Genomic DNA, 46,220 nt, shown 5'->3' with positions numbered 1-46,220 from the left:
GTAAGACGAGGACCCCCACGCACTCAACCCCCCCCCCCCCCCCACCCCCCCCCCCCCCCCCCCCCCCCCCCCCCCCCCCCCCCCCCCCCCCCCCCCCCCCCCCCCCCGCCGCCCGGTGCTAGTGCGCCGCCGACTCCCAGTCCGGGCCCGAGCCCACGGAGACGTCCAGCGGGACCTGGAGCTGGACGGCGGACGCCATCTCGTGGCGCAGCAGCTCCTCCGTCCTGGCCTGCTCCCCCGGGGCGATCTCCAGGACGATTTCGTCATGGACCTGGAGCAGCATGCGGGAGGTGAGGTTCGCCTCCCGCAGCGCCCGGTCAACGTTGAGCATCGCGATCTTCACGATGTCGGCGGCCGTGCCCTGGATGGGAGCGTTCAGGGCCATACGCTCAGCCGCCTCACGCCGCTGCCGGTTGTCGCTGTTCAGATCCGGCAGATAGCGGCGGCGCCCGAAGAGCGTCGCGGTGTAACCCGTGGCCCTGGCCTCGTCGACCGCCCGGCGCAGATAGTCCCGTACGCCGCCGAAGCGCTCGAAATACGTGTCCATCAGCCCACGGGCCTCGCCCGCCTCGATGTTCAGCTGCTGGGACAGGCCGAAGGCCGACAGCCCGTAGGCGAGGCCGTACGACATCGCCTTGATCTTGCGGCGCATCTCGGCGTCGACCGCGGACCGCTCCACGGAGAACACCTGGGACGCGACGGTGGTGTGCAGGTCCTCACCGGAGGAGAACGCCTCCAACAGTCCCTCGTCCTCGGACAGATGGGCCATCACCCGCAGCTCGATCTGGCTGTAGTCCGCGGTCATGAGGGACTCGAATCCCTCACCGACCACGAAGCCGCGGCGGATCGCGCGGCCCTCGTCCGTGCGGACCGGGATGTTCTGCAGGTTCGGATCGGTCGACGACAGCCGGCCGGTCGCCGCGACCGTCTGGTTGTAGGTGGTGTGGATGCGGCCGTCCGCGGCGATCGACTTGATCAGCCCCTCGACGGTGACGCGCAGCTTGGCCTGCTCACGGTGGCGGAGCATGATCACGGGCAGTTCGTTCTCGGTCTGCGCCGCCAGCCAGGCCAAAGCGTCCGCGTCCGTCGTGTAGCCCGTCTTGGTCTTCTTCGTCTTCGGCAGGGCCAGTTCACCGAAGAGGACTTCCTGGAGCTGCTTGGGCGAGCCGAGGTTGAACTCGTGCCCGGCGGCCGCGTGCGCCTCCTTCACGGCCTGCTGCACCGCCCCGGCGAACATCTGCTCCATGGCCTCCAGATGCGCCCGGTCCGCCGCGATGCCGTGCCTCTCCAGCCGGGCCAGCAGACTGGACGTGGGCAGCTCCATGTCACGCAGCAGATCCGCCGCGCCGACCTCCTGGAGCTTCTCCCCGAACGCCTCGCCCAGATCGAGGATCGTGCGGGCCTGCACCATCAGCGCGTCGGCCTCGGCCTGCTCGTCCGTACCGAAGGCGAGCTGCCCGTCGGCCGCGGCGGCGGGCCCGAGCTCCCGGCCGAGATACTCCAGCGAGAGCGCGTCCAGCGCGAAGGAACGGCGGCCCGGCTTGACCAGGTAGGCGGCGAGCGCGGTGTCCATGCTCACGCCCTCGATCGTCCAGCCGTGCTCGGCGAAGACCCGCATCGCGCCCTTGGCGTTGTGCATCACCTTGTGCTTCCCGCGGTCCGCGAGCCACGCGGCGAACGCGTTCTCGTCGGACTCGTCCAGCTGGGACGGGTCGAACCAGACGGCCGCACCCCCACCGGCCGCGAGCGCCACCTCGGCGACGGACCCCGTGCCCAGCGCCCACGAGTCGACCGTGGACAGGCCCAGAACCGCCGTGCCGTGCTCGGCGAGCCACGGCTTCAGCTCGCCCGCGCCCAGCACCGTGCCGTCGATCTCGACACCCTCGGCGACCGGCCCCGCCTCCTCGGCCTCCCCGGCACCCGGGTCCACGGCGAGCAGCCGCTCGCGCAGCGACGGATTACGGATCTCCAGGGTGTCCAGGACCATCGCCAGGGCCGTACGGTCGTACGCGGCCCGCTCCAGGTCCACCACCGTCCGGGGCAGCTCGACGTCCTTGACCATCTCCGTGAGACGGCGGTTCAGCTTCACCGCCTCCAGGTGGTCGCGCAGGTTCTGCCCCACCTTGCCCTTGACCTCGTCGACCCGCTCGACCAGCTCCGCGAACGAACCGAACTGGTTGATCCACTTCGCGGCCGTCTTCTCGCCGACACCCGGGATGCCCGGCAGATTGTCCGACGGGTCGCCGCGCAGCGCCGCGAAGTCGGGATACTGCGCCGGCGTCAGCCCGTACTTCTCGAAGACCTTCTCCGGAGTGAACCGGGTCAGCTCCGAGACACCCTTCGTCGGATACAGCACCGTCGTGTGCTCGGACACCAGCTGGAAGGAGTCACGGTCGCCCGTGACGATCAGCACGTCGAAACCCTCGGCCTCGGCCTGCGTGGCGAGCGTCGCAATGATGTCGTCGGCCTCGAACCCGTCCACCGCGAACCGCTGCGCGTGCATCGCGTCCAGCACCTCGCCGATCAGCTCGACCTGCCCCTTGAACTCGTCCGGGGTCTTCGACCTGTTCGCCTTGTACTCGGTGAACTCCTCGGAACGCCACGTCTTGCGCGAGACGTCGAACGCCACCGCGAAATGTGTGGGCGACTCGTCACGCAGCGTGTTCGCCAGCATCGACGCGAAACCATAGATGGCGTTCGTCGGCTGACCCGTCGCGGTGGTGAAGTTCTCCGCGGGCAGCGCGAAGAACGCGCGGTAGGCCAGCGAGTGCCCGTCCATGAGCATCAGGCGCGGGCGGCCCGTACCTGCGGTGTTCTCGGTCTTCTTCGATGCTGTGTCTGCCACGCCCCCGATCCTGCCACGGCCCACTGACATCGAGAGCCGTCCCGGCCCGGCAGGCACCTCCCCCGCCCGGATTCCCACAACCCAGGACCGTCGCTGTCGGCCACGCGTGCGAGTATCCAAGCGGTACGAAGACACGCACACCGACGTGCGCACGTGAAGGGGTTCAGCGATGGCCAGCAAGCCGCCCAAAAGCGATCCGGTCCAGGACACGCCACAGGTAGCCGAACCCAAGCGCGCGGCGGCCGGGCTCCCCGCCATCGGGCACACCCTGCGCATCGCCCAGCGCCAGATGGGCATGCGCCGCACCGCGCTCACCCTCCTGCGCGTCAACCAGAAGGACGGCTTCGACTGTCCGGGCTGCGCCTGGCCAGAGCCGGAGCACCGGCACACCGCGGAGTTCTGCGAGAACGGCGCGAAGGCGGTCGCCGAGGAAGCCACCCTGCGCCGAGTGACCCCGGACTTCTTCGCCGCGCACCCCGTCTCCGACCTCGCCGGCCGCAGCGGCTACTGGCTCGGCCAGCAGGGCCGCCTCACCCACCCCATGTACCTCCCCGAGGGCGCCGACCACTACGAGCCCATCACCTGGGAGCGCGCCTTCGACATCGTCGCCGAGGAGCTCGCCGCGCTCGGCTCCCCCGACGAGGCCCTCTTCTACACCTCGGGCCGCACCAGCAACGAGGCCGCGTTCCTCTACCAGCTCTTCGCCCGCGAGCTCGGCACGAACAACCTGCCCGACTGCTCGAACATGTGCCACGAGTCCTCGGGCTCCGCCCTCTCCGAGACCATCGGCATCGGCAAGGGCAGCGTCCTGCTCGACGACCTCTACCAGGCGGACCTGATCATCGTCGCCGGGCAGAACCCCGGCACGAACCACCCCCGCATGCTCTCCGCCCTGGAGAAGGCCAAGGCCAACGGTGCGAAGATCATCACCGTCAACCCGCTGCCCGAAGCGGGCATGGAACGCTTCAAGAACCCGCAGACCCCCCAGGGCATGGTCAAGGGCGCCGCGCTCACCGACCTCTTCCTGCAGATCCGCCTCGGCGGCGACCAGGCCCTCTTCCGCCTGCTGAACAAGCTGATCCTCGCCACCGAAGGCGCCGTCGACGAAGCCTTCGTCGCCGAACACACCCACGGCTTCGAGGAGTTCGCCCAGGCCGCCCGCGCCGCCGACTGGGACGAGACCCTCACCGCGACCGGCCTCACCCGCGACAGGATCGACGAGGCCCTGACCATGGTCCTCGCCTCCCAGCGCACCATCGTGTGCTGGGCGATGGGCCTCACCCAGCACAAGCACTCCGTCCCCACGATCCGCGAAGTCGTCAACTTCCTGCTGCTGCGCGGCAACATCGGCCGCACCGGCGCCGGCGTCTGCCCGGTCCGCGGCCACTCGAACGTCCAGGGCGACCGCACCATGGGCATCTTCGAACGCCCCGCCCCCGCCTTCCTCGACGCCCTGGAGAAGGAGTTCGGCTTCAAGCCGCCCCGCGCACACGGCTACGACGTCGTACGGGCCATCCGCGCACTGCGCGACGGCGAAGCGAAGGTCTTCTTCGCCATGGGCGGCAACTTCGTCTCCGCCTCCCCCGACACCGAGGTCACCGAGGCGGCCATGCGGCGCGCCCGGCTCACCGTGCACGTCTCCACCAAACTGAACCGCTCGCACGTCGTCACCGGCGCCCGGGCCCTCATCCTGCCCACCCTCGGACGCACCGAGCGCGACCTCCAGGGCAGCGGCGAACAGTTCGTGACCGTCGAGGACTCCATGGGCATGGTGCACGCCTCACGCGGCCGCCTGGATCCCGCGAGCCCCCACCTGCTGTCCGAGCCCGCCATCGTGGCCCGCCTCGCCCGCAAGGCCCTCGGAGAGCGCAGCACCACCCCCTGGGAGGAGTTCGAGAACGACTACGCGAGCATCCGCGACCGCATCGCCCGCGTGATCCCCGGCTTCCAGGACTTCAACGCGCGCGTGGCCGACCCGGCCGGCTTCACCCTCCCGCACGCCCCCCGCGACGAACGCCGCTTCCCCACGGCCACCGGCAAGGCCAACTTCACCGCCGCGCCCGTCGAGTACCCCGAACTCCCCGCCGGCCGCCTGCTGCTCCAGACCCTGCGCTCCCACGACCAGTACAACACCACCATCTACGGACTCGACGACCGATACCGGGGCATCAAGAACGGCCGCCGGGTCGTCCTCGTCAACCCCGAGGACGCCCGCGACCTGAACGTCGCGGACGGCTCGTACGTCGACCTGGTCGGCGAATGGAAGGACGGCGTGGAACGGCGCGCGCCCGGCTTCCGCGTCGTGCACTACCCCACCGCCCGGGGCTGCGCGGCCGCCTACTACCCGGAGACCAACGTCCTGGTCCCGCTCGACGCGACCGCCGACACCAGCAACACCCCTGCCAGCAAGTCCGTGGTCGTCCGTCTGGAACAATCGACAGCCGACTGAGCGTTCGCTCAGCAAGGAACATCCACGACAAAGTGGTCCAACGACGGACGGAGCCGGGCCCGATGGGCGAACAGCACATCCCGAAGTTCCCGCAAGGGGTCATCGACGAGTACGCCGCACTCGGCGTCGACCTGCCCGCCCTCTTCTCCGCGGGCCACCTCGGCAACCGCATGGGCGTCCAGATCGTCGAAGCCTCCTCGGACCGCGTCGTCGGCACCATGCCGGTGGAGGGCAACACCCAGCCCTACGGCCTGCTCCACGGAGGAGCCTCCGCCGTCCTCGCCGAGACCATCGGCTCCGTCGGCGCCATGCTCCACGGCGGCATCACCAAGATCGCCGTCGGCGTCGACCTGAACTGCACCCACCACCGCGGCGTCCGCTCCGGCGTCGTCACCGGCGTGGCCACACCCGTCCACCGCGGGCGCACCTCGGCGACGTACGAGATCGCCATCACGGACGAGGACGGCAAGCGCGTGTGCAGCGCCCGGCTCACCTGCATCCTCAAGGACGCACCCCAGAGCTGACCTCCCCGGACCCCGGCCCGCACCCCTCCGGGGCGCTCCGGGGCCCTCAGGGAGCTCCCGGGGCGCCCTCAAGGGCCCTCCCCGGGGGGAGGGAACCGCCCGGCCCGGCGGGAACACCTGGGGCGCGCCCGGGAGCGTCCGCCTCCCGGCGGCCCGGAGGCCCGACCCCCGAAGGCCCGGCCCGGCGGCCGACCCCGGTGCCCGGCGCCGGGCCGGGGAACCCTGTCCCGGGACGCCCGCTCCGGGAAGCCCAACCGCCTGCCGAGGTCCAACCCCCCACACCTCGGCGCCCGTTGGGCCACGCTCCCCGCTCTCGCGCCGACGGCTCGTCCAGGCGGCCCCGGTCGTCATCGCGACCACAACCCGCGGCCTCGTCACCCCGCGCCCCGCGCCCCGCACCCCCACCCGGGCCGCCCCGAACCCCTGCCCGTGACCAGCGAGCGGCACCGCCCTCGACCACAAGGGCCTTGACAGCGCGCCCACTTCCTTCCGGTTCGAGGCCGACGTCGTCGGCGGCACCCCCGTCGACGTCCCCCAAACAGGCGCCGGACCACCCGAGTTGAGCGCCACCACCACCCCCGGCTGCCACGGACAGTGAAGGCCGGAAATCCCCGCCCGACCACCGTGCGCGTCTCCGTATACGACCCCGCCTTCCCGTCGCCCCCCATCGTCCCGCCCCACCTCGACCTGCCCATCAGCAACGAGACAGCACAGCAACAGCAAAGCTTTCCCTTCGGCGGCGCCTACCCGCACAACCTGTGGACCGGCCCTCGCGCCCGGCGCTTCCCCAACCGGCCCTCCCCCACACCCACTTCACCCGGCCAGGACACCCGCGACCACCTCACGCGGCGGTAACAGTCGGTTACCTCTGCCGTAACGAAGCAATCCCCGCGCCGCGAAGCGCACCGCACCACGCCCCCCGCGGCACCCCGTCCCGACACCGGACGTACGACTTCCGCTCTCCGCCATGAACCCGGAACAGCGCGTTCTCACCATGCGAACACACAACCGCCTCCCACCAGCACACCGAAATGCTCCGATCGTCCGCCCCAGGCCCGCGAGGCACCCCCCGCATAACAAGAGCGTCACAGCCTTCCCCACGCTCCTCCACACTCCCCCTACCTGCGCTTATAGTCACGGCCAGTCACCGCGCCGCCGGGCGCGTCACTGCACGGCCCTGCTTCAACCAGTACGGCCCGGCGAGACACACGGCCCCCACCCTGGGGTGCCGCGCCAGGGAGAGGATTCAACGTGCGACAGCGTTCTATGGTCATACTCACCGCCGTGCTCACTACGGGAGCACTCACGCTGACCGCCTGCGGCTCGCGCGACAACAGCGGCGACAGCAAGAGCGGCAAGAAGACCGAGATCATCATCGGCGTGGACGCGCCGCTGACCGGTCAGAACTCCGCCACCGGCCTCGGCATCCAGGGCGGCGTCCAGATCGCCGTCAACGACGCCAACAAGAACAACACCGTGCCCGGCGTGACGTTCAAGGTCCAGGCGCTCGACGACAAGGCCATCCCGGCCTCCGGTCAGCAGAACGCCACCCAGCTCGTCCAGGACGACAGCGTCCTCGGCGTGGTCGGCCCGCTGAACTCCGGCGTCGCCACCCAGATGCAGCAGGTCTTCGACACCGCCAACCTGGTCGAGATCTCGCCGTCCAACACCGCCCCCGAGCTCACCCAGGGCAAGAACTGGCAGACCGCCAAGTCCCGCCCGTTCAAGACGTACTTCCGCACCGCCACCACCGACGCCCTCCAGGGCGGCTTCGCGGCCGACTACGCCTACAACACCCTGAAGAAGCGCAAGGTGTTCGTCGTCGACGACAAGCAGACCTACGGCGCCGGCCTCGCCAAGCTCTTCAAGGCCGGCTTCACCAAGTCCGGCGGCAAGGTCGCGGGCGAGGACCACGTCAACACCGGCGACACGGACTTCTCGGCCCTCGTCACCAAGATCAAGAACTCCAAGGCCGACCTGGTCTACTACGGCGGCCAGTACGACGAGTCGGAGAAGCTGACCAAGCAGCTCAAGGACGGCGGAGTCAAGATCCCGCTGTTCGGTGGCGACGGCATGTTCAGCGACACCTACATCCAGACCGCCGGCAAGACCTCCGAGGGCGACCTGGCCACCTCCGTCGGCCAGCCCGTCGACTCCCTGCCCTCCGCCGCCGACTTCATCAAGAAGTACAAGGCCTCCGGCCTCAAGGGCGACTACGGCACGTACGGTGGCTACTCCTACGACGCCGCCACCGCCATCATCAAGGCCATCGGCGCTGTCGTGAAGGACGGCAAGATCCCGGACGGCGCCCGCGCCAAGATCGTCGCCGAGGTCCAGAAGACCAAGTTCGACGGCATCGCCGGCCCCGTCTCCTTCGACGAGTACGGCGACACCACCAACAAGCAGCTCACCGTCTACCAGGTCGTCAGCGGCAAGTGGAAGGCTGTCAAGAGCGGTACGTTCACCGGCTGATCCGCACCACCGGGCCACTCCGGCGGATCGGTCCGACACCAGGCCACGGCGCCCCAACCGGCACCATGAGCACGGTCCGATCCACCGGACAGGCCCTCAGCACAACCCCAGGGCCGCGCGGCCACGACCACACGTCACCGCGCGGCCCGCTCCATACGCCCTGCTCAACTCTCCCCACCCACATGGAGGCCATGCGGTGAACACCCTGCCGCAGCAGCTGGCCAACGGGCTGTTCCTCGGCTCGATGTACGGGCTGATCGCCATCGGCTACACGATGGTGTACGGCATCGTCCAGCTCATCAACTTCGCCCACGGCGAGATCTTCATGACCGGCGGCTTCGGCGCACTCTCGGTCTACCTCTACGTTCTGCCAAACGGCACATCCATGTGGATAGCCCTCCCAGCGATGCTGATAGGCGGCGGAATCGTCTCCGTCCTCATCGCCGTCGGGGCCGAACGCTTCGCCTACCGACCACTGCGCGGAGCACCACGCCTCGCCCCCCTCATCACCGCCATCGGTCTGTCCCTGGCCCTCCAGCAGATCGTCTTCAACACGTACCCGAACGCCAAGACCGACCTGACGTTCCCCCAACTCCCGTTCGGCCCCTGGCACATCGGCTCCGTCAGCATCCAGAGCGGCTCCGTCTTCGTCATCGTCGCCGCCCCCCTGTGCATGGCCGCCCTCGCGCTGTTCGTCAGCCTCTCCCGCACCGGCCGCGCCATGCAGGCCACCGCGCAGGACCCTGACACCGCACAGCTCATGGGCATCGACACCAACCGCATCATCGTCATCGCCTTCGCCATCGGCGGCTTCTTCGCCGCCGTCGCAGCCGTCTCCTACGGCCTGCGCTACGGCACGGTGAAGTACGACATGGGCTTCCAGATGGGCCTCAAGGCCTTCACCGCCGCCGTCCTCGGCGGCATCGGCAACATCTACGGCGCCATGGTCGGCGGCCTCGTCCTCGGCCTCGCCGAGACCATGGCCACCAGCTACATCGACGGCATCCCGGGCATGGAACAGCTCGGCGGCGGCGGCTGGTCCTCCGTCTGGGCCTTCGTACTCCTCATCCTCGTACTGCTGTTCAGGCCACAAGGCCTCGTCGGCGAACGCGTCGCGGACAGGGCGTGAGCACCATGGCAACCACCGAGACCACCACCCCCGAGCGCGGCCTGACCGGCCTCCCCGAGAGCGCCGCCCGCGCCCTCATCGCCATCGGCGCCGTCGCCACCATCGCCAGCGCCTTCATGTCCTGGACCTACACGTCCGACTTCCCCGGGGACCTCACCTACTACGGCTCCCCGGCCGGACTCCAGGTCCTCGACATCGTCGCCGGCGTCCTCACCCTCCTCTTCGCCCTGACCCTCTTCAACGTCCGCGGCCTCGGCTGGCTCAACCCGGCGGGCGCCACCCAGCCCGTCGTCCTCGCCGCCGCCTCCGCGTTCGCCGTCAGCTGGTTCAGCGCCATCGCCATCGCCGTCGACCTCAAGGGCCTCGTCGCACTCGACCCCGGCGCCTACGTCGCCGCCGTCGGCTCCCTGATCGCCCTCCTCGGCACCCTGGCACTCCCCAAGCCCGGCGACACGTTCAAGGACTACGTCAGCAAGCCCGAACTCATCCCGCCGGCCGCCAAGCTGCCCGGCTGGGGCGAGCGCCTCGTCATCACCGCAGCCACCGCCGTCGCACTCATCGTCTTCAACTACGGCATCGGCGTCGACCCCGACGCGAGCGAAACGTTCCTGGGCTACCTGCTCCTCGTCGTCTTCGGCACCTGGGCCCTGCACAGCGCCGGACTCTTCGACCGCTTCGCCCAACTGAACGCCCGCCACAAGGGATTCGCCACCACCATGGCCTTCCTGGCCGCGGCGATCTTCCCCTTCGTCGCGAACAACGAGCACAACTCCAACCTCGGCGTGAACATCCTCGTCGTCGGCACCGTCGCGCTCGGCCTCAACATCGTCGTCGGCCTCACCGGACTCCTCGACCTCGGATACGTCGCCTTCCTCGGCGTCGGCGCCTACGCCGCCGCCCTCGTCTCCGGCTCCGAGTTCTCCCGCTTCTCCGGCGTCCAGTTCCCCTTCTGGGCCGCCATGCTCACCGGTATGGCCGCATCGCTCGTCTTCGGCGTCCTCATCGGCGCCCCCACCCTGCGACTGCGCGGCGACTACCTCGCCATCGTGACCCTGGGCTTCGGAGAGATCTTCCGCATCGCCGTCAACAACCTGGACGGCACCTCCGGCCCCAACCTCACCAACGGCCCCAACGGCATCTCCATGATCCCGGACCTCAACATCTTCGGGTTCAACTTCGGCGCCGAGCACAGCGTCCTCGGCCTCGTCACCCTCGGCCGGTTCGCGAACTACTTCCTGCTGATGCTGCTCATCACCGGACTCGTCGTCGTCGTGTTCAACCGCGCCGCCGACTCCCGGATCGGCCGCTCCTGGATCGCCATCCGCGAGGACGAGACCGCCGCCACCGCCATGGGCATCAACGGCTTCCGCGTCAAGCTCATCGCCTTCGCCCTCGGCGCCTCGCTCGCCGGCCTCGCCGGCACCGTCAGCGCCCACGTCGGCTACAGCGTCAACCCGGCCCCGTACCAGTTCGCCGGCTCCGTCCCCCCGAACTCCGCCTTCCTCCTCGCGGCGGTCGTTCTCGGCGGCATGGGCACCGTCAACGGACCCATCCTCGGCGCCACCCTGCTCTACCTGCTCCCCGAGAAGCTCAGCTTCCTCAAGGAGTACCAGCTCCTCGCCTTCGGCATCGCGCTCGTCATCCTCATGCGCTTCCGCCCCGAAGGCATCATCGCCAACCGCCGCCGCCAGCTCGAATTCCACGAGAGCGACGAAGCGGCCGTCCACATCCCCGAACAAGGCCTGCCCGACTCCACCGTCGGCGTCACCAAGGCAGGGGCGTAACCAACATGACCACCACCACAGCCCCCAGCCCCGTCCTCGAAGCCACCGGCGTCACCATGCGCTTCGGCGGCCTCACCGCCGTACGCAACGTCGACCTCACCGTCAACGCCGGAGAGATCGTCGGCCTCATCGGCCCCAACGGCGCGGGCAAGACCACCTTCTTCAACTGCCTCACCGGTCTGTACGTCCCCACCGAGGGCAAGGTCGCCTACAAGGGAACGGTGCTGCCCCCGAAGCCGCACCTCGTCACCAGCGCAGGCATCGCCCGCACCTTCCAGAACATCCGGCTCTTCGCCAACATGACCGTCCTGGAAAACGTGCTCGTCGGACGCCACACCCGCACCAAGGAAGGCCTCTGGTCCGCCCTCCTGCGCGGCCCCGGCTTCCGCAAGGCCGAAGCGACCTCACGCGAACGCGCCATGGAACTGCTGGAGTTCATCGGCCTCGACCACAAGGCCGACCACCTCTCCCGCAACCTCCCCTACGGCGAACAGCGCAAGCTGGAGATCGCGCGAGCGATGGCGAGCGAGCCGGGCCTGCTCCTCCTGGACGAGCCCACCGCCGGCATGAACCCCCAGGAGACCCGCGCGACCGAAGACCTCGTCTTCGCCATCCGCGACCGCGGCATCGCCGTCCTCGTCATCGAGCACGACATGCGCTTCATCTTCAACCTGTCCGACCGCGTGGCCTGCCTCGTCCAGGGCGAAAAGCTCGTCGAGGGAACCTCCGAAGTCGTCCAGGGCGACGAACGCGTCATCGCCGCCTACCTCGGTACGCCCTTCGAGGGCGCCCCCGGCGAGGAGGAACTCGCCGAGGTCGAGGCCGCGGAAGCGGCAGGAGCCACCGGAGCGGCGGCAGCCGCCGAGCCCGAGGACGCGACACCCACCGAGGCCGACGAAGCCGTCGAGGCCCCGGCAGCGACCGACGCCGAGGACGCGGCGGAAGCCACCGCGACCGAGGAAGCCGAAGCCGCCGAGACCGCGGAGGCCGACCCGTCCGACGAGACCGAGGAAGCCTCAGCGGACGCGGAAACCCCGGCGGCCCCCGCAGCCGAGGAAGCCGAGGAAATCGCCGCGACCGAAGGATCGTCCGACGCCCCCGAGGCATCCGACGACTCCGAGGCACCCGCTACCTCCGCCCCGTCCGACGACACGGACGCCCCCGCGTCCGACGACTCCGACGCGACGAGCAGCACCAGCAAGGAAGGAACCGCCCAGTGACCGCACTGCTCGAGGTCGAAGACCTCAAGGTCGCCTACGGCAAGATCGAAGCCGTCAAGGGCATCTCCTTCACCGTCGAAGCCGGCCAGATCGTCACCCTCATCGGCACCAACGGCGCCGGCAAGACGACGACCCTGCGCACCCTCTCCGGGCTCCTCAAGCCCAGCGGAGGCCGCATCCTCTTCGACGGCCAGCCCCTCGCCAACGTCCCCGCCCACAAGATCGTCGCCCTCGGACTCGCCCACTCCCCCGAGGGACGCCACATCTTCCCCCGCCTCACCATCACGGAGAACCTCCAGCTCGGAGCGTTCCTCCGCAGCGACAAGGCGGGAATCGAGAAGGACATCCAGCGCGCCTACGACCTCTTCCCCATCCTGGGAGAACGCCGTAAGCAGGCCGCGGGCACCCTCTCGGGCGGCGAACAGCAGATGCTCGCCATGGGACGCGCCCTGATGTCCCAGCCCAAGCTGCTGATGCTCGACGAGCCCTCCATGGGTCTCTCGCCGATCATGATGCAGAAGATCCTCGCGACCATCGCCGAACTCAAGGCGTCCGGCACGACGATCCTCCTCGTCGAGCAGAACGCCCAGGCGGCGCTCTCCCTCGCCGACCAGGCCCACGTCATGGAGGTCGGCAACATCGTCCTCTCCGGCACCGGCCAGGACCTGCTCCACGACGAGTCCGTCCGCAAGGCGTACCTCGGCGAGGACTGATCCTCCGCGACACCTCTAGTCGCACGAAGAGGCCCGCACCTCCGTCAGGGGTGCGGGCCTCTCCCGTCCACTCTCATCCACGGATACGACGCGGACCCAAGCTCTTCAACAACTCTTCACCAGGGCGCGGAACTAGCCCTTCGACGCCTTCTTCTCCTCGGCGTCCTCGATGACCGCCTCGGCGACCTGCTGCATCGACATACGACGGTCCATCGACGTCTTCTGGATCCACCGGAACGCCGCCGGCTCCGTCAGCCCGTACTCCGTCTGCAGAATCGACTTCGCACGGTCCACCAGCTTCCGCGTCTCCAGACGCAGCGTGAGATCCGCGATCTCCTGCTCCAGCGCCTTCAGCTCCGCGAAGCGGGACACGGCCATCTCGATCGCCGGCACCACGTCACTCTTGCTGAACGGCTTCACCAGGTACGCCATCGCGCCCGCGTCACGGGCCCGCTCGACGAGGTCGCGCTGCGAGAACGCGGTGAGCATCAGGACCGGGGCGATGGACTCCTCGGCGATCTTCTCGGCCGCGGAGATGCCGTCGAGCTTCGGCATCTTCACGTCGAGGATCACGAGGTCCGGCTTGTGCTCCCGGGCCAGCTCGATGGCCTGCTCACCGTCACCCGCCTCACCTACGACGGTGTAGCCCTCCTCCTCGAGCATCTCTTTGAGGTCGAGACGGATGAGCGCCTCGTCCTCGGCGATGACGACACGGGTCGTCAGCGGAGGCACGTGCGACTTGTCGTCGTCGGGCGCGTCTACGGGCTGGGGCGACTCGGGGGCGGTCACGGGGGCTCCTCGTTGCGGGCCGGGCAGGTTGTGCTGCTTAAGAAGACTACCTAGCGGCGGCGGGCTGCGATGACCCGGTATGCTTCCGCAGAGCCACTCACGCCGGGTTGGCGCAACTGGCTGACGCGGAGGTCTCAAACACCTCTGTCCGCAAGGACATGTGGGTTCGAATCCCATACCCGGCACATGCAAAGCGGAGGTCCACGTTCGCGTGGACCTCCGCTTTTTGCTGCACACGGTAGCGATCAGTGACACACAGTGCTCACATGAACGCTCATGGCACAGAAGTACGACAGAAGGCACTCAGCCTGCTGCGCGGCGGCGCCAGGAACACTGAAGTGGCGCGAAGGTTCAGCGTTCCGCTGGGCACGATCAGCTACTGGAAGCACGTAGACCGAGTGAAACGCGGCGAGCCGGTCACCGTTCGCCCGTCACTTCTGTGCCCGAGGTGCGACGGGCGCGACCTCGACCATGCCTCGTACAGCTATCTCCTCGGCCTGTACCTGGGCGACGGGCACATCAGCCACTACGCGAAGCACAAAGTGCCCAGCCTCATGATCACTCTCGATGACGCATGGCCCGGTATCCAGGACAGCGCGGAACGCGCTCTGCGGACCCTGTTCCCCAACAACGCCACGTGCCGCGTGCGAACCAAGGGCGCGCATAACATCAAGGTGTACTTCAAGCACCTTGACTGCCTCTTCCCCCAGCACGGCCCCGGCAAGAAGCACGAACGCCCGATCGTCCTCGAACTCTGGCAGCAGGAGATCGTCGACGCCCACCCCTGGGAATTCGTCCGGGGGCTCATCCACTCCGACGGGTGTCGCATCACCAACTGGACGACCCGACTCGTCGGCGGTGAGCGCAAGCGCTACGAGTACCCCCGGTACTTCTTCACGAATGTCTCCGACGACATCAGGCAGTTCTTCACCGACACCCTGGACAAGCTCGGCATCGACTGGACGCACTGCACCCGCCACGGGAACCCGTACAACATCTCGGTCGCCAAGAAGGCCTCAGTTGCCCTCATGGACACCCACGTCGGCCCCAAGTACTGACCGGCGACGGAGAAGGCCCCTCTGCCGGTTACTTGGGGCTGTCGTCCTCGCCGACGTGGTGGACGCGGACCAGGTTGGTGGACCCGGAGACTCCGGGCGGGGAGCCCGCGGTGATCACCACGATGTCGCCCTTGGCGCAGCGGCCGTACTTGAGGAGGAGTTCGTCGACCTGGTCGACCATGGCGTCGGTGGAGTCGACATGGGGGCCGAGGAAGGTCTCGACGCCCCAGGTGAGGTTGAGCTGGGAGCGGGTGGCGGGGGTGGGGGTGAAGGCGAGGAGGGGGATCGGGGAGCGGTAGCGGGAGAGCCGGCGGACGGTGTCGCCGGACTGGGTGAAGGCGACGAGGAACTTGGCGCCGAGGAAGTCGCCCATTTCGGCTGCGGCGCGGGCGACGGCGCCGCCCTGGGTGCGGGGTTTGTTGCGTTCGGTGAGGGGCGGGAGTCCCTTGGCGAGGATGTCCTCTTCGGCCGCTTCGACGATGCGGGACATCGTCTTGACGGTCTCGATGGGGTATTTGCCGACGCTGGTCTCGCCGGAGAGCATGACGGCGTCGGTGCCGTCGATGACGGCGTTGGCGACGTCGGAGGCCTCGGCGCGGGTGGGGCGGGAGTTCTCGATCATCGAGTCGAGCATCTGGGTGGCGACGATGACCGGCTTGGCGTTGCGCTTGGCGAGTTTGATGGCGCGCTTCTGGACGATCGGGACCTGCTCCAGGGGCATTTCGACGCCGAGGTCGCCGCGGGCGACCATGATGCCGTCGAAGGCGGCGACGATGTCGTCGATGTTGTCGACGGCCTGGGGTTTTTCGACCTTGGCGATGACGGGGAGGCGGCGGCCTTCTTCGTCCATGATGCGGTGGACGTCGTCGATGTCCTTGCCGCTTCGGACGAAGGAGAGGGCGATGACGTCGAAGCCGGTGCGCAGGGCCCAGCGGAGGTCGTCCTCGTCCTTGTCGGAGAGGGCGGGGACGGAGACGGCGACGCCGGGGAGGTTGAGGCCTTTGTGGTCGGAGACCATGCCGCCTTCGATGACGGTGGTGTGGACGCGGGGGCCGTCGACGGTGGTGACTTCGAGGCAGACTTTGCCGTCGTCGACGAGGATGCGTTCACCGGGAGTGACGTCGGCTGCCAGTCCGTCGTAGGTGGTTCCGCAGTGTTCGCGGTCTCCTTCGGCGCCTTCTTCGACGGTGATGGTGAAGGTGTCTCCGCGTTCAAGGAGTACGGGGCCTTCGGTGAAGCGGCCGAGTCGGATCTTCGGGCCTTGAAGGTCGCCGAGGATTCCGACGCTGCGGCCGGTCTCGTCGGAGGCCTTTCGCACGTGTCGGTAGCGCTCCTCGTGGTCGGCGTGGGTGCCGTGGCTGAGGTTGAAGCGGGCTACGTCCATTCCGGCTTCGACCAGGGCTTTGATCTGGTCGTACGAGTCGGTGGCGGGGCCCAGGGTACAGACGATCTTTGCTCGGCGCATGATTCGAGCCTAGGCCTTACCGGTCGGTAGAGAATTGGTCGCGCATGACTACTCAACAACCTTTGCGTGAAGGGTTATTGACAACTGTTGAATTGTGCGCCGGGGTGCTCCGATGAGCAGAATGGGGTCCGGTGCGACTGGTGCATTTATCTGCCCGCGTCCGTCCAGTATCCGTCCGGCTGTGCGGTGGGTGCGGTGGGTGCGTGGAAGAGTCGGCTGGTGACTTTCCGTGACGGTTTCATGAGTGGCTAGAGCCGTGGTGGCGCCATGGTGAAGCGGGCGTTCACCTGGGCGTGGACGTGTTGGCGTTGGGGTTCGAGGTCGAGGGGGGCGGGTTCGTCCTCGAAGGGTGCCGCTCCGGGGGCGGCTGCGCGCCGGGAGCGGGTGGCTTGGGCGGTGGGGGTGTGGCGGTGGGTTTCTTCGGCGCCGATGTCGGCGAGTTCGACGAGGGCGGTGAGGGTGGTGTCGAGGGCTTCGGCGTATTCGCGGGCGCGTTGGACGGCTTCGCGGACGGCTTGCTGGCGTGCGGTGCGGTGGGCGGGTGAGGTGGGGCGGAGCGACCACCAGGGGCCGTCGACGCGGGTGAGGTCGAGGTCGGCGAGGGCGGTGGTGAGTTCGCCGAGTGCGGTGAAGTCGTTGAGTTCGGCGGTGATGTGGACGTGGCCGTGGTGGGTGCGGACGCGTTCTCCGCGGCCGTGGCGGCCGAGTTCGGGGCTGATGGTGAAGGCGCCGGTTTCGAGGTGTTCGACGGCGTCGCCGTAGGTTTTGACGAGGTCGAGGGCGAGGGTGTTGCGGCGGGTGAGGTCGGCGAGGGCTTCGCGGCGGTCTTTGCCGCGGGCGGTGACGGAGATGCCGATGCGGGCGATTTCGGGGTCGACTTCGAGGTGGGCTTCGCCTCGGACGGCGATGCGGGGTGTGTCGGGGGTGCCGTAGGGGACGGCGGGTTGGGTTTGTCGGGTGGTGGGGTCGGTGTTGGGGGTCATACGTCCCACTCTGTCACTGGGCGGGGAGTGTGCGGCGCTGTCGGGTCATCGGATGGAAACCTTCAGGGCCTGTTGTGGGGGCGGGTGTTGGGCCAGAATCTACGCGCGTCGTTGACCTTTTCCCGAGGAGTTCGAGACATGTCTTTGAACCGCCGGAAGTTCCTGAAGAAGTCCGCTGTTACAGGTGCGGGGGTGGCGCTCGCGGGTGCGGGCGCGGCTCCGGCGGCGCAGGCCGCGGAGGCGAGGAGGGGTGGCAGGCCCGTGAAGCGGTACGAGCTGACGGTGATGGGGACGACCGATCTGCACGGTCACGTGTTCAACTGGGATTACTTCAAGGACGCGGAGTACGCGGACAAGGCGGGTAACGCGCAGGGTCTGGCGCGGATCTCGACACTGGTGGACAACATCCGTGCGGAGAAGGGCCGTTGCAACACGCTGCTCGTCGACGCGGGTGACACGATCCAGGGGACTCCGCTGACGTACTACTACGCGAAGGTGGATCCGATCACCGCCGAGGGTGGTCCGGTGCATCCGATGGCGCGGGCGATGAACGCGATCGGCTATGACGCGGTGGCGCTGGGGAATCACGAGTTCAACTACGGCATCGAGACGCTGCGGAAGTTCGAGTCGCAGTGTCACTTCCCGCTTCTCGGTGCCAACGCGCTGGACGCGAGGACGCTGAGGCCGGCGTTCCCTCCGTATTTCATGAAGGAGTTCCGCGTTCACGGTGCTCCGCCGGTGAGGGTGGCGGTGCTGGGTCTGACGAACCCGGGTATCGCGATCTGGGACAAGGCTTATGTGCGGGGGAAGTTGACGTTCCCGGGTCTTGAGGAGCAGGCGGCGAAGTGGGTGCCGAGGCTGCGGTCGATGGGTGCGGACGTGGTGGTCGTGTCGGCGCATTCGGGTGCGTCGGGGGCGTCTTCGTACGGTGGCCAGTTGCCGTATCCGGAGAATTCGGCGGCGCTGGTGGCGGAGCGGGTGCCGGGGATCGACGCGATCCTGGTGGGTCACGCGCATCTGGAGATACCGGAGTTGAAGGTGACGAACGCGGCGTCGGGGAAGACGGTGGTGTTGTCGGAGCCGTTGGCGTACGCGGAGCGGTTGTCGGTGTTCGACTTCGGGCTGGTCTTCGAGAAGGGGCGCTGGACGGTCGAGTCGGTGGCGGCGTCGGTGCGCAACTCGAACGCGGTGGCGGATGATCCGAGGATCACGCGGTTGCTGAAGGACGAGCACGACGTGGTGGTGGCGTACGTCAATCAGGTGGTCGGTACGGCGACGGACACGCTGACGACGGTGGAGGCGCGGTTCAAGGACGCGCCGATCATCGATCTGATCACCCGGGTTCAGGAGGATGTGGTCCGGGCGGCGTTGGTGGGGACGCGGTACGCGTCGCTGCCGGTGATCGCACAGGCGTCGCCGTTCTCGCGGACGTCGGAGATTCCGGTGGGTGATGTGACGATCCGGGATCTGTCGGGCCTGTATGTGTACGACAACACGTTGGTGGCGAAGGTGTTGTCGGGTGCGCAGGTGCGGGCGTACCTGGAGTATTCGGCGAGCTATTTCGTGCGGACGGCCGCGGGTGCGGTGGTCGACACGGAGAGGCTGACGAACGCGAACAACCGGCCGGACTACAACTACGACTATGTGTCGGGGCTGCGGTACGACATCGACATCGCGCAGGCGGAGGGTTCGCGGATCAGGAACCTGACGTACCAGGGTGCGGCGCTGGATGACGCTCAGCAGTTCGTGTTCGCGGTGAACAACTACCGTGCGAATGGCGGCGGTGCGTTTCCGCATGTGGCGTCGGCGGCCGAGGTGTGGTCGGAGTCGACGGAGATCCGGACGCGGATCGCGGAGTGGGTGACGGCGAAGGGTGTGCTGGACCCGAAGGAGTTCGCTTCGGTGGACTGGAGGTTGACGCGGGAGGGTTCGCCGGTGTTCTAGGGCGGGGCGGGTTGGGTTTCACGGCGTCGGCGCGGTTTCTCGCGTCGGCGCCGTTGTCGTTGGGTCCTGCGGATTCGGCGTCACGGGTGTGCGGGCACTGCGGGTCTGCGGGTGCGGGCACTGCGGGTCTGCGGCGGGCGGGCCCGGCCTTAAGGGTGTTCAGGCCGGCGAGCCTGCGGGCGTTCGCACCGGTGGGGCCGTCCTGGCCGCCGTTTCCTCATCTCCCCTCGACCAGAGGGATCAACGGTACGAGCGGGGTGAGTGTCCGGGTTTCCTGGGCTTGGCGGGCGTTCGGGACGCGGGGGGTCTGTTCGAGGCCGAAGGTGGTGAAGGCGGTTCGGCCGGGGAGGGGGTAGGGGTCTTTGCCGGTGAGGGAGTTGAGGATGGTGGCGCTGCGCCAGGCGGCGAGGCCGAGGTCGGGGGCGCCGACGCCGTGGGTGTGGAGTTCGGCGTTCTGGACGTAGACGCGGCCGGTGACGCTGGGGTCGAGGATCAGGCGGAACTGGTCGTCGATGTCGGGGCGTTCGGAGTTGTCGCGGCGCAGGTAGGGGTCGAGTCCGGCGAGGAGGGGGGCGATGGGGCGTTCGCGGTAGCCGGTGGCGAGGACGACGGCGTTGGTGGTGAGGCGGGAGCGGGTGCCCTGCTGGCCGTGTTCGAGGTGGAGTTCGATCTTGGTGGTGGCGATGCGTCCTGCGGTGCGGACGGTGACGGCGGGGGTGAGGACGGCGTCGGGCCAGCCGCCGTGGAGGGTGCGGCGGTAGAGCTCGTCGTGGATGGCGGCGATGGTGTCGGCGTCGATGCCTTTGTGGAGTTGCCATTGGGCGGCGACGAGCCGGTCGCGGACGGGTTCGGTGAGGGCGTGGAAGTAGCGGGTGTAGTCGGGGGTGAAGTGTTCGAGGCCGAGTTTGGAGTACTCCATGGGTGCGAACGCCTCGGTGCGGGCGAGCCAGTGGATTTTTTCTTTTCCGGTGGGGCGGTTGCGGAGGAGGTCGAGGAAGACTTCGGCGCCGGACTGGCCGGCGCCGATGACGGTGATGTGTTCGGCGGTGAGGAACCGGTCGCGGTGTTTGAGGTAGTCGGCGGCGTGGATGACGGGCACGCCGGGGGCTTCGACGAGTGGTTTGAGCGGTTCGGGGATGTGGGGGGCGGTGCCGACGCCGAGGACGATGTTGCGCGTGTGGGAGCGGCCGAAGGCTTGGGCTTCGCCGTTGGGGTCGAGTCTGGTGAAGTCGACTTCGAAGAGGTCGACTTCGGGGTTCCAGCGGACGGCGTCGACCTGGTGGGCGAAGTGGAGTCCGGGGAGGTTGTCGGCGACCCAGCGGCAGTAGGCGTCGTATTCGGCGCGCTGGATGTGGAAGCGCTCGGCGAAGTAGAAGGGGAAGAGGCGGTCGCGGTCCTTGAGGTGGTTGAGGAAGGACCAGGGGCTTGTGGGGTCGGCGAGGGTCACCAGGTCGGCGAGGAAGGGGACTTGGAGGGTGGCGCCGTCGATGAGCAGGCCGGGGTGCCAGTCGAAGCCGGGGCGTTGTTCGTAGAAGACGGTGTCGAGTTCGGTGAGGGGCTGGGCGAGGGCGGCGAGGGAGAGGTTGAAGGGGCCGATGCCGATGCCCACCAGGTCGCGGGGTGTGTCGGCGGCGGGACGCTGGGGGTGGGGTGACGGTCTCATTGGGGGGTGTGTCCTTCCACCAGTTTCAGGAGCGTGGCCAGGTCGCCCGGCCGGGTGTGGGGGTTGAGGAGGGTGGCTTTGAGCCAGCGGCGGCCGTCGAGGGTGGCGCGGCCGAGGACGGCGCGTCCTTCGTTCAGGAGGGTGCGGCGTACGGCGGCGACGGTGTCGTCGGTGGCGCCGGTGGGCCGGAACAGGACGGTGCTGATGGCCGGTCGGTCGTGGAGCTCGAAGCCGGGGTGGGCGGCGATGAGGTCGGCGAGTTGTTGGGCGTGGGCGCAGACCTGGTCGACGAGTTCGCCGATGCCGTGCCGTCCGAGGGTTTTGAGGGTGACGGCGATTTTGAGGATGTCGGGGCGGCGGGTGGTGCGCAGGGAGCGGCCGAGCAGGTCGGGGAGGCCCGCTTCGGTGTCGTCGTCGGCGTTGAGGTAGTCGGCGCGGTGTCCGAGTGGGGTGAGGTCGGCGGGGTCGCGTACGGCGAGGAGTCCGGCGGCGACGGGCTGCCAGCCGAGTTTGTGCAGGTCGAGGGTGACGGTGTCGGCGCGGGCGAGTCCGTCGAGTTTGGCGCGGTGCCGGTCGCTGAAGAGGAGGCCTCCGCCGTAGGCGGCGTCGATGTGGAGGCGGGCGCCGTGGGTGGCGCAGATTTCGGCGATGTCGGGCAGTGGGTCGATGAGTCCCGCGTCGGTGGTTCCGGCGGTGGCGGCGACGAGGAGGGGGCCGCGCAGGTCGGTGAGGGCGCTGTCGAGGGCGGCGGGGTCGAGGGTGCCTGCGGGTGCGGGGACGACGACGGGTTCGGGGAGGCCGAGGAGCCAGGCGGCGCGGTGGAGGGAGTGGTGGGCGTTGGCCCCGCAGACGAGTTGGACGCCGGTGTGGGTCTCGCGGGCGAGGAGGAGGGCGAGTTGGTTGGACTCGGTGCCGCCGGTGGTGATGAGGGCGTCGCCCTGGGTGTCGTAGACCTGGTGGGCGAGGGCCCGGGTGACGAGTGTTTCGAGTTCGGAGGCGGCGGGGGCCTGGTCCCAGGAGTCGAGGGAGGGGTTGAGGGCACTGGCGGCGAGGTCGGCGGCGGTGGCGACGGCGAGGGGTGGGCAGTGCAGGTGGGCTGCGCAGAGGGGGTCGGCGGGGTCGGCGGCGCCTTCGGCGAGTGCGCGTACGAGGGTGTGCAGGGCGTCGGGGCTGCCGTGGTGGGGCAGGGGGTCGCCGAGGGCGGCGCGCAGGCGTCGGGCGACGTGTTCGGGTCCTCCGGCGGGGAGGGGTCCTCCGCGGGCGGCGGTGCCTTCGGCGAGTGCGTGGAGGACGGTGTCGAGCAACGGCCGCAGTGCGTGGGGGCCTTGGGGACCTGAGGCGAGGGGCGGCGTGCTCATGGGTGTCCTCCGGTGGACGCGCGGCGGGTTCGTTCCCGGCGTGTACGCGTTTTGGGCAGGTGCGCCCGCCAAGGACAACGATTCGAGCCGGGCGGGGGTACTGCCGTACGGAGGAAATGTGGGGGGCGGGATCGGTCTCGGGCCGGTTCGCGGAACGCCGGAGGGCTGCGTGCAGCCGTCCGGCGTTCGGGTTCGCGTCCTTGGTGGCGGGGTGGTGTCTAGGCCTGCCTCACCTTCAACGCCCGTGCGAGGTCATCGAGTTGGTCGGTGAGTTTGCGGCGCAGGGCCGGGATGGGGTCGGCGTCGCTCAGGCAGGTCTCGCCGAGGGCGAGGGTGTCGGGGGCGACGGCGTAGGCGGGGAAGGCCCAGCGGCCGGCGGCTTCGGCCATGGCGGGGCCGCGTCGCTCGGCGACGGCCACGGCGTCGGGCCAGTAGCGCTCGACGTACTCGCGGACGAGGTCGGTCTGTTCGGGCTGCCAGAAGCCTTGGGCGGTGGCGGTGAACAGGTAGTTGGAGAGGTCGTCGGTGGCGAACATGGCGTCCCAGGCGGCGCGTTTGGCCTGTGGGTCGGGCAGGGCGGCGCGGCAGCGGGCGGCGCCTTCCTGGCCGGTGGCGCTGGGGTCCTGGACGAGTTCGGCGTCGATCACGGCGTCGTCGACGGCGCCGAGGACGGAGAGCCGGCCGAGGATGCGCCAGCGCAGTTCGGGGTCGAGTTCGGGTCCGCCGGGGACGGTGCCCTCGGAGAACCAGGCGCTGATGGTGTCGGGGTGGGCGGCGACGTCGATGAGGTGGCGTACGGCGGTGAGGCGCAGGCCGGGGTGGGAGCCGTCCTCGGTGCGGCGGATGAGGTCGCGGCACAGGTCGGTGAGGGTGGCGAGGGCGGTGGGCCGCTCCTCGGGGCGCAGGTACCGGTCGGCGACGTGGAGGGTCGCGAAGGACAGGATGCCCTGGACGAGGGCGAGGTCGGTCTCGTGCGGCAGGTGGGTGCGGGCGGCCTCGATGTAGGCGCCGGCGGGCAGTTCGCCGTCGCGTACGGCGTCGCGCAGGGCGTTCCAGACGACGGCGCGGGTGAGGGGGTCGGGGAGGCCGGAGAGGGCGGCTCGTACGGTCTGGAAGGACTTGGTGTCGAAGCGGACCTTGGCGTAGGTGAGGTCTCCGTCGTTGAGGAGGAGCAGGTCGGGGCGGCGTCCGGGGCGGGGTTCGGCGGAGTCGCTCTGGGGGACGTCGAGTTCGAAGCGTTCGCGCAGGGTCAGCCTGTTGTCCTCGCCGGGGACGGTGTCGTAGGCGCCGACGGTGATGCGGTGGGGGCGGCTGCCCTGGTGGTCGACGGTGAGGTGCCATTGGCCGTCGGCTTCGGTGATCTCGGGCCTGAGGGTGTCGACTCCGGTGGTGCGCAGCCAGGCGTCGGCCCAGGCGTGGACGTCGCGTTCGGTGGCGGAGGCGAGGTTGTCGATGAAGTCGGCGAGGGTGGCGTTGGCGAACTTGTGGCGGGCGAAGTGGGTGTTGATGCCGGCGAGGAAGTCCTTCTCGCCGAGCCAGGCCACGAGTTGGCGCAGGGCCGAGGCGCCCTTGGCGTAGGAGATGCCGTCGAAGTTGAGCATGGCGGACGCGGTGTCGGGGACGGCGTCCGGGTCGGGGGCGACGGGGTGGGTGGAGGGGCGCTGGTCGGCGTCGTAGCCCCAGGACTTGCGGGCGACGCCGAAGTCGACCCAGGTGTCGTTGAAGCGGGTGGCTTCGGTGAGGGTCTGGTAGCCCATGTACTCGGCGAAGGACTCGTTGAGCCAGATGTCGTCCCACCAGCGCAGGGTGACGAGGTCGCCGAACCACATGTGGGCCATTTCGTGGGCGATGACCATGGCGCGGGTCTGCCGCTCGGTGTCGGTGACGGCGGAGCGGTAGATGAATTCGTCGCGGAAGGTGACGAGGCCGGGGTTCTCCATGGCGCCGGCGTTGAATTCGGGGACGAACGCCTGGTCGTAGGAGTCGAAGGGGTAGGGCTCGTCGAACTTCTCGTGGTAGCGGTCGTAGCAGGCGCGGGTGATGTCGAGGATCTCCTCGGCGTCGGCGTCCAGGTACGGGGCGAGGGAGCGGCGGCAGTGGAGGCCGAAGGGGAGGCCGCTGTGCTCGGTGCGTACGGAGTGCCAGGGGCCGGCGGCGACGGCGACGAGGTAGGTGGAGACGAGGGGGGTGGGGGCGGCTTTCCAGTGGCCGTCGCCGAGGTGTTCGGTGATGCCGTTGGCGAGGACGGTCCAGCCTTCGGGGGCGGTGACGGAGAGCTCGAAGACGGACTTGAGGTCGGGCTGGTCGAAGGCGGCGAAGACGCGCTGGACGTCTTCCATGAACAGCTGGGTGTAGAGGTAGGTCTCGCCGTCGGTGGGGTCGGTGAAGCGGTGCATGCCCTCGCCGGTGCGGGAGTAGCGCATGACGGCGTCGACGCGGAGTTCGTGTTCGCCGGCGGTGAGGCCCTTGAGGGGCAGCCGGTTCTCGTCGAGGGTCTCGGGGTCGAGGGGCCGGCCGTCGAGGGTGACGGAGCGCAGTTCGGCGGGCTTCATCTCGACGAAGGTGTCCGCGTCGGCGCGGGTGGTGAACCGGATGACGGTGAGGGAGTCGAAGGTCTCGTCCCCTCCGGTCAGGTCGAGTTCGATCCCGTAGTGGTGGACGTCGAGGAGCTTGGCACGGGTCTGCGCTTCGTCGCGCGTCAGTACGGACATGAGGACATGCTGCCCGATGGTGCGGACAGGACACAGGGGCGGTCCGGTATGTGCGCATTGCGGCCACCCGGTCACGGGGTGCGGTTACGGCGCGCGGCCCTGTTCCAGCCGGTTCTCCTGCGGCTCGTGCGGGGCCTGCTCGGGCCGGCGCCGGCCGGGGACGCGTCCGTCGGGGTGTGCGAGGGCCGGGTCGGAGGTGTGTTCTTTGACGAGGGCGCGCAGTTCGCGCAGTTCCGCTTCGAGGGCCTGGTGGCGGCGCTGGGCTTCGTACAGGTAGCGGACCTTGGTGCGCAGGGCCCAGGGGTCGACGGGTTTCATGAGGAGGTCGGCGACGCCGAGGGCGAAGGCGGTGGCGGTGAGTCCGGCGTCCGGGCCGAAGCCGGTGAGCAGGATGACGGGGATGTGCTGGGTCTGTTCCAGGCGCCGCATGTAGCGGACGACGTCGAGGCCGCTGACGCCGGGCATGCGTACGTCGAGGAGGAGCAGGGCGACCTGGCCGCGCAGGAGTTCCTTGAGCGCCTCGTCGCCGCCGGTGGCGAGCACGACCCGGTGGCCGAGCGGGGCCAGGGCGCTCTCCAGGGCGTACAGGGTGTCCTCGTGGTCGTCGACGATGAGGATCTTGGCATCCGACGGCATGGCCCGACGTCCCCTCGTTTGGGCATACCAGCTTATGCCCGTACGGACGCACGACGCGGGCCCGTGGTGGTGGCGGAGGTGCTCGCCGTCGAGGACGGGCGTGGCGTGCTCGACGGCGCCCACGGGCGTTGCTTGTTGGGCGGGAAGTGTGCGGGAGTGCACAGCGCAGGATGCCCGCCGTGGGCCCCCGGTGTCACTCCCCCGGGTCGGCCGTGACGGTGCCCGCGTCGTCCGCGATGCGCTCGTGGTGCCTGATGACCTCGGCGATGATGAAATTCAGCAGTTTTTCGGCGAAGGCCGGATCCAGCTTGGCGTTCTCGGCGAGGCTGCGGAGCCGGGAGATCTGGTGCGCCTCGCGGGAGGGGTCCGCGGGCGGCAGCTGGTGGGCCGCTTTGAGGTGACCGACCTGCTGGGTGCACTTGAAGCGCTCGGCGAGCATGTGGACGACGGCGGCGTCGATGTTGTCGATGCTGTCGCGCAGGCGGGCGAGCTCCGTGCGGACGGCGGGATCGACTTCCTGGGGCTTGCTGGTGCTCATGACATCCAAGCGTACGTGGCCCGCGGGGGCGCGATCATGGGCGGCACCGTCCGGCGGGACCGCGCCGAAGGGGGAGGTCCTTACGGTCGTGGGCCGGTGAGCACCTTGTGGAAGTGCACGTCCTGGTGCCCGCCCGGGATGCCGTCCGTGCGGCCGGTCTCGCGGTAGCCGTGCCCTCGGTAGAAGTCGGGGGCCTGGAAGGTGAACGAGGAGACGATCATCTCGGTGCAGCCGCGCCGTACGCTCTCCTCCTCGGCCGCCCGGAGCAGCTTGCCGCCCCAGCCCGCGTGGCGCTGGTCGGCCCGTACCCAGAGCATGTCGACGGCGCAGCAGCTGTCCCATACCCAGGCGGTGAGTCCGCCGACGAGTTCTCCGCCGGCGTCGGTCACCTTGACCGAGAGCGGCTCGGGGTCTCCGGCACCGGTCGCCTTCGCGTTGAAGGCGGTGAGTTCGTCGTCGAGCCGCTGTTGCAGGGCGGCGTCCTTGGCGCCGATCAGCAACGACGCGGTGACGGGCTGGTGGTGTCGGCTGGTCATGGCGGCGAGTATGCCGACGCCGGGGCGTTGGTGACGAGTTCGTTTCCCCGCCCGCCCCTGTCCGTGCGCCGCGCGCCGGCTGTCCGTGCGTCGCCCGCCGGCTGTCCGTGCGCCGCGCGCGTACTCCGCGTTCCGCGCGGGTCGTCGGCTTCTCCGGGCGCGGTACCGCGGGGCGGGCGCCCGCGACCGGGGTCGCGGGCGCCGCTGGTGGTGATGATGGTGCTGGTGCTGGTGCTGGTGGGACGGCCGGCGGGGTCAGAGGCCGGCGGCTGCCCTGGCTATGTCGGCGGCGAAGGTCGAGACCTCGCTGTACACGCCGGGGTATCCGGGCTCCGCGCAGCCCTGGCCCCAGCTGACGATCCCGACCTGGAGGTACGCGCCGGTGGCGTCCTTGCGGAACATGGGACCGCCGGAGTCGCCCTGACAGGTGTCGACGCCGCCCTGGGTGACGAATCCGGCGCAGATCTCGTCGCTGGGGACGAGGTCGCTGCCGTACGCCTGCTGGCAGGTGGCGTCGTCGACGAAGGGGACGGTGGCCTTGAGCAGGTAGCGCTGCTGTCCGCCGCCTTCGCGGGTGGCGCCCCAGCCGGCGACGGTGAAGTCGCCGTTGTTGTAGGCGGTGTCGGTGGCGATCTTCAGGGTGGGCTGCTCGACGGGCTTGGCGAGTTTGATGAGGGCCCAGTCCTTGCCCTTGCCGGTGTAGCCGGGGGCCTGGAGCACCTTGGTGGACTTGACCTTGACGGCGCTGCCGCTCTGCAGGTCGACGACGCCGGCGGTGGCGGTGATGGAGGTGTTGGTGCCCGAGCCGTTCACGCAGTGCGCGGCGGTCAGGACGATGCTCTTGGTGTAGAGGGCTCCGCCGCAGCCCATGGAGAGGCGGACCATGAACGGGAACTCGCCCTGGGCGGCGCGCGTGCCGCCGACGACGGGTGCGGGTGCGGCGTGTGCGGACAGCGGCTGGAGGGAGACGGCGGCGAGTGCGACGGCTGCGACGGCGAGCAGTCTTCTGATGACGCCGAGCTTCTTGGGAGACTTCAACGCGCTTCCTTTCGTGGGGGGTTGTCCGCAGGGCAGGCGCACAGAAAACGCCTCATGGCATGCTCCTGCCAAGCTGGTGGGGAGTATGGGGACAGGCCGCCGTACCGGGCAAGAGCGGCATTCCGGCCAGCAGCCGCCCCGCCCGTCCCGCTCCGCGCCTCCGCTCCCCCGCCGCCGGGAGGAACCCCGCTTACAGTGGAGAGGAGTTCCGGCGTCTTCTGGGGGTGCGGGCGTGGCGAACGGCGGACCCGTCGAGCACGGCTACCCGCATCTGGACACGGTGCGGGCGTCGATCACCGCGCTCTACAAGCGGCTCTCGTACGACACCGTCCACACCTTCGCGACCAGCGTGGCCCCCACCGACGTGGCCTTCGCCGACGTCGACGACCTGCATCTGGGCGCCCAGCGCGTGGCCCGCGAGATGGTGCGGCACTACCGGCTGCCGGACGCCCGGATGATCGTCGGCTTCCGCGAGATGACCCACGCGGCGCATGTCGAACTCGCCGCGGGACCCGAGTACTTCATCGAGCTCAACGACCGCTTCCGCACCCACCGCAGGGACATCGGCGCCGCCCTCGCGCACGAGGTGATGCACGTCTATCTGCACCGCCTCGACCTCGCGTTCCCCGGAACGCGCGACAACGAGATCCTCACCGACACCGCCGCCGCCTACCTCGGCGCGGGCTGGCTGCTCCTCGACGCCTTCCGCGAGGACGGCGCGTCCTCGCAGAAGCTCGGCTATCTGACCCCCGAGGAGTTCGGTTACGTCCTCGCCAAGCGCGCCCTGGTCTTCGGTGAGGACCCCTCGGTGTGGTTCACCAGCCCGCAGGCGTACACCGCGTACACCAAGGGCATGGCGCAGGCGCGCCGTGACGAGCAGCAGCCCCCGCTGACAGCGGCGGGCTGGGCGGGCCGTCGCCGCTATGCCAGGGACCGCCGCCACGCCCAGGACCACCACACCCCCGACCACTCCGGCGTCCCCTACGTCTTCGCGCCCGACGACCGCGGCCCGCTGCGCGTGTCCTTCCCGTGCCCGACCTGCCACCAGCGCATCAGGGTGCCGGTACGCGGCCGGGTGCGGGCACGCTGCGCGCTGTGCCGGACGGTGCTGGAGTGCGACACGTAACGGACGCGCCGTGTGCGGCCCACGGGGAGGGAGCGCGTCCCAGGGGTGACGGTGGTGAGGCAGAACACCCCAAAAGTCTTTGCCTCGCGTGTCCGTGGCGAGCGAGGGTCGAAGGATGAGCACGAACGACCCCACCGCGGGACTCTTCCCCGCCGTGTACGAGGGGGACGAGGACGCGGTCGTACGGCTGCTGCGCGCCGAAGTGAGCGCGGAGGCGGTCGACGAGGACGGCCAGAGCGCCCTGTATCTGGCGGCGGTGAGCGACCGGCCCGGCATCGTACGGCTGCTGCTGGCCGCGGGCGCCGACCCCGACCGCCTCAGCCTGGGTACGGACGCTCCGCTGTGCGGCGCGGCCTGCGGTGGTCACACGGAGGTGGTGCGCGCGCTGCTCGCGGCCGGGGCGAACCCGGACACCGTTGAGGCGTTCGGTTTCACCGCGCTGACCTGGGCGCTGCGGAGGGGGCACACCACCGTGGCGGAGGCGCTCCTGATGGCGGGCGCGGACCCCGACCGGCCGGGACCTGCGGGCGAACCCCCGCTGGTGACGGCCGCGCACCGGGGCTCGGCGGGCTGTGTACGGGCCCTGCTCGCGCACGGGGCGGGCGCCCGGGGCGAGGCGCTGGCGGAGGCCCGCCGTCTGCTCGGCGTGGGCATCGAGACCGAAGTCCTGGCGGGCCTCGCCCGCACGCACGGCCCCGGCCACCGCTCGGTCACCCACCGCCATCCGTCCCCCGAGGGCATCACCATCGAGGTCCAGCTTCTGGACGCCGTTGGCCGTCCTTTCGCCGGCGACGACCTCCAGACCGGCCACGCGGAGATCGTCACCGTGCTGAAGGCGAGCACGACACGCCCCGGACGCTGAACGCCGGGGCCCGTGGGCGGTACGGCCGCGCGCACGCCGTCCGGCGAGCGGGCACCGCCCGCCCGTACGGCCGACACCGCCCGCTCCTCCCGCGCCCCCCGGACCTCCCGCGCCACGCCACCCTGCACCGCCTGCACGTCCGGCGCCACGCCACCCGCGCCACCCGCGGCGCCCACCCCGGGACGGGCGACCTGACGGGCGGGATGCGCCGAGCGTCCTACGGTGTGCCGCCGTACACCGCCCCCGGAGTCTCCGCCTCCGTCAGGAGTTTCCGGGCCGTCTCGCCTGCCTCCGCCGGGGTCCACCGGGCCCCCTTGTCGGCGCTCGGGCCCGGGCGCCAGCCCTCCATCACGGTGATCCGGCCGCCCTCGGTCTCGAAGACGCGGCCGGTGACCCCGGCGCTCGCGGCCGAACCGAGCCAGACGACCAGCGGCGAGACGTTGCCGGGGGCCATGGCGTCGAATCCGCCGCCGGGGGCGGACATGGTGTCGGCGAAGGTCCGCTCGGTCATCCGGGTGCGGGCGGCCGGGGCGATGGCGTTGACCTGGACGCCGTACCGTCCCATCTCGGCCGCCGCGACCAGCGTCAGAGCGACGATGCCGGCCTTGGCGGCGCTGTAGTTACCCTGCCCGACCGACCCCAGCAGGCCCGCCCCGCTGCTGGTGTTGACGACCCGGGCGTCGGGCGCGCGGCCCGCCTTCGCCTCGGCCCGCCAGTGCGCCGCCGCCTGCTGGAGCGGCAGGAAGTGCCCCTTCAGGTGGACCCGCATCACGGCGTCCCAGTCGTCCTCGCCGAGGTTGACCAGCATCCGGTCGCGCAGGAACCCGGCGTTGTTGACGAGCGTGTCGAGACGCCCGTACGTCTCCAGGGCGGCGCGGACGACGGAGGCGGCGCCCTCGGCCGTCGCGATGTCACCGCCGTGCGCCACCGCCTCGCCGCCCGCCGTGCGGATCTCCTCGGCCACCCGCCGGGCCGGGCTGTCCGGTGCGGGGGTGCCGTCGAGGCCGACGCCGAGGTCGTTCACGACGAGCCGGGCACCCTCGGCGGCGTAGGCCAGCGCGTGCGCCCTGCCGAGCCCGCGGCCCGCGCCGGTGACGATCACGACCCGCCCCTCACACAGCAATCGTGCGCTCATCCCGGTTCTCCCTGCTGGTCCTTGTTGGCGGTGGCCGCGTCGAGGAAGGCGGGCCGCTCGCCGCCTCCGTGGACGAGGATCGAGGCGCCGCTGATGTACGCGGCGGCGTCGGAGGCGAGGAAGACGGCGGCGGCGCCGACGTCGGACGGCCGGGCGAGGCGGCCCAGCGGGACGGTGCGGGCTACGGCGGCGACGCCGTCCTCGCCGCCGTAGTGCAGATGGGCCAGTTCGGTGCGGACCATGCCGACGACCAGGGTGTTGACCCGGATCTCGGGCGCCCACTCGACGGCCATCGAACGGGCCAGGTTCTCCAGTCCCGCCTTCGCCGCGCCGTAGGCCGCCGAACCCGGCGAGGGGCGCGATCCGCTCACGCTGCCGATCATCACGATGGAGCCCCGGGCCCGTCTGAGGTGTTCGTACGCGGCGACCGACGCGGTGAGCGGGGCGGTGAGGTTGAGTTCGATGACCCGGGCGTGCCGCTCGGCGTCCGCCTCGGCGAGGGGGCGGTAGGGGGCGCCGCCCGCGTTGTTGACCAGGACGTCGAGCCGGGGCAGGGCGTCGAAGAAGGCCCGTACGGCGGCGGGGTCGCGCAGGTCGACGGGGGCGAAGTCGGCTTCTTCCAGGGGGACTTCGGGTGGCCGGCGGGCGCAGACCACGACGTGCGCGCCGGCCCGGGCGAAGGCCCGCGCGATGCCCGCTCCGACGCCTCGGGTGCCGCCGGTGACGACGACGGTCCGGCCGCCGAGGTCCACGGCGGCGCCCGGCCGATCCGTGGTGTCCGCGTTGTCCACAGGGCCTCCCGCGCGGCCGCGATCGCTGCTAGCTTCGCATCACACCTAACAAACGTTTGGTGGAAAGGTAGCTGATGTGCCCATGGGTGTCTCCACCTCGTCCCCGGAAAAGGGGATTTCCGTCGTCACGGTCGACTTCCCGCCGGTGAACGCGCTGCCGGTGCGGGGCTGGTTCGACCTCGCCGACGCCGTGCGCGCGGCGGGCCGCGACCCCGGGACCCGCTGCGTCGTCCTCGGAGCCGAGGGACGCGGTTTCAACGCGGGCGTCGACATCAAGGAGATGCAGCGCGACACCACCGGTCATGGCGCGCTGATCGGCGCCAACCGCGGCTGCGCCGAGGCCTTCGCGGCGGTGTACGAGTGCGAGGTGCCCGTGGTCGCGGCGGTGCACGGCTTCTGCCTGGGCGGCGGCATAGGGCTGGTGGGGAACGCGGACGCGATCGTGGCGAGCGAGGACGCCACCTTCGGTCTGCCCGAGCTGGACCGGGGCGCGCTCGGCGCGGCCACGCATCTGGCCCGTCTCGTCCCCCAGCATCTGATGCGCGCCCTGTACTACACCTCGCGCGCGGCGACCGCGGCCGAGCTGCACACGCACGGCTCGGTGTGGAGGGTCGTGCCGCGCGAGGAACTGCGGGCGGCGGCGCTGGAGCTGGCGCGCGAGATAGCGGCCAAGGACGGACAGCTCATCCGGCTCGCCAAGGCCGCCATCAACGGCATCGATCCCGTCGACGTGCGCCGCAGCTACCGCTTCGAGCAGGGCTTCACCTTCGAGGCCAATCTCGCCGGCGTGGCCGACCGCGTCCGCGACACCTTCGGCAAGGAGGCACCCCGGTGAGCGACAAGACCATGTCGGCGCAGGACGTCGTCGGCCGGCTGGAGAGCGGGATGACCGTGGGCATCGGCGGCTGGGGCTCGCGCCGCAAGCCGATGGCCCTGGTGAGAGCACTGCTCCGCACCGGGATCACCGATCTCACCGTCGTCGCGTACGGCGGCCCGGACGTCGGCCTGCTCGCCGCGGCCGGACGGATCCGCACGCTCGTCACCGCGTTCGCGACGCTGGACTCCATCCCGCTCGAACCGCACTACCGGGCGGCCCGCGAGCGCGGCGCGTTCGAGCTGACGGAGGTGGACGAGGCGATGTTCATGTGGGGGCTGCACGCGGCGGCGAACCGGCTGCCGTTCCTGCCGGTTCGCGCGGGGCTCGGCTCGGACGTGATGCGGGTCAACCCGGGCCTGCGGACGGTCACTTCACCGTATCCCGACCCGGGATCGGGGATACGGGAGGAACTCGTCGCGATGCCCGCGCTGCGCCTGGACGCGGCCCTGGTCCACATGAACCGGGCGGACCGGCTGGGCAACGGGCAGTACCTGGGCCCGGACCCGTACTTCGACGACCTGTTCTGCGAGGCCGCGGACACGGCGTACGTCTCCTGCGAGCGGATCGTCGACACGGCGGAGCTGACCAAGGAGGCCGCGCCGCAGACCCTGCTGCTCCAGCGGTCGTCCGTGACGGGCGTCGTGGAGACACCGAACGGCGCGCACTTCACCTCGTGCGTCCCGGACTACGGGCGGGACGAGGCCTTCCAGAAGCTGTACGCGACCACGCCGTACGCCGAGTTCGCCGAGCGGTTCCTCGGCGGCGGCGAGCACGCCTATCAGAGCGCCGTCCAGGCCTGGCGGAAGGAGCGGGACCAGTGAACGCCGGTCGAGCCGAGTACTGCGTGATCGCCTGTGCCGAGGCCTGGCGGGACAACGGCGAGGTGCTCGCCAGTCCCATGGGCCTGATCCCGTCCATCGGCGCCCGGCTGGCCCGGCGCACCTTCTCGCCCGACCTGATGCTGACCGACGGCGAGGCGCTGCTCGTCGGCCTCGACGGCACCCCGGAGGGCTGGCTGCCGTACCGCAGACATCTGACGGCGGTGACCGGCGGGCGGCGGCACGTGATGATGGGCGCGAGCCAGATCGACCGGTTCGGCAACCAGAACATCTCGTGCGTCGGCGACTGGTCCCGGCCCCGGCGCCAGCTCCTCGGCGTGCGCGGCGCTCCGGTCAACACCCTGAACAATCCGACCAGTTACTGGATCCCGAGACATTCCCCGCGCGTCTTCGTGGAGCGGGTCGACATGGTGTGCGGGGTGGGGTACGACCGGGCCGCCGCCGCGGGCCCGAGCGCCACCCGCTTCCATCGCCTCCCCCGGGTGGTGACCGACCTCGCCGTCCTCGACTTCGCGACGCCCGACCACTCGATGCGGCTGGTGTCCGTGCACCCGGGCGTCACCGCCGAGCAGGTCCAGGAGGCGACGGGCTTCGAGCTGACGGTCCCGGACGAGGTCCCGTTCACCCGCGAACCGTCGGCGGAGGAGCTGGAGTTGATCCGCGCGGTGATCGACCCGAAGGGCCTGCGGAACCGGGAGGTGCCCGATCCGGAGAGCGGGGAACGGGACCGGGACGTGCCCGGTTCGCGTGGGGGTGGGCGCTGATGGAGACCGCGTTGACGGGGCTCGTCGGTGTCCGGCATCCCATCGTGCAGACCGGCATGGGCTGGGTGGCGGGGCCCCGGCTGGTCTCGGCGACGGCGAACGCGGGCGCGCTGGGCATCCTGGCCTCGGCGACGATGACACTCGACCAGCTCCGCGACGCGGTGCGGGAGGTCAAGTCCCGTACGGACCGGCCCTTCGGCGTGAATCTGCGCGCCGACGCGGGGGACGCGGGCGACCGCGTGCGGATCATCGTGGAGGAGGGCGTGCGCGTCGCGTCGTTCGCGCTCGCCCCTTCCCGTGAACTGATCGCCGGGCTGAAGGAGGCGGGGGTGATCGTCGTGCCGTCCGTCGGCGCCCGGCGGCACGCCGAGAAGGTGGCCGCCTGGGGGGCCGACGCGGTGATCGTGCAGGGCGGCGAGGGCGGCGGGCACACCGGGGAGGTGGCGACGAGCGTGCTGCTGCCCCAGGTGGTGGACGCCGTGGACATCCCGGTGGTGGCGGCGGGCGGCTTCCACGACGGGCGGGGGCTGGTGGCGGCGCTGGCCTACGGGGCGGCGGGCATCGCGATGGGCACGCGTTTCCTGCTGACCTCCGACTCGACCGTCCCCGAGGCGGTGAAGGCGAGGTACCTGGCGGCGACGGTGAAGGACATCACGGTGACGACGGCCGTCGACGGGCTGCCGCACCGCATGCTGCGCAGTGAGCTCGTCGACGCCCTGGAGAGTGCGGGCCGTACGAGGGCATTCGTCCAGGCCGTGCGCCGCGCGGCCGGATTCCGGCGGATCTCCGGGCTGTCCTGGTCCCGGATGATCCGCGACGGCCTCGCCATGAAGCACGGCAGGGACCTGTCCTGGAGTCAGGTCCTGCTCGCCGCCAACACGCCGATGCTCCTCAAGGCGTCGATGGTGGACGGCCGGACGGATCTCGGCGTGATGGCGTCGGGACAGGTCGCGGGGGTGATCGAGGATCTGCCGTCGTGCGCGGAACTGGTCGAGCGGGTGATGGCCGAGGCCCGGGAAACCCTCAACGTCCTTGCAATCAGGGGTGATTGAATGCGCGAATGAATCAGTCGATCAGAGAGCCGTGGGGCCTCAGCGTCTTCGGCGCCGGAAGCGTACGAGCCGAACCGCAGCTGGTGCGGGTGAAGCTGGCCGTGGACGTCCAGGAGCCCTCGCCCGACGAGGCGTTCCACAAGGCGGGGACGGCGGTGTCCCTGCTGCGCGAGACCGTGCGCCGGCACGGCATACCGGACGCCTCGGTCTCCGGCTCCAAGCTGAAGCTCAACTCCGAGTACGACGGGTACGGAGCGGGCCGCAAGTTCCTCGGCTACCGCTGCCAGGCGTCGTACATGATCGAGATCGAAGCGGTCGACGATCTTCAGCAGCTCATCGTGGACGCGGTCGACGCGGGCGCCAACCGTGTCGACGAGGTCACCTTCGACGTGCTCGACAAGCCCGCGATGCGGGACGAGGCACGGCGCAGGGCTGTCGCTGCGGCCCGCCGCAAGGCCACGGTGTACGCGGAGGCGGCGGGCGTCTCGCTGGGGACGGTCCTCCATGTGCAGGATGTGGACGCGGAGTCCTGGGAGTTCCGCGGCCATCGGGGTCACGGCGGCGGCGGTGGCAGCTCGGAGGGCGACCTGGCCCCAGGCATGGTCGAGGTCCACGCCGGTGTCCTGCTGGGCTTCTCGCTCGGCGGCTGACGTCCGTCCGGGAAGCACGCCTCCCGGGGCCTCGGGTTCGCGAGGCGGCAGTGCCCGGCACGGGCGGGGGACCACGCCGCGCACCGGCCTCGTCAGAGCCGTTCGATGATCGTCACGTTCGCCTGGCCGCCGCCCTCGCACATCGTCTGGAGGCCGAACCGGCCGCCGGTGCGCTCCAGTTCGTGCAGCAGGGTCGTCATCAGGCGCACGCCGGTGGCGCCGAGGGGGTGGCCGAGGGCTATGGCGCCGCCGTTGACGTTGACCTTCTCCGGGTCGGCGCCGGTCTCCTTGAGCCAGGCGAGGACGACCGGGGCGAACGCCTCGTTGATCTCGACGAGATCGAGGTCGCCGATGGACATGCCGGTCTTCTTCAGGGCGTACGCGGTGGCGGGAATGGGGGCCGAGAGCATCCGGATCGGGTCCTCGCCGCGTACCGAGAGGTGGTGGACGCGGGCGCGGGGGGTCAGGCCGTGTTCGCGGACCGCCCGTCCGGAGGCGAGCAGCATCGCGGCGGCGCCGTCGGAGACCTGGGAGGAGCAGGCGGCGGTGATGGTGCCGCCCTCGACGACCGGGTTCAGGGCCGCCATCTTCTCCAGGGTGGTGTCCCGGCGCGGCCCCTCGTCGACCGTGACGTCGCCGTGGGCGACGGTCTCGCGGGCGAAGCGGCCCTCGTCTGCGGCGCGGATCGCCCGCTGGTGGGAGCGCAGGGCGAACTCCTCCTGGTCGCGGCGGCTGATGCCCCATTTGGCGGCGATGAGTTCGGCGCCGTGGAACTGGTTGACAGGGCGGTCTCCGTAGCGTGCGCGCCAGCCCTCGCTGCCCGCGAAGGGGCCCTCGGTGAGGCCGAGCGGTTCGGCGGCCCGGCGGGAGGCGAAGGCGATGGGTATCTGGCTCATGTTCTGCACGCCGCCGGCGACGACCAGGTCCTGGGTGCCGGACAGGACGCCCTGGGCGGCGAAGTGCACGGCCTGCTGGGAGGACCCGCACTGCCGGTCGACGGTGACGCCCGGCACCTCCTCGGGCAGCCCGGCCGCCAGCCAGCTCGTGCGGGCGATGTCCCCGGCCTGCGGCCCGACCGTGTCCAGGCAGCCGAAGACGACGTCCTCGACGGCCGCCGGGTCCACGCCGGACCGTTCGACCAGGGCGTTGAGCACATGCGCGCCGAGGTCGGCCGGGTGGACCCCGCTCAGCCCTCCCCCGCGCCGCCCGACGGGCGTGCGGACCGCTTCGACGATGTAGGCCTCGGCCATGACGACTCCCTCGCGGACATGGGTGGTTCGCGCGTGGATCGCGCGTGGATCGCTTACGGCTCCTTGCGGACGGAGATGCCGTCGAGCACCATCGACAGGTACTGCCGGGCGATCTCCTCCGGGCTGTGCTGACCGCCGGGCCGGTACCAGGAGGCGGCGACCCACACGGTGTCGCGCACGAACCGGTAGGTGAGCCGGATGTCGAGGTCGGCCCGGAAGACCTCGGCGTCGACTCCGCGTTCCAGGGTGCTCAGCCACGCCTTCTCGAAGTTGCGCTGGGACTCGGCGAGGAAGGCGAAGCGTTCCTGGGCGGCGAGGTGCCGGGCCTCCTTCTGGTAGATCGCGACGGCCGCGCGGTGCCGGTCGATCTCCCGGAAGGACTCGGTGACCAGGGCCTCCAGGGTCTCCCGGGGGCCGAGTCCGGCGTCAAGGACGGTGTCGTAGCCGTCCCAGAGCTCGTCGAGGAAGGTCCGCAGGATCTCCTCCAGCATCGATTCCTTGGAGTCGAAGTGGTAGTAGAGACTGCCCGCGAGCATCCCGGCCTCGTCCGCGATCCTGCGTACGGTGGTGGCGTTGTAGCCCTGTTCGGCGAACACCTCGGCGGCGGTGCCGAGCAGTTCGCGGCGGCGCTCCGGGGTGGCGGTCACCTGGGGCTTCTTCTTGGTAGGCACACGGTCATTGTCGTCTCATGCGTGCTGGCTGCTCACGGACACGACCTCGCCGGTCAGGTACGAGGAGTAGCCGGAGGCGAGGAACACGATCACGTTGGCCACCTCCCAGGGTTCGGCGTACCGGCCGAAGGCCTCGCGGGCGGTGAGTTCCTCCAGCAGTTCGGGGGTGGTGACCTTCACCAGGTGGGGGTGCATGGCGAGGCTGGGCGAGACGGCGTTGACCCGTACCCCGTAGGCGGCGGCCTCGATCGCGGCGCAGCGGGTGAGCGCCATGACGCCTGCCTTCGCGGCGGCGTAGTGGGCCTGTCCTGACTGGGCGCGCCAGCCGACGACGGAGGCGTTGTTGACGACGACTCCGCCGTGGCCGCGCTCCTTGAGCCGGCGCAGCGCGGCGCGGGTGCAGCGGAACGTGCCGTTGAGTGTCACGTCGAGGACCTTGGACCACTGTTCGTCGGTCATGTCGACGAGGGGTGAGGTGCCGCCGAGGCCCGCGTTGTTGACGACGATGTCCAGTCGGCCGTGGAGGTCGGTGGCGGTGTCGAAGAGGGCCTGGACCTGGTCCTCGTCGGTGACGTCGCAGGGCAGTGCGCTCACCTTGCCGGGGCCGAACTCCGCGGCCAGGGTCTCGGCGGTCTCCTTGAGCCGACGGGTGTGCGCGTCGCCGATCAGGACGCGCGCGCCCTCCTCCAGGAACCGGCGTGCCGTGGCCCCGCCGATGCCGGCGCCCGCGGCGGCGGTGATGACGGCGGTGCGGCCCTTCAGCAGCCCGTGCCCGGGTACGTACGCCGGACTCTCGACGTCGCTCATGACTCCAAGCTAACCTACCAAACACTTGTTAGGGAAGCTTGTCGTCACCCCGAGCCCGACCCCGAAACCCCACCCCGAGCCCCGTCCGGAGCCCGCCGCCGAAAGGTGCCGCCGATGGATCTCACCCGCTCCCCCGCCGACGAGGCGTTCCGTGCCGAGGCCCGCGCCTGGCTGGACGCCCATGTCCCGGTGGTCCCGCTGCCCTCCCTGGAGACCGCGGAGGGCTTCGCCGCGCATCGCGCGTGGGAGGCCGAACTGGCCGCGGACCGCTGGTCGGTGGTGTCGTGGCCGACGGCGTACGGCGGCCGGGACGCGGACCTCGTGCGCTGGCTGGCCTTCGAGGAGGAGTACCACGCGGCGGGCGCGCCCGGCCGGGTCGGGCAGAACGGCGTCAGCCTCCTCGCGCCGACCCTCTTCGACCACGGCACCCCGGAGCAGCGCGCGCGGGTGCTGCCGCCCATGGCGACGGGCGAGGTGGTCTGGGCACAGGCGTGGTCCGAGCCCGAGGCGGGTTCGGACCTGGCGTCGCTGACCTCGCGCGCGGTGCGCGTGGACGGCGGCTGGCGCTTGAGCGGACAGAAGACCTGGTCGTCGCGGGCCGCGTTCGCCGACCGCGCGTTCGGCCTGTTCCGCAGCGAGCCCGGACTGCCGAAATCCCATCAGGGCCTGACGTATCTGATGTTCGACCTGCGCGCGCCCGGCGTGACGGTCCGTCCGATCGGCCGGCTGGACGGCAGGCCGGCCTTCGCGGAGCTGTTCCTGGACGAGGTGTTCGTCCCGGACGAGGACGTGATCGGCGAGCCGGGGCAGGGCTGGCGGGTGGCGATGTCGACGGCGGGCAACGAACGCGGTCTGACGCTGCGTTCGCCGGGCCGCTTCCTGGCCGCCGCCGACCGGCTGGCCGCGTTGTGGCGCACCCACGGCGACCCGTCCGACTCGGCCCTGCGCGACCGGGTGGCCGACGCGGTGATCGGCGCCCGCGCCTACCAGCTCTTCACGTACGCCAACGCCTCGCGGTTCCTCGAAGGGGAGAGTATCGGGCCGGAGTCCAGCCTGAACAAGGTGTTCTGGTCGGAGCTGGACATCGCACTGCACGAGACGGCGCTCGATCTGCTGGGCGCCGAGGGCGAGTTGGCGGACACCGAGTGGGCCGAGGGGTATGTGTTCTCGCTCGCGGGCCCCATCTACGCGGGCACCAACGAGATCCAGCGCGACATCATCGCCGAGCGGCTGCTCGGCCTCCCGAAGGGCCGCCGCTGATGCGCTTCCTCCTCGACGCCGAACAGCGCGCCTTCGCCGCCTCCCTGGACGCGATGCTGACGTCCGCGGACACGCCGTCGGCGGTACGGGCGTGGACCGGCGGCGACCAGGCGCCCGGCCGGGCCCTGTGGTCGCGGCTCGCCGACGCCGGGGTCTTCGCGCTGGCCGTCCCGGAGGCGTACGAGGGGGTGGGCCCGCTGCCCGTGGAACTGGCGGTAGCGTTCGTGGAGTTGGGGCGGCACGCGGTTCCGGGTCCGCTGGTGGAGACGGTCGCCTCGGCCGTCCTGCTGAGCGAACTGGGCGGGTCGGGCGAGCCGGGTCCGGCCGAGCGGCTGCTGCCGGGGCTGGCCTCGGGCAAGAGCGTCGCCACGCTGGCCCCGGCCGGCGGGTACGCGCTGGACGCGGACGCGGCGACGGTGCTGCTCGCGGTGGACGGCGACGCTCTGCGGCTCGCGCCCGGCCACGGCCCGGTGCGCGCGTCCACGGACCCGGCCCGACGGCTCGCCCTGCCGGAAACGGGCGGCGAACTCCTGGCGACCGGTCCGCAGGTCGCCCGCGCCGCCCGCCGGGCCGTGACCTGGGCCCGGCTCGCCACCGCCGCCCAGGCCCTCGGGGCGGGTCTCGCGCTCCTCGACCGGACCGTCGAACACGTCAAGCGGCGAACGCAGTTCGGGGTTCCCGTCGGTTCGTTCCAGGCGGTCAAGCACCGGCTCGCGGACGCGCTGATCGCCCTGGAGTTCGCGCGCCCGCTGCTGTTCGGGGCCGCGCTGTCGATGGCACCGGCGGACGTGGCCGCGGCGAAGGTCACGGCGGGCGAGGCCGCGTACGCCATGGCCCGGACGGCGTTGCAGCTGCACGGCGCGATCGGCTACACGGCCGAGTACGACCTGTCCCTCTGGTTCACCAAGGCGCGCGCCCTGCGGACGGCCTGGGGCACCCCGGGCGAGTGCAGGGCCGAGGCGCTGGCCGGTCTCAGTGGTGGTCGTCCCCGCTCGTGAGCTCCCGGTACTCCTCGGCCGTCGGCTTCGGGATCCGGGCGCCGGGCCCGTAGAGGGCGCGGGCCAGCCGGGCGCGCAGCCTTCGGGCGGGACCGGCCCGGCGGGCCACGCCGTTCGCGTCGACGAGCGGGCCGACCTCGTAGGGCGGCGCCTGTTCGTGCTGGGTGAGGGTGAACCGCTGTGCGGAGGTGAGCGGTTCGTGGACCTCGACGTACTCCCCGTGCGGCAGGAGTTTGATGACGCCGGACTCGCGCCCGTGCAACACCTTGTCGCGGTCGGCGCGTTGCAGCCCCAGACAGATCCTCTTCGTGACGACGTAGGCGAGTGCGGGCCCCGCGAACACGGCGACGCGGACGAACCAGGTGATCGCGTTGATCGACAGATGGAAGTGGGTGGCCCACAGGTCGTTGCCCCCGCCGACCAGCAGGACGGCGTACAGCGTGAGCCAGGCGACGCCGAGCGCGGTGCGGGTGGGCACGTTGCGGGGCCGGTCCAGGATGTGGTGCTCGCGCCGGTCGCCGGTGACCCATGCCTCGACGAACGGGTAGACGGCGATGGCGGTCATGATGAGCGGGAAGAGCGTGAAGGGGATGAAGACGCCCAACTGGAGTGTGTGGCCGAAGGCGTTGATCTCCCATCCCGGCATCACCCGGATCAGTCCCTCGGAGAAGCCGAGGTACCAGTCGGGCTGCGCGCCGGTGGTCACCAGGTCGGGGCGGTAGGGCCCGAAGGCCCACACGGGGTTGACGGTGGCGACCGCGCCCATGATCGCCAGGACTCCGAAGACCAGGAAGAAGAAACCGCCGGCCTTGGCCATGTAGACGGGCATGAACGGCATGCCGACGACCGACTTCTGGTCGCGGCCGGGCCCCGGGTACTGCGTGTGCTTGTGGTAGAAGACCAGGATCAGATGGGCGACGACCAGTCCCAGCATGATGCCCGGCAGCAGCAGGACATGGATCGGGAAGAACCGCGGGATGATGTCGTGCCCCGGGAACTCCCCGCCGAAGAGGAAGAAGGAGATGTACGTCCCCACGACGGGGATCGACAGGATGGCGCCCTGCGCGAAGCGGACGCCGGTGCCGGAGAGCAGGTCGTCGGGGAGCGAGTAGCCGGTCAGGCCGGTGATGAGGCCGAGCATCAACAGGGTCCAGCCGAACAGCCAGTTGACCTCGCGCGGCTTGCGGAACGCGCCGGTGAAGAACACCCGCATCATGTGGACGAGCATCCCGGCGAGGAAGACGAGCGCCGCCCAGTGGTGGATCTGCCGGATCAGCAGTCCGCCGCGCACGTCGAAGCTGATGTGGAGCGTGGACTCGTACGCCCGCGTCATGGTGATGCCGTTCAGCGGGACGTACGAGCCGTGGTAGACGACCTCGACGCCGCTCGGCTCGAAGAACAGGGTGAGATAGACGCCCGTGATGATCAGGACGAGGAAGCTGTAGAGGCAGACCTCGCCCAGCATGAAGGACCAGTGGTCCGGGAAGACCTTGCGCATGTTGGCCTTGGCCAGCGAGTAGACGCCCAGTCGTCCGTCGGCCCAGTCGGCGAGCCGCTCGCCCTTGCCGGTCTCGGCCGCGCGGCGGGCTCGCACGGTCCCCGCAGGGCCGGCGGCCTCCGAAGTCCCGCTCCCGGGATCTCCGTTCGCCGAAGGTCCCGCGGTCCGGCCGGAGTCGATCTCTCGTGCGCCCATAGGTCGCTCCCCTCGGCCCACCAGGGTGGCACGCCGCCCCGCCGAAGCCAACGGGGCGTCATGAGTGGGGTGTTGAGAAGTCCGGCCGGCCGCGACGAGATCGGTTCCGGCCACACGGACGTCCCGTCACGCGACGACGCGGGAACGCCGGGGATCGCGTCATGGTGCCGTCCCCGCCGTCCCCGTGCCGTCCCCACCCCGCCCCTGCCGTCTCGCGGACCCTGCCCTTCCCCGTCGACCGGGGTGTCGCTATTTTGATCTTCGCCGTCCCCACCGGCTCACCGTTCCCCCTACCCGTGCGTTCCGAGGAGCCGGCCGTGGAGTCCGAGTCCGCCGTCACCACCTGCTACCGCCACCCCAAGGTGGAGTCGCATGTGCGCTGCACCCGCTGCGACCGCTACATATGCCCGAGCTGCATGCGCGAGGCGGCCGTCGGCCATCAGTGCGTGGAGTGCGTGAAGGAGGGCGCGAAGTCCATCCGGCAGGCCCGCACGGCCTTCGGCGGCCGGATCTCGACGGTGCCGGCGGTGACGTACGCCCTCATCGGTCTCAATCTGCTGGCCTACCTGGCCGAACTGCTGCGTTCCTCGGTCGTGGACCGGTTCGCGATGCTCGGCGCCGGTCTGGTGGGCGCGGACGGGGGTCACTACCTCTGGGACGCCGCGTACTCCCCGGACTACAACGCGGAGGGCTTGGTCAACGGGGAGTGGTACCGGTTGCTGACCGGCGCGTTCCTGCATCTGCCGCCCACCGAGGGCGCCTTCGGGATCGCTCACATCGCGATGAACATGTTCGCGCTGTGGAACATCGGCCGGACCGTCGAGGCCCAGCTCGGCCGGGTCCGCTACCTCGCGCTGTACCTGCTGTCGGCGCTCGGCGGCTCGGTCCTGGTGCTGCTGCTCGCACCGCAGGAGCAGACGCTCGGCGCGTCGGGCGCGATCTTCGGCATCGGCGCCGCGTACTACGTGATGGCCCGGCGGCTCGGCGCGGACATGGGGAACGTCAACCGGTTCATGGGGGGCCTGCTGATCTGGCTGCTGATCTCGGCGGGGCTCACGTCCTGGCAGGGCCACCTGGGCGGGCTGCTGGCGGGCGGGGTCGTGACGGCGGCCTACGCGTACGCTCCCCGCGGCCGTCTGCGGGCGCCGATCCAGGCGGCCGTCTGCGCGGGGCTTCTCATAGCGCTGGTGGTCCTCACGCTGCTGAAGGTGTCGGCGCTGAGAACCGGCGCGGTGTAGCTCCCAGGCGGACGGGCCCGCCGCGGCACGGGCGGGCCCTGCCCGGAACGCCGGGCCGGGCGCGCTCCGGTGGCCGGCCGGCGAGGTGACCGAAGCCGGGGACGCGTGTCCCGCCCGAGTGGCACAGGCGTGCTGCACCCGTGCGGTACCGGGGTTTCCCCGCCCGTACGCCCTCCCTGCGTACCCTGTGCGTCATGAAACGTGCGGGTTTCCTGTTGTTCGCCGTCGCCCCCGTGCTGGTGACGGCGGCGGTCTACCTCGTCACGCCCGAGCACACGGCCACGGCCGACGCCAAGCACCCGGCGTCCGTGTCGCAGAAGGCCCGTGAGAAGGACAAGGCCGAGGCCGGGCGGGCGGCAGACGACGAGGTCGTGCACGACGTGCCGGCGGGCCTCGCCGCTCCGGACAAGAAGGAACTGGCCCAGGAGATCGTGGCGAGCGCCGAGAACTCCACGCTCAAGTGGCACGAGGCGTACGGCTACGTCGAGGACATCGGTGACGGCCAGGGCTACACGGCGGGCGTCGTCGGCTTCTGCACCGGCACCCACGACCTGCTCACCCTCGTCGAGCGCTACACCGAGGAACACCCGGGCAACGGGCTCGCCCGCTATCTCCCGGCCCTGCGCGAGGTCGACGGCACGGACTCCCACGAGGGCCTGGACCCGGGCTTTCCCGCGGCCTGGCGCCACGAGGCCACGCTCGCCGCGTTCCGCAGGGCTCAGGACGAGGAACGCGACCGGGTGTACTTCGACCCCGCCGTCCGGCGCGCCAAGCTCGACGGCCTCGGCACGCTCGGCCAGTTCATCTACTACGACGCCATCGTGCTGCACGGTCCCGGCACCAGCGACAACAGCTTCTACGGGCTGCGCAGACGCGCCATGCGCGAGGCGAACCCGCCGTCCGAGGGCGGCGACGAGAAGACGTACCTCGACATCTTCCTGGACATCCGCCGCGCGGCCATGAAGTCCAAGAACCCCCGGCGCGACACCACCCGCATCGACACGGCCCAGCGCCAGTTCCTCTACGACGGGAACCTCGACCTGCACACACCGCTGCGGTGGAAGGTGTACGGCGAGACGTACCGCGTGCCGTGAGCGGGAGAAGCGGGCGGGCATGCGGCGGCGCCTGCCAGGTCGTCCGGTCGGGGACAGTGAGGCAGGCGCCGTCTCGTGTTCCGCACGCCTTTGTGCGGGACGTTCTGGGGTGACCGTCAGGTCACGTGTTGCCGGGTCGGACCATCGGGGGTCAGACCGTCAGCGAGCGGTCCGTCGGACGGATCGGGGCCGGCAGGTCGCTCGCACCCGTGAGGAAGCGGTCGACACCACGGGCGGCCGAGCGGCCCTCCGCGATGGCCCAGACGATGAGGGACTGGCCGCGGCCCGCGTCACCGGCGACGTACACGCCGGGAACGTTGGTCGCGAAGTCGGCGTCGCGGGCGATGTTGCCGCGCTCGTCGAGCTCCAGACCGAACTGGGAGACCACGCCGTTCTCGACGTCCGTGCCGGTGAAGCCCATCGCCAGCGTCACCAGCTGGGCGGGGATCTTGCGCTCCGTGCCCGGCTTCTGGTTCAGCTTGCCGCCGGTGAACTCTACCTCGACCAGGTGCAGCCACTGGACGTTGCCGTCCTCGTCGCCCTCGAAGTGGGTGGTGTTGACGGAGTAGACCCGCTCACCGCCCTCCTCGTGCGCGGAGGTGACCTTGTAGAGCATCGGGAACGTCGGCCAGGGCTGGCCCGGGTTCCGCTCCTCGCCCGGCCGCGGCATGATCTCCAGCTGGGTGACCGAGGCCGCGCCCTGGCGGTGGGCGGTGCCCACGCAGTCCGCGCCCGTGTCGCCGCCGCCGATGACCACGACGTGCTTGCCCTCGGCGGTGATCGGGGGCGCCACGAAGTCGCCCTCCTGCACCTTGTTGGCCAGCGGCAGGTACTCCATGGCCTGGTGGACGCCGTTCAGCTCCCGCCCGGGGACGGGGAGGTCACGGGCGGTCGTCGCGCCGGCCGCGATGACCACGGCGTCGTACCGCTTGCGCAGGTCCGTCGCCTTGAGGTCGCGGCCGATCTCGATGCCCGTGCGGAAGCGGGTGCCCTCCGCGCGCATCTGCTCGATGCGGCGGTTGATGTGCCGCTTCTCCATCTTGAACTCGGGGATGCCGTAGCGCAGCAGGCCGCCGACGCGGTCGGCGCGCTCGTACACCGCGACCGTGTGACCGGCGCGCGTGAGCTGCTGTGCGGCGGCGAGTCCGGCGGGACCGGAACCGATGACCGCGACCGTCTTGCCGGACAGGCGCTCGGGGGCCTGGGCCGCGACGGAGCCGCTGTCCCACGCCTGGTCGATGATCGAGACCTCGACGTT

38 protein-coding genes and 1 tRNA gene (1 of these 39 running past the window's edge) are annotated in these 46,220 nt (G+C 70.5%); 21 read left to right on the top strand and 18 right to left on the bottom strand.

The features are described from left to right. Positions 1–118: 118 nt before the first annotated feature. Positions 119–2,845 (bottom strand): DNA polymerase I, encoded by a 2,727-nt coding sequence (polA, locus tag ACZ6KY_RS01480; RefSeq protein WP_469308260.1) that lies wholly within the window; start codon positions 2,843–2,845, stop codon positions 119–121. A 169-nt stretch (positions 2,846–3,014) separates the two neighbouring features. On the opposite strand from polA, the gene ACZ6KY_RS01475 reads away from it, so the two are divergent. The 7 genes from ACZ6KY_RS01475 to ACZ6KY_RS01445 all read left to right on the top strand — a co-directional run bounded on the left by ACZ6KY_RS01475 (position 3,015) and on the right by ACZ6KY_RS01445 (position 13,136). Next, positions 3,015–5,294 (top strand): FdhF/YdeP family oxidoreductase, encoded by a 2,280-nt coding sequence (locus tag ACZ6KY_RS01475; RefSeq protein ID WP_469308259.1) that lies wholly within the window; start codon positions 3,015–3,017, stop codon positions 5,292–5,294. Positions 5,295–5,356: 62 nt separating this feature from the next. Next, complete coding sequence (locus ACZ6KY_RS01470) at positions 5,357–5,818, top strand: PaaI family thioesterase (protein WP_469308258.1); 462 nt, start codon at positions 5,357–5,359, stop codon at positions 5,816–5,818. 1,266 nt (positions 5,819–7,084) lie between these two features. Next, positions 7,085–8,290: a branched-chain amino acid ABC transporter substrate-binding protein gene (locus ACZ6KY_RS01465; protein WP_469308494.1), complete on the top strand. Its 1,206-nt coding sequence runs from the start codon at positions 7,085–7,087 to the stop codon at positions 8,288–8,290. 196 nt (positions 8,291–8,486) lie between these two features. Further along, the gene (locus tag ACZ6KY_RS01460; RefSeq protein ID WP_469308257.1) at positions 8,487–9,419 is read left to right on the top strand and encodes a branched-chain amino acid ABC transporter permease; all 933 of its coding nucleotides are present in this window, start codon (positions 8,487–8,489) and stop codon (positions 9,417–9,419) included. A 5-nt stretch (positions 9,420–9,424) separates the two neighbouring features. Continuing rightward, positions 9,425–11,203, top strand: a complete 1,779-nt coding sequence (locus tag ACZ6KY_RS01455; RefSeq protein WP_469308493.1) for a branched-chain amino acid ABC transporter permease — start codon at positions 9,425–9,427, stop codon at positions 11,201–11,203. Positions 11,204–11,208: 5 nt separating this feature from the next. Further along, positions 11,209–12,423, top strand: coding sequence for an ABC transporter ATP-binding protein (locus ACZ6KY_RS01450; protein WP_469308256.1), 1,215 nt, complete (start codon positions 11,209–11,211; stop codon positions 12,421–12,423). Next, the gene (locus ACZ6KY_RS01445) at positions 12,420–13,136 is read left to right on the top strand and encodes an ABC transporter ATP-binding protein (protein ID WP_469308255.1); all 717 of its coding nucleotides are present in this window, start codon (positions 12,420–12,422) and stop codon (positions 13,134–13,136) included. Before ACZ6KY_RS01450 ends, ACZ6KY_RS01445 begins: the two co-directional genes overlap by 4 nt. A 132-nt stretch (positions 13,137–13,268) precedes the next feature. On the opposite strand, the gene ACZ6KY_RS01440 is transcribed toward ACZ6KY_RS01445, so the two are convergent. Continuing rightward, positions 13,269–13,925, bottom strand: a complete 657-nt coding sequence (locus tag ACZ6KY_RS01440; protein ID WP_469308254.1) for an ANTAR domain-containing response regulator — start codon at positions 13,923–13,925, stop codon at positions 13,269–13,271. Between the two features lie 101 nt (positions 13,926–14,026). Between ACZ6KY_RS01440 and ACZ6KY_RS01435 the strand changes: the two genes are divergently transcribed. After that, a tRNA-Leu gene (locus ACZ6KY_RS01435) sits at positions 14,027–14,110 on the top strand. Positions 14,111–14,191: 81 nt separating this feature from the next. Next, entirely contained in the window at positions 14,192–14,983 is a 792-nt protein-coding gene (locus ACZ6KY_RS01430; RefSeq protein WP_469308253.1) for a helix-turn-helix domain-containing protein, read from the top strand. 28 nt (positions 14,984–15,011) lie between these two features. On the opposite strand, the gene pyk is transcribed toward ACZ6KY_RS01430, so the two are convergent. After that, positions 15,012–16,448, bottom strand: coding sequence for a pyruvate kinase (gene pyk / locus ACZ6KY_RS01425; protein WP_469308252.1), 1,437 nt, complete (start codon positions 16,446–16,448; stop codon positions 15,012–15,014). Positions 16,449–16,696: 248 nt separating this feature from the next. Then, entirely contained in the window at positions 16,697–17,431 is a 735-nt protein-coding gene (locus ACZ6KY_RS01420) for an SIMPL domain-containing protein (RefSeq protein ID WP_469308251.1), read from the bottom strand. 138 nt (positions 17,432–17,569) lie between these two features. Between ACZ6KY_RS01420 and ACZ6KY_RS01415 the strand changes: the two genes are divergently transcribed. Then, positions 17,570–19,375 carry a bifunctional metallophosphatase/5'-nucleotidase gene (locus ACZ6KY_RS01415; RefSeq protein ID WP_469308250.1) on the top strand — a complete coding sequence of 602 codons (1,806 nt, stop codon included), beginning with the start codon at positions 17,570–17,572 and terminating at the stop codon, positions 19,373–19,375. 217 nt (positions 19,376–19,592) lie between these two features. Here the strand turns inward: ACZ6KY_RS01415 and ACZ6KY_RS01410 are convergent, their stop codons facing one another. From ACZ6KY_RS01410 to ACZ6KY_RS01380, 7 genes are all read right to left on the bottom strand, one after another. Further along, on the bottom strand, positions 19,593–21,038 hold the full coding sequence (locus ACZ6KY_RS01410; protein ID WP_469308249.1) for a lysine N(6)-hydroxylase/L-ornithine N(5)-oxygenase family protein: 1,446 nt from the start codon (positions 21,036–21,038) through the stop codon (positions 19,593–19,595). Then, on the bottom strand, positions 21,035–22,396 hold the full coding sequence (locus ACZ6KY_RS01405; RefSeq protein ID WP_469308248.1) for a pyridoxal phosphate-dependent decarboxylase family protein: 1,362 nt from the start codon (positions 22,394–22,396) through the stop codon (positions 21,035–21,037). Before ACZ6KY_RS01405 ends, ACZ6KY_RS01410 begins: the two co-directional genes overlap by 4 nt. 218 nt (positions 22,397–22,614) lie before the next feature. Then, positions 22,615–25,107 carry an aminopeptidase N gene (gene pepN, locus ACZ6KY_RS01400; RefSeq protein ID WP_469308247.1) on the bottom strand — a complete coding sequence of 831 codons (2,493 nt, stop codon included), beginning with the start codon at positions 25,105–25,107 and terminating at the stop codon, positions 22,615–22,617. A gap of 84 nt (positions 25,108–25,191) precedes the next feature. Next, on the bottom strand, positions 25,192–25,743 hold the full coding sequence (locus ACZ6KY_RS01395) for a response regulator (RefSeq protein WP_469308246.1): 552 nt from the start codon (positions 25,741–25,743) through the stop codon (positions 25,192–25,194). Between the two features lie 193 nt (positions 25,744–25,936). Further along, entirely contained in the window at positions 25,937–26,281 is a 345-nt protein-coding gene (locus tag ACZ6KY_RS01390; protein ID WP_469308245.1) for a chorismate mutase, read from the bottom strand. Between the two features lie 80 nt (positions 26,282–26,361). After that, the gene (locus tag ACZ6KY_RS01385) at positions 26,362–26,817 is read right to left on the bottom strand and encodes a GNAT family N-acetyltransferase (RefSeq protein WP_469308244.1); all 456 of its coding nucleotides are present in this window, start codon (positions 26,815–26,817) and stop codon (positions 26,362–26,364) included. 255 nt (positions 26,818–27,072) lie between these two features. Next, on the bottom strand, positions 27,073–27,855 hold the full coding sequence (locus ACZ6KY_RS01380) for a serine protease (protein WP_469308243.1): 783 nt from the start codon (positions 27,853–27,855) through the stop codon (positions 27,073–27,075). Positions 27,856–28,087: 232 nt separating this feature from the next. Here ACZ6KY_RS01380 and ACZ6KY_RS01375 point away from each other — a divergent pair, with 232 nt between their 5' ends. After that, a complete protein-coding gene (locus ACZ6KY_RS01375; protein WP_469308242.1) occupies positions 28,088–28,981 on the top strand; it encodes a hypothetical protein in 894 nt (297 codons plus the stop codon). A 115-nt stretch (positions 28,982–29,096) separates the two neighbouring features. Next, positions 29,097–29,843: an ankyrin repeat domain-containing protein gene (locus ACZ6KY_RS01370; protein WP_469308241.1), complete on the top strand. Its 747-nt coding sequence runs from the start codon at positions 29,097–29,099 to the stop codon at positions 29,841–29,843. Between the two features lie 217 nt (positions 29,844–30,060). On the opposite strand, the gene ACZ6KY_RS01365 is transcribed toward ACZ6KY_RS01370, so the two are convergent. Together ACZ6KY_RS01365 and ACZ6KY_RS01360 are read right to left on the bottom strand one after the other, a co-directional pair. Beyond that, positions 30,061–30,978, bottom strand: a complete 918-nt coding sequence (locus ACZ6KY_RS01365) for an SDR family oxidoreductase (RefSeq protein ID WP_469308240.1) — start codon at positions 30,976–30,978, stop codon at positions 30,061–30,063. Beyond that, on the bottom strand, positions 30,975–31,730 hold the full coding sequence (locus ACZ6KY_RS01360; protein WP_469308492.1) for an SDR family oxidoreductase: 756 nt from the start codon (positions 31,728–31,730) through the stop codon (positions 30,975–30,977). Before ACZ6KY_RS01360 ends, ACZ6KY_RS01365 begins: the two co-directional genes overlap by 4 nt. A gap of 121 nt (positions 31,731–31,851) precedes the next feature. Between ACZ6KY_RS01360 and ACZ6KY_RS01355 the strand changes: the two genes are divergently transcribed. From ACZ6KY_RS01355 to ACZ6KY_RS01335, 5 genes are read left to right on the top strand one after another with little or no spacing between them, the layout of a single operon-like run. Next, entirely contained in the window at positions 31,852–32,604 is a 753-nt protein-coding gene (locus ACZ6KY_RS01355; protein WP_469308239.1) for an enoyl-CoA hydratase family protein, read from the top strand. Beyond that, positions 32,601–33,467: a CoA transferase subunit A gene (locus tag ACZ6KY_RS01350; protein WP_469308238.1), complete on the top strand. Its 867-nt coding sequence runs from the start codon at positions 32,601–32,603 to the stop codon at positions 33,465–33,467. Before ACZ6KY_RS01355 ends, ACZ6KY_RS01350 begins: the two co-directional genes overlap by 4 nt. Continuing rightward, positions 33,464–34,249 (top strand): CoA-transferase subunit beta, encoded by a 786-nt coding sequence (locus ACZ6KY_RS01345; RefSeq protein ID WP_469308237.1) that lies wholly within the window; start codon positions 33,464–33,466, stop codon positions 34,247–34,249. Before ACZ6KY_RS01350 ends, ACZ6KY_RS01345 begins: the two co-directional genes overlap by 4 nt. Continuing rightward, entirely contained in the window at positions 34,249–35,301 is a 1,053-nt protein-coding gene (locus ACZ6KY_RS01340; RefSeq protein ID WP_469308236.1) for an NAD(P)H-dependent flavin oxidoreductase, read from the top strand. The genes ACZ6KY_RS01345 and ACZ6KY_RS01340 overlap by 1 nt, the downstream gene beginning before the upstream one ends. An 8-nt stretch (positions 35,302–35,309) precedes the next feature. After that, the gene (locus ACZ6KY_RS01335) at positions 35,310–35,951 is read left to right on the top strand and encodes an SIMPL domain-containing protein (protein ID WP_469308235.1); all 642 of its coding nucleotides are present in this window, start codon (positions 35,310–35,312) and stop codon (positions 35,949–35,951) included. Positions 35,952–36,043: 92 nt separating this feature from the next. Here the strand turns inward: ACZ6KY_RS01335 and ACZ6KY_RS01330 are convergent, their stop codons facing one another. Genes ACZ6KY_RS01330 through ACZ6KY_RS01320 form a run of 3 tightly spaced genes read right to left on the bottom strand, consistent with a single transcriptional unit; the run spans position 36,044 to position 38,679 of the window. Next, complete coding sequence (locus ACZ6KY_RS01330; RefSeq protein ID WP_469308234.1) at positions 36,044–37,201, bottom strand: acetyl-CoA C-acetyltransferase; 1,158 nt, start codon at positions 37,199–37,201, stop codon at positions 36,044–36,046. A gap of 53 nt (positions 37,202–37,254) precedes the next feature. Next, the gene (locus ACZ6KY_RS01325) at positions 37,255–37,872 is read right to left on the bottom strand and encodes a TetR/AcrR family transcriptional regulator (RefSeq protein ID WP_469308233.1); all 618 of its coding nucleotides are present in this window, start codon (positions 37,870–37,872) and stop codon (positions 37,255–37,257) included. 15 nt (positions 37,873–37,887) lie between these two features. Then, positions 37,888–38,679, bottom strand: a complete 792-nt coding sequence (locus tag ACZ6KY_RS01320) for an SDR family oxidoreductase (protein ID WP_469308232.1) — start codon at positions 38,677–38,679, stop codon at positions 37,888–37,890. Between the two features lie 114 nt (positions 38,680–38,793). Here ACZ6KY_RS01320 and ACZ6KY_RS01315 point away from each other — a divergent pair, with 114 nt between their 5' ends. Together ACZ6KY_RS01315 and ACZ6KY_RS01310 are read left to right on the top strand one after the other, a co-directional pair. Beyond that, a complete protein-coding gene (locus tag ACZ6KY_RS01315) occupies positions 38,794–39,939 on the top strand; it encodes an acyl-CoA dehydrogenase family protein (protein ID WP_469308231.1) in 1,146 nt (381 codons plus the stop codon). After that, positions 39,939–40,937: an acyl-CoA dehydrogenase family protein gene (locus ACZ6KY_RS01310; protein ID WP_469308230.1), complete on the top strand. Its 999-nt coding sequence runs from the start codon at positions 39,939–39,941 to the stop codon at positions 40,935–40,937. The genes ACZ6KY_RS01315 and ACZ6KY_RS01310 overlap by 1 nt, the downstream gene beginning before the upstream one ends. Here the strand turns inward: ACZ6KY_RS01310 and qcrB are convergent. Further along, entirely contained in the window at positions 40,912–42,630 is a 1,719-nt protein-coding gene (gene qcrB / locus ACZ6KY_RS01305) for a cytochrome bc1 complex cytochrome b subunit (protein ID WP_469308229.1), read from the bottom strand. The two genes, ACZ6KY_RS01310 and qcrB, sit on opposite strands and share 26 nt — an antisense overlap. Positions 42,631–42,947: 317 nt before the next feature. On the opposite strand from qcrB, the gene ACZ6KY_RS01300 reads away from it, so the two are divergent. Beyond that, complete coding sequence (locus tag ACZ6KY_RS01300) at positions 42,948–43,868, top strand: rhomboid family intramembrane serine protease (protein WP_469308228.1); 921 nt, start codon at positions 42,948–42,950, stop codon at positions 43,866–43,868. A 194-nt stretch (positions 43,869–44,062) separates the two neighbouring features. Next, complete coding sequence (locus ACZ6KY_RS01295) at positions 44,063–44,962, top strand: chitosanase (protein ID WP_469308227.1); 900 nt, start codon at positions 44,063–44,065, stop codon at positions 44,960–44,962. Positions 44,963–45,113: 151 nt separating this feature from the next. Here ACZ6KY_RS01295 and ACZ6KY_RS01290 read toward each other — a convergent pair whose 3' ends face one another. Beyond that, positions 45,114–46,220 carry the 3' portion of a glutamate synthase subunit beta gene (locus ACZ6KY_RS01290; RefSeq protein WP_469308226.1) on the bottom strand. It continues 354 nt past the right edge of the window, so only the last 1,107 of its 1,461 coding nucleotides appear in the window; its start codon lies beyond the right edge, outside the window; it ends in the stop codon at positions 45,114–45,116.

The organism is Streptomyces sp. NPDC042002, from assembly GCF_055588305.1.
Note: the sequence above shows the minus strand (reverse complement) of the source record. Positions and strands in the feature narration are given on the sequence as shown.

Coding starts and splice junctions, on each gene's coding strand:
- ACZ6KY_RS01475 (WP_469308259.1), top strand. CDS start 3,015: ATGGCCAGCAAGCCGCCCAAAAGCGATCCGGTCCAGGACACGCCACAG.
- ACZ6KY_RS01470 (WP_469308258.1), top strand. CDS start 5,357: ATGGGCGAACAGCACATCCCGAAGTTCCCGCAAGGGGTCATCGACGAG.
- ACZ6KY_RS01465 (WP_469308494.1), top strand. CDS start 7,085: ATGGTCATACTCACCGCCGTGCTCACTACGGGAGCACTCACGCTGACC.
- ACZ6KY_RS01455 (WP_469308493.1), top strand. CDS start 9,425: ATGGCAACCACCGAGACCACCACCCCCGAGCGCGGCCTGACCGGCCTC.
- ACZ6KY_RS01450 (WP_469308256.1), top strand. CDS start 11,209: ATGACCACCACCACAGCCCCCAGCCCCGTCCTCGAAGCCACCGGCGTC.
- ACZ6KY_RS01430 (WP_469308253.1), top strand. CDS start 14,192: ATGAACGCTCATGGCACAGAAGTACGACAGAAGGCACTCAGCCTGCTG.
- pyk (WP_469308252.1), bottom strand. CDS start 16,448: ATGCGCCGAGCAAAGATCGTCTGTACCCTGGGCCCCGCCACCGACTCG.
- ACZ6KY_RS01420 (WP_469308251.1), bottom strand. CDS start 17,431: ATGACCCCCAACACCGACCCCACCACCCGACAAACCCAACCCGCCGTC.
- ACZ6KY_RS01415 (WP_469308250.1), top strand. CDS start 17,570: ATGTCTTTGAACCGCCGGAAGTTCCTGAAGAAGTCCGCTGTTACAGGT.
- ACZ6KY_RS01410 (WP_469308249.1), bottom strand. CDS start 21,038: ATGAGACCGTCACCCCACCCCCAGCGTCCCGCCGCCGACACACCCCGC.
- ACZ6KY_RS01405 (WP_469308248.1), bottom strand. CDS start 22,396: ATGAGCACGCCGCCCCTCGCCTCAGGTCCCCAAGGCCCCCACGCACTG.
- pepN (WP_469308247.1), bottom strand. CDS start 25,107: ATGTCCGTACTGACGCGCGACGAAGCGCAGACCCGTGCCAAGCTCCTC.
- ACZ6KY_RS01395 (WP_469308246.1), bottom strand. CDS start 25,743: ATGCCGTCGGATGCCAAGATCCTCATCGTCGACGACCACGAGGACACC.
- ACZ6KY_RS01390 (WP_469308245.1), bottom strand. CDS start 26,281: ATGAGCACCAGCAAGCCCCAGGAAGTCGATCCCGCCGTCCGCACGGAG.
- ACZ6KY_RS01385 (WP_469308244.1), bottom strand. CDS start 26,817: ATGACCAGCCGACACCACCAGCCCGTCACCGCGTCGTTGCTGATCGGC.
- ACZ6KY_RS01370 (WP_469308241.1), top strand. CDS start 29,097: ATGAGCACGAACGACCCCACCGCGGGACTCTTCCCCGCCGTGTACGAG.
- ACZ6KY_RS01365 (WP_469308240.1), bottom strand. CDS start 30,978: ATGAGCGCACGATTGCTGTGTGAGGGGCGGGTCGTGATCGTCACCGGC.
- ACZ6KY_RS01355 (WP_469308239.1), top strand. CDS start 31,852: ATGGGTGTCTCCACCTCGTCCCCGGAAAAGGGGATTTCCGTCGTCACG.
- ACZ6KY_RS01340 (WP_469308236.1), top strand. CDS start 34,249: ATGGAGACCGCGTTGACGGGGCTCGTCGGTGTCCGGCATCCCATCGTG.
- ACZ6KY_RS01335 (WP_469308235.1), top strand. CDS start 35,310: ATGAATCAGTCGATCAGAGAGCCGTGGGGCCTCAGCGTCTTCGGCGCC.
- ACZ6KY_RS01330 (WP_469308234.1), bottom strand. CDS start 37,201: ATGGCCGAGGCCTACATCGTCGAAGCGGTCCGCACGCCCGTCGGGCGG.
- ACZ6KY_RS01320 (WP_469308232.1), bottom strand. CDS start 38,679: ATGAGCGACGTCGAGAGTCCGGCGTACGTACCCGGGCACGGGCTGCTG.
- ACZ6KY_RS01315 (WP_469308231.1), top strand. CDS start 38,794: ATGGATCTCACCCGCTCCCCCGCCGACGAGGCGTTCCGTGCCGAGGCC.
- ACZ6KY_RS01310 (WP_469308230.1), top strand. CDS start 39,939: ATGCGCTTCCTCCTCGACGCCGAACAGCGCGCCTTCGCCGCCTCCCTG.
- qcrB (WP_469308229.1), bottom strand. CDS start 42,630: ATGGGCGCACGAGAGATCGACTCCGGCCGGACCGCGGGACCTTCGGCG.
- ACZ6KY_RS01295 (WP_469308227.1), top strand. CDS start 44,063: ATGAAACGTGCGGGTTTCCTGTTGTTCGCCGTCGCCCCCGTGCTGGTG.